The sequence below is a fragment of the Mesorhizobium sp. B2-9-1 genome, from assembly GCF_006439455.1.
Classification (GTDB): domain Bacteria; phylum Pseudomonadota; class Alphaproteobacteria; order Rhizobiales; family Rhizobiaceae; genus Mesorhizobium.
The window spans coordinates 110209-166397 of sequence record NZ_VFTP01000003.1; the positions used below are offsets into that span (position 1 = coordinate 110209).

Consider the following 56189-nt stretch of genomic DNA (forward strand, 5'->3'; position numbering starts at 1 on the left):
GTGCTTCTTGATTTTCGGAGTTATGCGCGTGGCGTCGGCCGATGATGGCTCACGCGGGGACTGCCCCGAGTGAGTCAGGGGACTTGGGCATCGAATTCAACGACGAATCCCGCGTCGATCGCCCTTCTCGCTATTTGATCCCGAAGTTCCCAATCCGTTAGCTGACAAAGTGGAGACGTTTCTCTGACGGCGCGGATGACCCCGGATATCGCAACGCTCGGATTGTCGACGTTGTCGATCAGGTAGCGGACAATCGCTTGGCGAACATCCGATGAAGTAGGCGTGGGGACGAGCGCGGGCACTCCGGGCCTATGAGTACAGCCGCGTTTCCGCGGTGTCGGCCGTTGCAATGTCGAAAGCGACTGGAACATTGTGAACGACGCATACCGCCGCCAGCATTTCCTCCAACTCGCGGTCGGACGCCCCCGGCAGGCTGGCATCAATATTCGGATGGCGCGGATTGCCTGCGCGACGGAGAGGAACCGGCCCTTCGCTCTGGAACGAACATAGGCCTCGGCCGCTTCTTCAACTGTGATGGCGTGAAATGCGTTGGTCATCAAGAATGCCTCCCTGAACCCAAACCCACGCGATTTACGGACAATATTCGGCGGCCTTCAAGCCTGTGTCCGATTCCGGACAATCAGCCGGGGACAGTACCGAAATGACGTTGCTCCTCCTCCCGCCCTCGCTGTGCGAGCGAGTCCTCTCGGCAAGCTTTTATCGAAGTCATCAATACCGGCATTCCCATAATGAATTGGCCGCGTATGGAAAGACAACGAAAATAAACGAAACAGAATGACGACTGCGAGGAAATGAATGGCGGCGGAAACGACCACAAAGGACATGCAATGGATACAGGCGATCCGCGTTGACAGTCTGCCGGTCGGCGACGCGATACGCACAGAGCACGCCGGGGCATGTATCGCAATCTTCAATCTCGGCGGCAGATTCTACGCGACAGCCGGCGTCTGCACCCACGCACATGCATTTCTTTCCGAAGGCTATATCGATGGCCAGACGATTGAATGCCCGCTGCATCAAGGACTGTTCCACATCCCGACCGGTATGCCGCTTTCGCCACCGGTCACCGAGCGGCTGAAGACTTACGAAACCAAGGTGGCGGATGGCTACGTCCACATCCTGGTGGAAGGAGGAAAGTAGCACCGACGTCTTCGGGACATATCCCGGGCTGAAACCAAAATATGGGAGGAAATCTTAATGCTCAAATTATCTCGCCGTCATCTCTTGAAGACGGCCGCGACACTGACTGTGCTTGCTGCTGCCCCGCTGGCGATTGCTCCAGCGGCGGCTGAGGAGTCGGTTCATTCCGTCATCAACGCGCTCATCAAGAAATACTCCGACGAGGCGAGGGCCGGAATGTCGAACGGGGACGTGAGTGCGCTGTTCGAAAAGGACGGCTTTCGCGATTACCTCGACGTCTATCCTGTCGGCGATCTCGCCGGCGGGTTCGTGTGGAAACCCGGCATGGGGGCGAGTTTCGTCGGTCCTTACAGCAAGCTCCAGATCAAGTCGCCGTTCACCGACTATCTGCCGCTGACCGAAGGTCCGGTGCTCGATCGCAGCAAGAAGTACCGCATAGGGCTGGTCTTTCACGGCTTCAACCACCCCTGGCTGATCAGCCTCGCCGACACCGCCGCCTGGGAGGCCGCACGCCATCCCAACATCGAGCTCGAGGTGATCGACGCCGAGTTCGACGACAACAAGATGGGCCAGGTTATCGATACCTGGATCGCCAAGCAGTATGACGGCATCGTGCTTTGGCCTAACCGCGAGGCGCCGATGGGGCCACCGGTCGATCGCGCCATCGCGGCCGGTATCCCGGTGGTGAGCCTCGATCGCCGCACTTCGTCCGAGCAGATCAGCTCGGAGGTACTTGGCAACTTCTATGCCAACGGTCTGCAGCAAGGTCTCTATCTCAAGCATGCTGCGCCCGAGGGCAACATCATCTTCAATCGCAAGGATCTCGGCAGCACGGCCGACTCGATCCGCACCGGCGCCTTCCTGGAGGCGATCGGTAACACGCCCGGTTACAAGGTGCTCGCCAACTATCACACCAACAGCCAGCGCACGCTGGCCTTCAAGTCGACGGCGGATGCGCTGCAAGCCTTCCACGACATCTCGGTGTCGTTCAACACTGGCGGCGAGGAAGCCATGGGCGCACTTGACGCGATCCGTGAGGCGAACCGGCTGAACAGCGCTCCGGGCGGGAAGAAGATCATGATCCTCGCCAATGACGACGCCCGTGAGGTGCTGAAGGAAATCAGGTCCGGCAATATCGAAATGGTGTCGCCCTACACGCCGCTGATCGGCGACATCGGCATCCGCGCCGTTGTCATGCATATCGGCGCCAAGGCAGGCCTCAACGAAGCGCCGCCGAAGCTCATCATGACGCCTAACCTGCCGATGATCACCAAGGAGAAGATGAACATCGAGGGCATCGAGACGCTGACGCCGGACGAGTGGCCCTACGCCTACGGTCCGGAAGTCGCGGGCTGATCGCCAACTCCTTCCACGCGCCCGTCGGCTTCTCTCGCGCGAGGACCGGCAGGCGTTGACCGAAAAGGTAGGCGAGCACGTCATGACCATGAGCACTCTCGAAACCAAGGTCGCCTCACAGGCGCGGCCTCCCGACGCTTGGCGGCACCTGAGCGTTAGCGAAACGAGCCGCGTCGCGGTGTTGATCGCCCTGCTTATTGCCGGGCAGGCGATCACACCTTCCTTTCTGTCGCTCGCCAACATCCATGTCATACTTCTCGCCGTGGCCGCGATCGGCATCATGGCCTACGGCATGACACTGGTGGTGATCACCGGTGAGATCGACTTGTCGATCGCCGGGATCGCGATCCTATCCTGCATCGCCGGCGGGCTGATGATCCCGACAGGCTCTGCGGCGCTCGTCATCGGCACCACCTTGCTCACAGGCCTTGCCATCGGCCTGATCAACGGCATTCTTGTCGCCGCGTTGGGCATTCCCTCGCTGATAACCACGCTCGGCATGCTCGGCATAAGCCGCGCGCTAGCCAACATCTTCTCGGGTGGCCAGGCGCTTTATCCCGAACCGATCGCCGCCTACCTCTGGCTCGGCCGCGGCGACCTCGTAGGCATTCCGCTGCCGGTCGTGCTGCTCGTCGTGCTGGGCGCAGCCGCAATCGCGCTTACGAAGTACTCGATCTTCGGACGTGCGCTCTACGCGACCGGCGGCAATGTCAAGGCGGCCGCTCTGTCCGGCATCAATGTCGTCGGCGTCCGCGCCGTCGTGTTCGCGATTTCCGGCGCCTGCGCGGCGCTTGCCGGCATGCTTGAAAGCGCCAGGCTGTCTTACATCAATCCTGCGGGCTTCGAAGGCATGGAGCTTTCCGTTCTGGCGGTCACCGTGCTGGGAGGCGCGTCGCTGTCCGGGGGCTCGGGCTCGATAACCGGTACGGTTGTGGCTGCCCTGATCATCGGTATCGTCAACAACCTTCTCAATCAGCTCGGCGTCAGCATCTATCTGCAGCAGGTGGTGACCGCGGCAGTCATCCTTGCCGTCGTGATGCCCGGCATGTGGCAGCGGGGGATTGCGAAATGACTGTCCTGGAATTCTCCACCCCGCGCGTCGCGCCCTTCCTGCAGGGGTTGCTGCGTGATCCCATCATCTGGCTGATCCTGCTGATCTTCGCGGTCGGTACACTGACGTCGGAGTATTACTTCACCGCGCTCAACATCGAGAATCTCATGCGCAGCATCGCCGTCATCGGCCTGTTGTCGCTCGGCATGACCGTGGTGCTGCTTACCGGCCGCATCGATCTATCGGTCGCGGCGCTGATGATCTTTTCGGTCATTGTCGGCGTGGTCGTGATGACCGAGATCGGCCCAATGCTGGGAAGCCGTTGGCTGGTGCGTGGCAACACCTATGCCGGCCCGATCGTCCCGGTCATTTTGATCGCGCTGGCGACGGGCATCGCGGTCGGCGCGCTCAATGGCATTGGCGTAGCGTATTTCAAGGTGGCGTCCTTCATCATGACGCTGGTGTCGCTGACGGCGCTGCGCGGCTTCAACTACGTGCTCACCAACGGCCATCCTTACTATCTCAAAGCGCCGTTCTACAGCTGGATCGGCGACAGCAAGATGGTCGGCATCCCGATCAGTTTCGTTATCTTCCTTCTCGTTCTACTTGCCCTCATGGGTTTCATACACGGCACCATGCGGGGCGGCCGCTTCTACGCCATTGGCGGCAACGAAAAAGCCGCGCTCTATGCCGGCATCAAGACGCAGCGCTACGTGGTGCTGGCCTATGCCATCAGCGGATTGTGCGCCGCCATTGCCGGCATCATCTTTACCGCGCGACTGAAGTCGGTCGATGCGCCGCTCGCCGCTGGTTATGAATTGACCGCCATCGCCATCGCCGTCATCGGCGGCACGGCGCTGGCTGGAGGCGTCGGATCGCCTTGGCGTACGCTGCTGGGCAGCGTTGCGTTTGCCGCCGGTCTCAACCTGCTTGCCATCTGGGGCGTCGGGACCTGGTATCAGAACCTCGCCATCGGCGTTGTTCTCATCATATCGGTCGGCTTATCGCAGATGAGCCGCAAGAAAACACAAGCATAACGACTTAGGGAGGAGCGATTTCATGGGTGGACACCTCACGCTCGGCATCGATATCGGCACGACCAATGTGAAGGCCGCGGTTCTGGACACCAATACCGGCAAGGTGGTGGCGTCCGGCTCGCAGGAGCATCCGCTGTTTCACCCGTTTCCCGGCTGGGCCGAACAGGATGCGTCGAATTACTGGGGCGCCGTGGTCTCATCCGTGAGGCAATGTCTGGAGCAGGGCCGCTTCGCCGACGACATCGCGGCCGTGGCGCTTTCGGGCCTTGTCGGCGTAACGCTGCCCGTCAGCGATCAGGGCAGGCCGTTGCGTCAAGCCATGATCTGGATGGACTCCCGCTCTGAGGAAGAGTGCGACGACATCCGCCGCAGCGTCGGCGAGGCGATCATCAACAAGAACAACGGCAACCGTATCGCGCCCTGGTTCATCGACCCCAAGGCGCTGTGGATCAAGAAGCACGAGCCGCACATCTTCAACGCCACGCACAAGTTCCTGTCGCCTTCCGGCTATTGCACCTACCGGATGTGCGGCAACTTCACGATGAACACTGGCGACGCCGGGCTCGCTTACGCCTACGAATATCGTGAGCAGCGCTGGAACGAGTCTGTCGCCAGGGCGATCGGCATTCCGCTGGAGAAGCTGCCGCGGCTCTACCAATCCCATGAAGTGGTGGGCGAGGTGACCAGGCAGGCGGCCGAGGAGACGGGGCTGCGTCCCGGCACCATAGTCGCGGCAGGCGGCACCGACATCAGTTCGGCAGCCCTTGGCGTCGGCGTCACCAAAGCCGGTGAGGCCTACTACTCCATGGGCACCGGTTCCAACCTCGGCATCATGATCCCGACCGAGCAGAGCGTCGAGGAATACCGCATCCTGAAATGGCCGCACGTGCTGCCCGGCCTGACCATGTTCGATGGCCCGATGGCCTTTACCGGCGCGTCGTTGAAATGGTTCCGCGACCAGTTCGGCGACGGCGAATTCCGCCTGGCCGAGCGCATGGGCCACAATGTGTTCGACCTTTTCACCGAGCAGGCGAAACGCGTGCCGGCATGTTCCGACGGCCTGCTTTACCTGCCATATCTCGGCAACACGCTGTCGCCCAACTGGAACAGCAATGCTTGCGGCAACTTCTTTGGCCTACGCCCAACGACGACACGGGCGCATTTCATTCGAGCACTGATCGAAGGGGTCGCCTTCGACCTTTACTCCAACGTCCGCGTCGCCAACGCGGCCGGCGTCAAGGTCGACGGTTTGATCCTGAACGGTGGCCCGACCAAAAGCAGGTTCTGGAACCAAATCACCGCCAGCGTGGTGAATCTGCCGTTGAAGACGCCCGACATAGGCGAAGCTGCCCCGATCGGCGATGCCATTCTGGCCGGCGTCGCCGCCGGAATCTACAAATCGCCGACCGAGCCTCTTGCGAGCATCGTTCGCATCAAGGAGACGATCGACCCCGATCCGAAACTGCATGAGCGCTATCAGGACTTCTTCGAAGTCTGGTCGTCGGTCTATCAGAACCTGCGCGGCGACATGGATCGCCATCGTGCGCTCCTCAACAAATATCATTCGGCGTGATCGCAATGAGCGCCCCGCTGCTCGAGGTCAAATCGATCCGCAAGACATATCCCGGCGTCATTGCGCTCTCCGACGTGACCTTCGATCTGAAGGCCGGTGAGGTACATGCCGTGGTCGGCGAGAACGGTGCCGGCAAGTCGACGCTGCTGTCGGTCATGAACGGGCTCGTCGCGCCCGACAGCGGCGAAATCAGGATCGACGGACAGCCTGTGGTTCTGAACGATCCCACGGTGGCTCTCGCCAACCGGCTGGCGCTGGTCCACCAGGAACTGGTACTGTGCCCGAACCTGAGCGTTGCCGAGAACATCTTTCTCGGTCGTGAACCGGCCGGACGTCTCGGCAAGACGCGCGCGATGCTCAACCGCATGGCGAAGGACTTGCTCGATCAGATCCATGTCAACCTTGATCCTTCGCGGGCGGTCGGCGAACTCAGCCTCAACGAGCAGCAGATCGTCGAGATATGCCGCGCCTTGGCGTGCCGTCCGCGTGTCCTCGTCTTCGACGAGCCGACAGCCTCGCTGAACGATGATCAAGTCGTGCATCTGCTTGCCGTCATTCGCAAGCTGAAGGCCAACGGTCTCGGCATCGTCTACGTCTCGCATCGGTTGAGCGAGGTGATGCAGATTTCGGATCGCGTCACCGTGCTCCGCGACGGCAATGTCGTTGCGACCCGGGACATGGCCGGCTTGAACGAGGCTGCTCTCGTCGCGTTAATGGTTGGGCGTGAACACAAGCCGGGCCAGTCCGCCTACAAGGAGAGGCGCTGCGGCGAAGTAGCGCTGGAGGCGAAGGCGATCGGCAAGGCCGGGGTCTTCGACGATATTTCCCTGCAGGTGCGGACGGGCGAGATCGTCGGCATCGCCGGATTGCTCGGCTGCCAGCGCGAGGCAGTCGTGCGCGCGATCTTCGGCGACCAATCTATCGATCGCGGCGAGATCCGCGTTCAGGGACGCAAGGTGCAACTGCGCTCTCCGCGTGACGCCATCGCCTTCGGCATCGGTTTCATGCCCGCCGATCGCAAACGTGAGGGCCTCATCCTGCCGATGAGCGTCGGCGACAACATCGCAATGACGATCCTGCGCCGCCTCGGTTGCCTCGGCTTCATGAAGCGCCGGCAAAGAAACGCGACGGCCAACAGCCTGGTGCGCACATTGGCAATCAAGACCAATGGCCTGTCGCAGCTGGCGTCACAACTGTCCGGCGGGAACCAGCAGAAGATCGTCATCGGCAAATGGATCGCACGCGGCGGCGACATCGTGATCGCCGAGGACCCGACCCGTGGCGTCGATGTGGGCGCCAAGTTCGAGATATGGCGCACCATCCAGGACCTGGCAGAACAAGGCAAGGCAATCCTGCTGCTGACCACGGAACTGCAGGAGATGATGGATGCCTGCGACCGCATCCTCGTCATGAGCCGCGGCCGGGTGACGGGACATTTTCACCGCAAGGACTTCTCTGCGGAAGCAATCGCGCATTGCTTCGTGGCCTGACGCCGAAGCGATAACGCCATGGGAACAATCAATTTTTCTTCAATGTGGCGACCCGTTAGACCTGTCGCGACAATGCGCAATCTGAAGGAGGATCGGCATGCAAGGCGATAATTCCGCGAGCTATGCTGGGATCGGTGGCATCGGCAGCAAGATATGGCCGCTGACGGGACCGGAGATCATTTCACGCGACAAGCTGAAGACGCTCCGCACGCGGTCCAACGGACCTGGGCTGACCAGATTGGCGGCCCATCTTACGGCCCTGGCTCTCGGCGTGCTCGCCGTCTATCTCTCGGGTGGAACACCGTGGCTGCTGATACCTTCAATGCTCGCTTACGGCATCGTCGTCGTGCTGCTGTTCGCGCCATTGCACGAATGCTCGCACGGCACTGCTTTCCATTCGCGATGGATCAACCACGCCGTTGGTTTTGCGGTCGCTGCCTTCACCTTTCGTCCGTTTCTCTACTTCAAATACCGGCATGCCGCGCACCATACCTTCACCCAGCACGAGGACCATGATCCAGACATCGTGCCGTTCCCTACATCGCTTCGCGACTATTTCGGCCAGATAATCGGCCTCTCCTTCTGGCCGAAGCTGGTCGGTACGCTCTGGCGCGGAACGACCGGGTGCTTCACCGAGGAAGAGCGTGAGTTCCTGCCGGAATCGGTCTGGAAGCAGGTGATGCTGGAAATCCGGCTGCTCGTCCTCTTCTATGTCGCCGTCGCCGCCGTCTCGATCTATTTCGGCAGCACGATCGCGCTGGTCTACTGGCTGCTGCCCCGGGTGATGGGCGAGCCCGTGCTGCGCGCCATCCGTATGGCCGAGCACACCGGCGCCGAGGAAAGTCCGAACCTGCTTGCCAATACCCGGACCACGCTCGCGAATCCGTTGCTCAGGATGCTATACTGGAACATGCCGTTCCATGCGGAGCACCACCTTGCTTCCTCGGTGCCGTTTCATGCGCTGGGCCGGCTTCATGACGAGGTCTCGCCGCATCTTCAATGCGTCAGCAAGAGTTACTTCCATGTGCATCGCGAGATCATCCGCGAGGTGCTGCGCAATGGCCGCGCCGGCGCCACGCCTGCCGGGCAGGGGGCCTGAACGGCAGTGGCGGGTCCAGGGAGGACGGCCGGGGTTGTGATCGTCGGCGCAGGACACGCCGGCGGTCGCGTCGCGGAAAGATTGCGGCACGGCGGCTTTACCGGGCCGATCGATGTGGCCGGCGCCGAAACGGAGCTGCCTTACGAGCGGCCGCCTTTGTCCAAAGGCGTGCTGACATCGTCGGGCGTCCCGGCAAATGCTTATCTGCTATCGCCGGCACGGTGGAACGAAATCGGCGTCCGGTTCCATCTGGGTGTCGAGGCGGTCGGCATCGACCGGCGAGAGAAGATCGTGGCTCTCTCTAACGACGCCAGCCTCTCCTACCGAAAACTGGTTTTGGCGACGGGATTGTCCCCCCGCCGGATCCGATCGCTTGAACCTGTCGCGGCACGCATCTTCTATCTTCGCTCGTTCTCGGATGCGCTCGCGCTACGCGGCCGTATAGTGGCTGGCACGCGGTTGGTGCTTGTCGGTGCGGGGCTGATCGGCCTGGAGGTCGCCGCAAGCGCGGTCAAAGTCGGTGCGGCGGTGACGGTTCTGGAAGCCGCCGACCGCCCATTGAGCCGTCTGCTTCCGCCTTATCTTTCACAATGGCTCGCCGATCTCCATGAACGGGCAGGCGTACGCATTCTCTGTGGTCGGCAAGTCGTCTTGTCCAAGGCTCTGAGCGCCGCCGGACGCCTCCATCTCGATGACGGATCGATGCTGGAGGCCGACCTTGTCGTGGTGGGCATCGGCGGCACACCGAACGACCGGATTGCCGGAGAAGCCGGCCTGCATGTCGACAACGGCATCGTCGTCAATGAGTTCGGGCAGACCAGTGATCCCGATGTCTTCGCCGCCGGCGATGTCGCAGCGCATGAGAATCGCGTCTTCGGCCAGCGCTGGCGGTTGGAGTCGTGGAAGAATGCTGAAGACCAGGCGGCCGTCGTTGCGTCCTATCTGTGCGGTAATCCATCCCCTTACAGCGAGGTGCCCTGGTTCTGGACGGATCAATACGACCTCAACATACAAGTGGCAGGGGTGCCAAGCATCGGAGAACCGGCGTATGAACGCGGCAAGCCGGGCGACCGTGCCTATCTCGCCTATTTCACGACTGGTGGCCGGCTGATCGGTGCAATCGGCGTCGGCTGCGGCCGCGACATCCGCATCGTGCGCGAGATGATCAAGGCAGGCGCAAGGCCGGACGACGCCGAACTCATTCGCAAGGGCTTCACCCGCTTCGGCGATGAACTCGGCAGGCAGGCGTCATGATCCGTTCACGCGCCGCGATCTGCTTCGAGATCCACAAGCCGCTAGCGATAGAAGAAGTGCAGGTCGCGCCGCCCGGTCACGGCGAAGCGCTCGTCGAGATCGTCGCCTCGGGCCTTTGTCATACGGACCTCACCGCGCTCGACGGCGTCAATGCGACCAGCGTCTATCCTCTCATTCCCGGGCATGAGGGCGCAGGACGAGTGGTCGAGGTGGGCGAGGGAGTCTACGATCTCGAGCCGGGCGATCACGTCATTCCGCTCTATGGTCCCGAATGCCGGCATTGTCGCATGTGCAGGAGCGGGCGGACCAATCTTTGCTGGACCATCAAGCCGACCCGCGACAAGGGCGTCATGCCGGATGGCACGTCGCGCTTCTCGATCGGATTACAGCCGGTGCACCATTTCATGGGCACCTCGACCCTTTCCCGCTATACGGTCGTCCCTGAAATTGCGCTGGCGAAGATCCGCAAGGATGCGCCGCTGGACAAGGTCTGCCTGTTCGGATGCGGCGTCACGACGGGCGTCGGCGCGGCGCTGGCCGAGGTCCGCGAGGGCGACACCGTTGCCGTCTTCGGGCTGGGCGGCATTGGCATCAATGTCGTGCAAGGAGCGCGGCTTGCCGGCGCCGCAAGGATCATTGGCATCGACCTGACGGACAGCAAGTCCGAACTCGCCCGCTCCTACGGCATGACCGATTTTGTCCACGCGTCACGCGAGCGCGGCAAGGTCGTGCCGGCGATTCGCGCTCTTACCGACGGCGGCGTCGACGTTGCCTTCGAATGTACCGGCATTGTGCCGGTCATGCGGCAGGCCTTCGACTGCTGCCAGCCGGCCTGGGGCACCGCAGTGCTGCTCGGTGTCGAGCCACCCGGCGCCGAAATGGGGTTCCCGCCGGTAGGCGTCCGCTACGGCCGCTCGATCCGCGGCAGCTATTTCGGCGGCGTCAAAGGGCGCAGTGGGCTGGGCATGCTGATTGACCACTACATGGCCGGCCGGCTCGATCTCGATGGGCAGATCACACACAGGCTGGTCCTCGATGATCTCAATCGCGGCTTCGAGCTGATGCGAGCGGGAACGTCGGTGCGCAGTGTCGTTCTCTTCGAATGATCGGCGCGAATTCCAGCAAGGAATATGGCTACGTCTTCCGTGACCGTCATCCTGAAAGAACGGACGTCTATAGACGTTTCGATGAGACGAGCGCCGCTGCCCGCAGTTCACAGACATGCCGGCGCAACGTCGCCTATGGCGCGCATCCGCGTGAAGTGTTCGACCTGTTTGCGGCCGGCGCAGACGCGCCGCTTGTGGTTTTCGTACATGGCGGCTACTGGCAGAGCCTCGACAAGGACCGTTATTCCTTCGTCGGCTCGGCGCTCGTTCGCCGCGGCTTCTCCGTGGCGCTGCCAAACTATCCGCTGGCGCCTGAGACCCGTATCGACGCGATCGTTGCGCGCATCGGGGCCTGCGTGCCGGCGATTTTGCGAAACCTTGCAACGCCCCCGGCTTTCTGGATCGCGAGCGGCCATTCCGCCGGCGGTCATCTTGCTGCCACACTTGCTATGAGAAGCCTCACGGCAGGCGCGCCGCTGGCGGGCTGCGTCCCGATCAGCGGTATCTTCGATGTCGAACCGCTGACAGAGACATCACTCAATGCGGCGCTTGGGCTCGATCGCGAGCGGGCAGCAAGGATCAGCCCGATCCGTTGGCCAGTGCCGCGTTGTCGACTCGCGGCCGTCGTCGGCACAGACGAGACCCAGGAGTTCCGCGAGCAGTCCCGGCGGTTCTCTTCCTATTGGAGCGGCTCGGGCCAGCACGCCGAACTGGTTCCGATGCACGGAAAAAACCACTATACGATATTGTGCGATCTGTTGGAGGAACGCTCGGAAATCGCTGAACAAATCGTGCGGATGGCTGAAGCCTTTCGCAGGGAGACAGGTCGTGGGCGGCACTAACAAGCTTCATTTCGTCAATTTCAGCCAGCTGCGTTCCTTCTACGCGGTGGGTCGCGAGCTTAGCTTTACAAAGGCAGCCGATCTGCTCTGCATCGGCCAGCCGACCGTGACCACCCAGGTCAAAGCGCTTGAAGAGACGTATGATGTTCAGCTCTTCTTACGATCGCCGCGCGGCTTGAAACTGACGGACGCGGGAGAAGCGCTTCTGACCGTGGCGCGCCAGATCTTCTCGCTGGAGGAGCAGGCGGTCGGCATACTGCGCGCCGAGGGCAATCAGATTTCGGGCAAGTTGCGCGTCGGCACAGTGGGTCCGTTCTTCGTCATGGAACTTCTCTCCGCGTTTCATGCTCAATATCCCTTGGTGCAGGTCTCGCTCGAAAGCGGCAATTCCGACGTCGTCTATAACAAGCTCATAAATTACGAGGTGGACGTCGCCATCATCGGCCGGGACTATGACGATCCGCGTCTCGATCTCATTCAACTCGGCCGCCATGAGGTCATCATCTTCGTCCACCGCAACCATCCGTGGGCAGGCCGGCAGCAGATCGATCTTGAGGAACTCGACGGGCAGCGGATGATTTTTCGCGAACCCGGTTCGATGACGCGTCGGGCGTTGGAGGAGATGCTGGAATTGCATCGGATCCGACCAAACGTGGTCATGGAGATCCCGCGCGATGGTGTTCGGGAAGCGGTTGCGGCAGGCTTGGGTGCCGGTATTGTGTCAAAGACCGAGTTCCAGCTCGACGACCGGTTGACGCCATTGTCGATCGCAGATCACAAGCCATTCACTGAGTCTTTCGCAACGTGCCTGAAGGCACGTCAAGAACTTCGTCCAATCGGGGCCTTCATGAAACTTGTGACGGAAGTTTCAAATCTGAAGTTCAACCAGATGGCTGCCGCTGTCCTCTGCAAGGAATGAACCTCAACTAGGCGCGCTAGGATCACAGGCGTGAATGCGCCCGCCTTCGAATCGTAAGTCCTATCGCCTTCTCCGGCCCTTGCCGTGCAACTCGCCCGGCGGTCAGTATTCACTGCCGATTGGCACTTTCAGCGTTCCACATAGACGATGCGGCGCGTCGACGGCTCAACCAGCACTGGTCGGTTGTTCACATAGACATATCGGTACCGGTAGTTCGGGACCTTCTGTAGAGCCACCGTCTCAGGCAGGGTCGCGCCGGTTACAACCTTTCCTTGAAGGTAAACAGGCTTGACCCGATGCACGCTGATGTAAGTGCGCACCTGCTCGGGCGGATTGATCACGGTACCGGCTGCACCGCCGCCGACGACACCCGCTGCGCCGCCCACAGCAGCGCCCACCGGTCCTCCGATGATAGCGCCGGCGATCGCTCCGGTGGCGCCGCCGGCGACCGCTCCGGCATGAGCCTGATCGCGAGGAAGTTTCACGACCGCGATGCCGGAATCGGCCGGTCGCTCGGTCAAGACGACCCGATTGCCGCCAAATTCTGCGGTGACGTAGTCGGAATAAACCCAGCCTTGACCACCGGCCTCGGCGATGGTGCACCATTTCGAGTTTTGCAGGCAGCCGTTCAGTGTGGCCGTCTGCCCCGCCCGCAGCACGCCGATGACCGGATACTGCGAGCCTGGACCAGCGCGAACATTGAGGTTTGTAGCGGCCGATATGGGAGTGTCGGCAAAAGCTGCGCCCGACAAGGCGACAAGCGCGCCTGTCACAACAGGTAACAAAAGCCTTCTCATCGTTCTGTCTCCGTTTTATGGTTCCCTCAGAGCCAAAACGAGGAAGAACCATGCGCGTTCCGCTGGCGGATCGCTGAATGGATGGATTCCAAATGTCACCATTGGGTGCTCTGCTGCTCCCGCTTGCGTCTAGATATGGTCGGGGCTGCCATCATCGGAGCGGCCGATCTTGCCGCACACCCTGCGCGTTCCGCCGTGGAGTCGTTGAGGTCTGATCGCTGGAACAGCCATCGTTGCGGGGAGAAGCCGGGCAGGTCTTGTAATGCCGGCGTTACTGACGCTATATTGCGTCATAGTTTTTGGCCAGTGCACGGAGGTGCTGCGATGGGCCTGGCACGATATGCGGATAACGGTTTGTTCGCACCGAAGAAGATGGCGGACGCTTTCCGCACCACGAGCGAGGAGATCGCGCGTACGGCTGGTCTGGGGAAAGACGCGGTCCAGCGCCGGGAGCGAGTGCGCTCAGCCAAGACGCAGCGCCGCCTGCGCGAGATGGTGGAAATCGTGAACAAGGTCGAGCCGCGATTTGGCTCCGCGCTCATGGCCTATGCCTGGTATCGGTCCGAGCCGCTGCCGGGATTTTCGGGGCAGACGGCCATGCAGCTCGTGCGGGAGGGTCGAGCCGATGAGATCCTCGACTTCATCGACGCGGTCGATGCGGGGATTTACGCCTGACCATCGCCGCCATCACCTATTCGGGCCGGCTCTACCGCGCCCTCAATCCGGTGTATGCCCGCGAGCCTATGTCGGGACGCGGTGCCGAGCTCTATGGAGGGCGTTTCAACCCGAAAGGCATGCCGGCGCTCTATGCGTCCACCTCGGTCCTGACGGCTTTGCGCGAAGCCAACCAGGTGGGCGATCTGCAGCCGACGACGCTGGTCGCTTACAGTGCCGAGATCGAGGCCGTCTTCGATGCGGGTGACGGTACCGCTCTTGCAGCAATGGGTCTCGATGCTGCGGCCGTCGCCGACCCGACATGGCGCGATCAGATGAGAGACCATGGCGAGGCGCATACGCAGCGATTTGCCCGTGAGCTGGTCGCGCAAGGCTATAATGGCCTGCTCGTGCCGAGCTTCGCCAAGGGCGCCGCAATCGGCGACTTGAATCTCGTTCTGTGGCGATGGGGTGACGCTGCCCCATCCAGGCTCGAGCTGATCGACGACGAGCACCGGCTCGGTTGATCTAGCCGGCCGCTGCGCGCGTTGCCAACTATGCTGTCTTCAGCAGGGAGCCGGGAACTCAAGTCTGACGGAAAGAGTGCGTGCACTTTAAACCCAGTAGGGCACCGCTGTGCTTAAGCCATCCGGGTGATTTCGTCGCCACCGCTTCAGTTACAACCACCCCTGGCGGCAACAACGCCGCGTTCGCGTCTCCTTGGTCATTTTAATTGGAACTGAAATATTTCCCGGATGCTTCATGATCGATAGCGCGACAGAGTTGGCGCTGCTTGCCAGAGGCTTCAACCGGCAGAAGAATTTACCACACACTGCTGAAGAATTTACCACACACTGCTGACGAGCGGGAGCAAAGACTTCCGCATAATAGCCTACTAGCTGGCCGGCTTAGCCGATGAAGCCGAATTGGATGAGCCTTATCGTAGGCCTCTCGGCTGCTGGTCCCAAATTAACAGCACTTCGACAGCGCGCCGCTTTGCTCCGGCGCCTTGTCAATAAGCGGGCAAGCCCGAGCCGTCCTTGATTGGATTGCCGTCCCGCATCCCCCGTGCAGTGCCGGCTGCCGAAGCATGAAGTCCCCCTTGATGGCAGCCGGTCGCCCAGTTCTTATGCCGATTCCCTGGCAGTCAGTCCCATCTTTTTGATAAGCCACTGCATCGTCAGGCCCTGGACAAAGATCGAGAACGCCACAACGGCAAACGCCGTGACGATGATCGCCCCGCGTTCTGCTATGTCTTGGGGGAGTGCCAACGCCAACGCCAGGGCAAGCGAACCGCGCAGGCCTCCCCAGACAAGAACATGCTGATATCTAAGATCGACTTTCAACGAGGTGGGGTAGAGCAGGAAACAGAGGGGGTAAATAGCTAAAACCCTGCCGAGAAGGACGAACACCACGGCGATCGCCGAGCTGGCTGCGAAAATGCTGAGCGGCTGATGCGCCTCATGGCCGCCAAGCAGGATGAACACGATCGAGTTGGCGAGGAACGCGGCGTAGCCCCAGAAGGCCAGCACGTGACTGCGCGCGTTGGCCGATATTGCGCCTTTCCAGCCTACATTTCCGACCAGCAGACCCGCGGTGAGCGTCGCGAGGACGCCTGACATGCCAAGTTTCTCGGCGATCAGAAACGACCCATAGGCGGCAATCGTCGTTAGCGTGATTTCCACCAGATGGTCTTCCGTCCGCCCCGCGATGAGAAGGAGCACCGCTGCAACGGCCGCGCCGATCCCAATGCCGCCGGCGACGATCAAGACAAAAGAAGAGGCGATGCCCACGGGCGTGGCGCCGGCGCCTGACGCCACTGCGACCAGGATGGCGAAACCGACTGCCGCCGCGCCATCATTGAGCAGGCTTTCGGACTCGACCAGCAACCCGAGGCGCGGCTGCACCTTCATCTCCTTGAAGGCAGCCAACACCGAGACCGGATCCGTCGCCGCGATCAGCACGCCGAAGAGGCTTGCGCCAGTCCAGCTCCATCCGAGCAGCCAATGCATGCCGAGTGCTACTACAGCAGCGGCGATCGCTACCCCGGAAAGGCAAGCAAAGCAGTCACCGGTAGGTTGACGCGGAAATGGCGCCATTCGATTTCAAGCGCCGCCTGGAAAATCAGCGGCGGCAGAAACACTGTGAAGATCAGCTCCCGGCTGAGAGGCAGCTCGGTTCCACCCGGGACAAATCCGAGCGCTATCCCAGCCGCTACCAGCCCGACGCTGTAGGGGAGGCGGAGCCGCCTCGAGATCATGGCGACAAGCGAGGCCGTCAGGAGTATGAGCCCGACGGTGGGAATAGAGAGTTCGTCCATTCCGGATTATGGCTAGGTGGGATGGGATTCGGCAAGCAAAGCCGTTGTCAAAACAAGCGCGGTCATGGACGGCGCCAACTGTGGACACCAGAGCTTGAACAGGCCAGGAAGGTCTCAGCCGATTTTGCCTTTGAGGATGGATAAACCTGCCATCTGATCATGCGATATCAACATCGGCGAAAGTCGGCGGATACCGGTGCCTTCGCACGCACGGCGCCTCCAACACAGCAAGTGCCGCCGTCGGGCCTAAATGCTGCCTGCGCACGGAGAGGACTCAGGGCGTTCTGCGTGCACTCAGCCCAAACCCTCGCCTGCACGTGGGAGAAGGTCTATCGCAATGCCGTTGGCTTTCGTGGTGCGAGCGCAAGATTGAAGTAACCCGGCAGTTGCTGGCGCTTGTCGCGGATCGAAGCTGTCTTGTCAGGATCCGGCAGAAGGACCACCATTCGTGCTTGGCGCCTCGGGAAGAGCGGCCTGCCGGCTACCAAGAAAATGAGGGCGAGGCCGCATACTACCAAGATTGCAGCTAACATGTTTGCGATAATCTCGCCCAGATGCATCGCGACGGCCTCATTCGCAGCTGGGTTGTCGACGCCAGCTCCCCATCGATACCGTCGAGCAAGGGATTCTATTCCACGCTTGCTTCGCCAAGGAGCGGGGCCCGCCCTCCCAGTTATTTTCGCTGTTGCCTGGAATAGTTTCCGGGCGGCCTTAGTAAATGGTGCAAGGAGGGTGAGCACGAGGCCGAGACGTATCGAAGGCCATATCGGACACGGGAGCGGCGCAAGCATCTGAGGTTACATGGCACCCAGATCTTGGAACCGGGAGGAGCACGCTCCCAGTCGGCCCAGCGGTAGCTGTCCCTGCCCGCTGGGCCGCCTACTCGTCAGCGTGATGCAAGGTGGAGGCCTGAAGTGACTCAAAAGTGTACATCTTTGGTGATATGAAGACCAAGTTGGACGTCATACCGCACCTCGAGGATCTTTGGCGTTACGGTCGCGTCCTCACCGGCAACGATTCTGACGCGGATGATTTGGTTCAGGAGGCGCTTGCCCGCGCACTGACGATGGCCGCCAGCTACGACACGTCACGTCCCTTGCTGCCCTGGCTCATTACTATCGTTCGCAACACCTTCCTCACGCATGCCAGCCGCGCCCTTGCCACCCGGGAGCGGATGGCATCATTTGCAGATGTAGCGGAGTCAGCCTTGCCGCCGTCGCAGGAGCATTCGGCTGACCTCGCGAATGTACAAAGGGCGCTAAAGCGAATGCCGGCCGACCAAGCCGAAATACTGCATCTGGTCGCGGTGCTGGGTTTCACATATTCAGAGACCGCCGACCTTCTGGGCGTGCCGGCGGGAACGGTGATGTCGCGCCTCAGCCGCGCCCGTGCGGCGCTGAAGCGCAACCTGGAAAACACCGATGGCGGGACTTCTCGTCTCAAGATAGTGGGAGGGCGCGATGCGGCATACTGATGGCATTTCCCAAGAGGATATCAATCGTCTGCTGGATGGTGAGCTCTCTGCGTCGCAGAGATCCGATCTGCAAGCCCGCCTTGCACGTGAGCCGGCGCTGGCGGCGGAGGTCTTTGCTCATGCACAACGCATGGAGGCGTTGCGCGCCTCACAGCCCCAGCGGCTGTTTCCGCCGGGTGCGAGCGTGGCGAAGGCAAAGAAGCTGGAGGGTGCGTTTCGCCGAGGGAAGATGCTCGCGCTGCTCCGACTCCAACTCGCCGCCGTCGTGCTGGTTGCTATCGGCTGGGGCGCGAACTCGTTGACTATGCCGCTCCGCCAAGGAGGCAAGACGGCTGATGAAACCTTCATCTTGGCCGCGCGGGACGCGTTGCGGGTCGCGCAGCTCAATGCAGGCCCCGAGAGAGGTGTCGAGCCGAAGCAGGACAAGATCGAACGGCTGGTCGGCGCCATCAACGTCAGCATGCCGACCCTACCGTCAGTGTGGGTGGTCAGGGATGTCCAGGTGCAGCCGTGGAACGGGAAACAAAGCGTGGTCGTCACAGCCGATACGCCAAGCGTTGGTCGCATCACCCTCGTCGCTGCCCCGATGAATGGCGAGGATGCAGTGCCGCCCACCCCGGCCACTGACGGCCGGGTACCGACAGTTTACTGGCAATCGGGCGGAACGGCGTATGCGTTGATGGGGTCCGCCGCGCCGGACCGGCTCGAAGTAGAAGCAAAGCAAATTGAAGTCGCCACCCGGAGGAACGTTGCTCCCAAGACAAGAGGTTGACCGTCGCCCCGCCTTGAACCGCATTCCCGTCCACCAATCCCCTGCCGCCGCTGCCTTCGGTTTCTCTGCGGCGCTCTCGATACGGCCTGAAAGAAGGCTCGCGTGATGAACGTCTTGTCGTTTGAAAGAAGATACTGTCCCTCTAAATGTCCGATCTGCGCCGGAATGGCTTTGGAGGCCGATATCGCGCTCCGCAAGGTGGAATTCCAGTGCGCTTCTTGCGGTGCCTTTGAAATCACTTCAGCGGCGCGCGTCGCAATGAAGGGGCTTTCTCAGGAGAGCCGCGGGATGTGGCTATCGCAGGCTCGGCAACAGCATTCGACGATCCCGGTCGTTGCCTGTGCAAACGAGACGCTGCCGCGGGGCGCATCGTGAGATCCGCGTCACGGCAGTCAGGAAGTGCGGCCGCGCGGGCACTTCCTCACGGCCCGGCATCAGGTTGGGGTGGTGCCGGGCCGCTAGGTCGCAATGCTTGCGTTCGTTCTTCACCATCGAAAGGCATTTGGTTTTGAGTGCGGCAAATGCAATCCCGTCAGCTTGAAGACTATGAAGAAGTTGGGCTCATCGGGTATCCCTGCGATGGAGACTACGTCGCGGTAGTCGGCGCCAACCGCCGTCAAGATTGGCTGCTCGGCGGCGAGTTGTGCGGCTTGAACGGTGCTGTTATTGTCGATCAGGCGGCGGCGCTGCCGCGCTACTATCCGCAAGGCTGCCGCCTCGTCCTGGCCACAATCAGGAACGACTGGGTTGTCGCCATCCGCAATTACGATGACTCTCAAGCCAGTCGGCGCCCCGAGCTGCAGTCATGACGGCGGGATCAGACGGCCGAGACCCGCTCGCCCTCGATGATGCGCCTGCCGATATTCGCGCCGCGATGATGCTGCGGGAATCTGCCTCGATGCCATTCGACCCTGGCATCGAACTGGCGCTTGCCGAGGCTGCCGCTGCAATGGGGGTCCCGCGATCGGATATCATCCGACTTGCCCTTCGCGAATGGCTGGCCACCAATGCGGATTTGGTCGATCAACGACGTCGAACGATGTCGGCGAAACCGGGTAACGCTAAGTCGATTGATAGCTGACGTCGATGCCTCAAAGATCCTTTAACGGCCGACCCACGTTGGGTCTGTACGAGCCGATCAATGTTCTCAAGCCGGTCGCTTCGGACCTGTGGATCGTTGATGGACCGTCGATAGAGTATGATCTGGGGCTGATGAAATTTCCTTTCAGTACCCGTATGACGATCCTGCGGCTCCGCAACGGCGATCTGGTTCTCCACTCGCCTACAGCTCTCACACCGGCGCTGCGCACCGCAGTCGATCTGCTCGGACCGGTCCGATTTCTGGTTGCTCCGAACTCGTTGCACTATTGGTGGATCCCGGACTGGAAGGTTGCCATTCCAGACGCCGAGGTTCTGGCCGTGCGCGGATTGCAGAAGCGGGCCAAGCGTCCAATTGTCGTGGACCGGCTTCTGGTAGGCCGACACTCGCCGTGGCCTAGCGAAGTCGACCTTTTGGTGGGTCCACATTGCCCGCGAGCGCCGCAGCATGGGGTATTTTCGTGAGATGCCTGCCATGCCTGTCCTGGTGGGAAACCTGCCCTAACACAGGCACGGCGCTGATCAAATCCGCCGAGCCGATCTAGCGGACTAAACAATGAAATGAGGATCAGATGGCCGTCTCAGCAGCTGGGCTCATGGAGGCAGTCGTCCGCATGAGTTACCCATGCTGGGCACCGACCAGAGCAGCGGCAACCTGCCTTCCGAGAAGTGGAGGCTCGCAGCCCGATCTACCGCCAGGCAGCGGCTTTGGGAGTCGCTTTCCAAAGAGAGACGTTCGGTGCTGGCGGGGCTAGGACCGGCTAACGCCAGTGATAGTCGGGGAGTTGCACCGCGTCAGTAATTTCTTTTCCGATCACCAGACGCGCCAGGCCGGGTAGGGCAAATGCATTTGTCACCAAATTGCGGAACACAAGTCCCAACTGCGTCCTGGGCGCCAAGGCGCTGGCGAATCGCGCTGCGCCCTGCTGCTTGGCTCGTATATAGTTCCGCAGAAGCGCCTCGTAGCTACTGAAAGCCTCTTCATGTCGGCCGTCGGCCTTTAAGAGCTCCCCTGCCAGGATGTATGCGGAAATCATGGCCAGGGCTGAACCCTGTCCAGCTAACAGGGAAACGCAAAACGCGGCATCGCCGGTCAACACTACGCGACCTTTGGACCATCTGCTCATCCTGATCTGGCTGACGCTGTCGAAGTAGAGTTCATCGGTATGGCTCAGTTCCTCCAGGATGCGGGGGCATTCCCATCCGCCATCGGCATACTTCTTGCGCAGCATTTCCTTTTGCAGGTCCAGCGCCGTTGGCAGAGGACTCTCCTCAACGGTGAAGACGAACAGGAAAAGGGTGCGGTTGCCGTGCAGCGTGAAACGGCCGAGCATCCGCCCCGGCAGGCCATACATCAAATACACGTCTTCATCGCGTGGCCGGTAACCCTCGACCTCGAACGCAGCGACTGCATAGCCGAGTTTCTTCTCAAACTGTTGCCGGGCTCCGAACGCGAGCCGCCGAACGCCTGAATGCAAGCCATCGGCGCCGATTACCAAAGCGTAGTCGCGTTCGCCTCCACGTTTCAGTTGCACCCGGACACTGTCCGATTTTTCCTCAAGCCCGACGATCTCATTGCCGAACATAATGTCCGTCGTGTCTTTGATCTTTTCGAAAAGCAATCGCGAGAGATCGCTACGCGCGAGGGTCACATAGCGGCCGTTTGTCAGCTCGCCGAAGACGTCTGTGCCAAAGCCTGCGACACGCTTTCCGTTCTCACCCACGATGCGCATTTCGCGCACGTGATATCCTACGCGATTGACATCTGCCTCAACGCCCATCCACGAGGCTATGTCATAGCCGAGACCCCAAAAGTCAATGACATAGCCGCCGGTGCGCAATTTGGGCGCCTGTTCGATCAGGGTCGGCCGGAATCCGGCGGCTGCAAGCCAAAAGGCTAGTGCCGGTCCAGCAATTCCTCCACCAGAAATCAACACCGTTCGGTCGGCCATATAGAGCCACCAATCTAGAGCACTTCACCGGGGTAGACGCCCCACAGCCCTACTTGTTTCATAAAACCCATTGAGGGACCGGCCGCGAGCGCGCACCACTGTCCGTCGCACCAGCTCAGCTTGACTTCAACGCGAGGCTCGAGCCAAGCAACTATGGCGCTGTCCGCCGCCGGCTTGGCGTACAAAGCGAGGCGATCCTTTGACCAAGGAGCGACGATGCCAGTTCTGCGCCCTGACAGGAGCGAATGATGGATCCAGCCGGAGCTTCCGTCCCAATCTCTCACCCGGCGCCAATTGCCGTACTCCTGATAGATCTCCAAGGGGATGCCACGTCGCTTGAAAACCCATTCGATACTGTAGCCTATACCCGGTCCGATGCGCAGATTGGCAGATGAAGCCTTCAGCGAGACGAAACGAGGCAGAGAAGGCGAGCCAGTCTCTGCGCGAACCCCCGTGATATTGGCGGATGCTGCGACCAACAGAATTGCAAGGGCGAGACGGACGAAACCGAGGCATCCGTGATGTCTAATTTGTCGACTGGCCGGCGAGAAGCCGAACGGCGCACCGCGTTTTCTCATGACGACGAGCTATATTACTCGACGAGCATGTGCGCCTCTCGAGCCGCGTCGACCAAGGCGTCCCTGGCCACGTCAGCCGCAATACCACCGTTCATCGCTTGCCGGCAGGCCCTGAGCGCCGCCAGATGCTTCTGGCTTCCCGCGCTGCGCCAGTGCTTGGAAAGCAGGTCGACAGCCTGTTTGGCATTGGAAAGATTGTTGATCTCGCCAAATACGCCGGTGGCCACTGGCACGGGCCTTGAAAACCACGCTTCATACATGGCTGCGCCTCCGTCGCGAGTATCGCCCGGCGACAATCGCCTCGCCGGGCGAAATCAAAGCAATCAGCTCTTGGTGTTCTCCTGAGCCACGCCGTTCGTCGGGATCGTGTCCATCGCTGACAGTTTATCGGCACACAGATCCGCCGCACCCGGCACATCGCTTTTTATCCCGGCCAGTTTCACCCACCCGCCATCGCTGATGAAGCTGTCTCGCTGATAAGAGGAGGTTCCCTTCAGCTTGGCGAGATTGTCGCCGGCGTTGGACGCCGTGATAAATTTCTCGACACAAAGATTGGCAACCAGTTCAGCCTTTGCCTTCATGGCGGATGTCTTGGCCATCTCCGCCGCCGTTCCAGCCGTCGTCCAGCCTCCGGCGGTGAAGCCGATGATCATCGTCAGCACAACAGCACACACGACTGTCCAGAACCACAGGGTCTTGGACGGTTGGTAAGCGTCGAAGCGTTGCGAAAGTGTTTGATCCATTATTTCCTCCCTTTGAGACACCTGTGTTTCAGGTTGATTTCCACTGCCTTGGTGGACGCTGGTCATGTGGCGATCGGTCGATCGAACGACACGGTGAGGTGTTCTCGGCCGGGGCGACCCAGATCAAGAGGCGGGGCAGGGGGACGCTGGGACCGAGCGGCAGAACTTTCGGTCTTGAGCGCCTCGGAGCAGATCCTCGTGCGCTCGTCTCCCGCATTTCAGCGCCAGAAACGCTATGCCTGAGCACCCGAAAATTATGCAAAGTGACGAGCACGGACAAACTTCACCTGGTTGTTGCATATACCGAGATCGAGCGGAAACTATTCCATGCCAGTCGCGATTATGTGAGACTCGGTGAACTCGTCTGCTCCCGTAGGGCCCAAGGCTTCGTGCCGAAAGGTCTGCTCACGTATGGGGTAAGGTCAGGAGACCACACGAGCGGCAACCCACGTCAGCCAAATTACTGGCCGGAAGGTGCTGTACGCGGCCGAAATTATCTGATGGGCAGCCGGCTGAGTTAATCAGGCGCCGCGTGATTAAACCACGCATCCTCGAGCTTCATGGCGCGCCGCAAGCGTTCGGCTGAACCCGGCGCACTGGCTGGCATCAGCATGAAGCCAATGACGACGTCGCATGCGACGGGGAAGATGGGCTTACGCGTTCCCAGGCTTCCCGCGGCCGGCAGAAGTCGCATCAGCCCGCAATCATGGAAGAGGGCATTCCCGGCGCCATGTGCTCGAGATGGGTACCGTTCATAAAGCAAATCGCCGGGGAGGACAGCCCGAGATCGGAGCGGCCCTCGAATGACTACTGTACAATCATGCGCTGGCTGTTGTGGTTTTCGGCCCATGTGCTTTGTCAAAAGCTTGCTGGGCCTCCAACTGGTCCTTGGTGAAGTTAATATAGAGGTATTTGTTGCCACTCCGATCTTTCATGAATGAAAGTTTATCCATGCCTAATGCGGTGCGGCGCACGGCTCGAGGCTCGCGGGGCAGGCAAAGAACGGCACGACGTGCTGCCAGTTCCGCCGCCAGCTCTGGGCGATGACCGGATGGCGCTGCCCCATTCGCCGGCTACGAAATCGTCCGGCCTTGATGCCAACCTCGGCCTCTGCGGCTTAGCCCGGCGCTCTCCTTGCGCAAGATTTTCAAAAAAATGTCTTCCGGCCGGGAATAGTTCGCCCCCCTGCCTGGTAAGTCGAGCAGTAGGGATGAACTTTCGGCCTCCGTCAAGCCAGCGGGCCTCTCGGACACGCCATGGGCTAAGGGGGCAGGGACCGAGTCACGACGGCGAGCGCGTTGCGTTCGGAACGAGCCGCGCCCGTCCGGCCCAGCGGCTGTCGTCTCATGCAACCGCCCGGCCTGGAGAGGCTTTGTGAAAATAACGCCGTGAGAACGCAGTAATGGAACGCAGTAATGGTCAGAAAAGGAGCGGGCCTTACTGTCAGCAACTGGGGGTTTCACGACAAATCTTAGTGCTGAAAAGCGCGATGTCCACGAATGAATGTCTTGCCGTTTGATGGAGGCCGCAAATATTATCCATCAGCTTGCCCGATTTGTGAGGGGGCCGCCCTGGAAGCCGATCTGGCGCACCGGCAGGCAGAGTTCCAATGCGCCTTTTGCGGCGCGTACGAAATCACCCCCGCGGCGCGCTCGGCCATGAGAGGTCTTTCACAGGAGCACAGAGCCTTATGGCTGTCTCAAGCCCGGTAACAAGCCGGAGCCTCGCGACAACTTGCGCTCGTAGTTTGCGCCAACGAGCCGTCGGTTCCTCAGTCGAGCAGCTCTCAGTGATCCGTCAGGCATGTGTTCGAGGAAGTGCGACTGCGCGGGCACTTCCCTGCGGCCCGGCACCCGTTGGGGTGGTGCCGGGCCGCCCATCGCATGCGCGGGACCTTACCATTCGTGGATACGAAACGATGTCCTTTGGAGGGATGTAAACTCAGATGCGCGAATTGGAAGAATATGAGCAGATTGGGTTAATTGGTTACCCGCGCGACGGGGATTACATAGCTGTGGTGGGGGACAGGACTGGTCAGAATTGGTTACTCGGAGGTGCATTGTGCGAAATCGATGGCGCAACCATTGAGGATCAGGCGGCTGCATTACCGAAATACTATCCGAACGGCCGGCTCGTGGTGGCCACTATCCGAGGCAGCTGTCTCGTTGCTGTTCGAGACTATTGACTGGGGCGGCCCGAAGAAGCCTTCATTCATCGACCGCGCCAACGGCAAGTCCACGACAGCCGGCGGTCAATTCGAGACCCGCGCCTTGCAGACCATGGCGCGGCAAAAGGCAAAAGTCAGACTGGGCCCGCATCATTCGATGCGAGGACAGATAGCGTTCGAATCTCTAGTCTGCCTGCTTTCAGGCGCGTGATTGTTTCTGGATCAAATCCGGGGGAGCCGCGCAACTTCCCGCCAACTCGAGAGTGGCCTGGCCTCAAAAAATTGCACTTGCCTGCGCGAGGTCGAGCCCTCCGGCCGCCATGAGCTCGCCAATGGTCGCTGGGTTTATGTCGACCGCCTCCCCGGCGTGATGAGCTTCGCGCGTCTTCGAATCTGGCATTGTTCCCTGGGGCACGCCGTGAAATTTGCCAGGGACCCAACGAGCAGCGGGCAAAATTGGTCTGACAGTTCTCTCAAACCTATTTGCTACGATCTCAACGCTGCCAGCTATTTCGTAATGAGGCCCCGGTATGGATTGGCCGTCCAAAGCCCCGGAGCCGCTGCGCGACAGTATCGACCAGAACCGCATTTGATGCCGCAATCGAACCGTCCGGAAGCAGAAGATTGTTTTCGAACCCGACCCGGACGTCTCCACCAAACAATGCTCCCGCGCATACGCAAGCAGCCTCGTCACGACCGAAGGCGCAGACCATGAACGACCGGAAGCGTGGAACGTGAGGCGAAAGGAATGGCAGCAGATCAGTGGGGGCAGATTGCTGCGACGCTGTATAGCGGCCCAAGACAAACAGCACAGGAATGTCGTCCCAGGGAATTAGCCCCCGTCGATGCAAATCGAACAGGTACAACGCCTCGTCAGGATCATAGAGGATGATCTGCGGCAGCACGTGCTCGTGCCTTAGCCAGGCGAGGAACGTGGCGAAAGCCGCCTCGGCATGTCGATCCGGGACAAGTTCACGCAGCGCCAGCGAGACCGCCTCGGGTCTGGTCTGGCGCACCACCTTCATCTGCCTTTCGGGCTCATAAAGACCAAGCGCCTCGCTTGTTATTTGCACCACCAGGGCATCGCCAACGCAGCGTCGGACGGCAGCGGTAGCGGCGCGATACGCGTCAGGGTCGAGAACGTGCCGCCCGTGCCGGTCGCGGACGTGGAGGTGGATCATGGCCGCGCCAGCCTCGAGACACTCCGCGGCTGCCCGAGCCAGCTCGGTCTGCGTCATCGGCAGAGCCGGATGATCGGCTCTCGTGCGCCTGCCGCCATTCGGTGCGACGGCGATCGCAACCGCGCGGTTTGATGGTTGAGACTGCATTCGGATGACCGATGTTGACAATTGGATCACCAAAATACCGTGTGAAACATTTGTTGCAAACCGAATTCAAGCGCGGCAGACTGCTTTGATGGATCAGGGGCCCTTGGCGGAACGCCTCATAGCCGAATTCGATGGCATGTCGGCGCAGCTGCGGACAGCGGCTCGCTACATGCTTGATCATCCGAGCGACGTGGCCCTGTTATCCATGCGTGAGCAGGCGCGGCAGGCGGGCGTGCAACCGGCCACCATGACGCGCCTCGCCAAACACCTGGGTCTCGAAGGCTACGACGCGGTGCGCGATTCCTATGCGGCGGCGGTGCGGGGCGGCCACCTCGGCTTTGCCGGGAAAGCAGGAATCCAGGTGAAGAGCCAAAAGCTCAAGGGTGATCGCGCCCAGGCTACCGAGATGATGGACTCGCTTGCCGTCCAGATCGCCCGGCTGGGCCGGCCGGAAGTCTTGGAGCGGATCGTGGCGGCGGCGAAACGCCTCGCGGAGGCACGACGCATTTATTGCCTTGGCCTGCGATCCAGCCATCCCATCGCCTGGCACGTGCACTATGTTTTGTCGCTCATCGGCGAGAGCTCGGTTCTGCTTGACGGTATTGCCGGAACCGGCGCCGACGCCATCGGTCGCGCCACCGATGCCGACGTGCTACTGGTGGCAAGCGTGCTTCCATATACCCGACAGACCGTGGAGATCGCCGAATATGCTGCTGGGCGCGGCGTCCCGGTTGTCGCGATCACGGACAGCAAGGTTGCGCCACTTGCTCAGATTGCGCAGGACGTGATTGTCGTTCCTACGCACAGCCCGTCTTTTTTCCACACTATGGCGCCCGCTTTTGCCGTTGCTGAAATCCTGGCCGCGCTGGTGGCTGGCCACGGCGGCGAGTCGGCGCTGGCTGTGCTTCGGTGTACAGACGAGCACCACGCAGCGCTCAACATACATCTGAAACCGCGGCTTGGCATGAAATGACCCATCTTCTGCATCGCACGACCAAAGGCTTGCTTCCGATCGCCGTCGGCGGCAAAGGCGTCCAGATATTCGACAGCAACGGTCGCGCCTATATCGATGCATCCGGCGGCGCGGCCGTGTCGTGTCTCGGTCATGGCCATCCAGATGTCATCGCGGCGCTGCACGACCAACTCGATCGCATTGCTTATGCTCATACCAGCTTCTTCACCACAGAGGTTGCCGAGCGGCTCGCCGATCGTCTCGCTGAAGATGCTCCCGCTGGATTGAGCCATGTCTATCTCGTGAGCGGCGGGTCCGAGGCCGTCGAGGCGGCACTGAAGATGGCGCGGCAATATTTTGTCGAGAAAGGCGAGCCGCGGCGCCGCCATGTCATCGCCCGCCGTCAGAGCTATCACGGCAACACACTCGGCGCGCTCGCCACAGGCGGCAATGAATGGCGGCGGCGGCAGTTTCAGCCGTTGCTCATCGAAACCCATCATATCGATCCATGTTTCGCTTATCGCTATCAATTGCCCGGAGAAAGCGATGCTGACTACGCTGTGAGGGCGGCGCAGGCCCTGGAGGACAAGATACTCGAACTTGGTGCCGGCGAGGTCATCGCCTTCGTCGCCGAAACGGTGGTCGGCGCGACTGCCGGAGCCGTGCCGCCGGTGGCCGATTACCTGAAGCGCATTCGGGCCATCTGCGACCGTTACGGCGTGCTGCTCATCCTGGACGAGGTGATGTGCGGCATGGGCCGCACCGGCACGCTTCACGCTTGCGAACAGGAAGGCGTCGTTCCCGATCTGATGACTATCGCCAAGGGACTCGGCGGAGGCTATCAGCCGATCGGCGCCGTGCTGCTCGGCCGGCATATCTTCGACGCTTTCGCCAACGGCTCCGGCTTTTTTCAGCACGGCCACACCTATATGGGGCATCCGATGGCCGCGGCCGCCGGTCTCGCGGTCCAGGAGGTGATCCGTCGCGACCATCTGCTTGACAATGTCAAAGCGATGGGCGCGCGTCTTGAGCGGCGCCTGAGCGAACGTTTCGGCAATCATCACCATGTCGGCGACATTCGTGGCCGCGGCCTGTTCCAGGCGATCGAACTCGTGGCCGACCGTGGTTCAAAAGAGCCTTTCGATCCGGCGCTGAAACTCAACGCGCGGGTCAAGAGCGAAGCCATGAACAACGGCCTGATGGTCTACCCCATGGGCGGCACGATCGACGGCGTCCGCGGCGACCATGTGCTGCTCGCGCCGCCGTTCATTGCCACCAGCCAGGACATCGATGCCATCGTCGAGCGGCTCGGCGACGCGGTCGATGCAGCTTTGCGCGCGCCCGGCTTGGCGGGACGCGCATGACCGGAGCCCGGCGCAAGGTCGGGACCAACCACCAGAGAGGTAATCGAAATGCATAATCTGCTGAAATCCCTGGTTGCCGTGACCGCGGCGGGGTGCCTGCTTGCCGCCACACCTTCGTTTGCCGAGCAGAAGTTCATCACTATAGGTACCGGCGGGGTGACCGGTGTCTATTATGCCGTGGGCGGTGCCATTTGCCGGCTCATGAACAAAGACAGGCAAAAGACCGGCATACGCTGCTCGACCGAATCGACGGGCGGGTCGGTTTTCAACGTCAACTCAATCAATACCGGCGACCTCGATTTCGGCCTTACCCAATCCGACGTGCAGTTTCAGGCTTATAACGGCGTCGGCCCTTTCGACGGCAAGGCAATAAAGGACTTGCGCGCGGTCTTCTCGGTCCATCCCGAACCGTTCACCGTTCTGGCACGGCCGGATGCCGGCGTGAAAGTCTTCGAGGATTTCAAGGGCAAGCGCTTCAATGTCGGCAATCCCGGTTCCGGAACGCGGTCCTCGATGGAAGAGCTGTTGAAGCAGATGGGTTGGACATTGAAGGACTTTTCGCTCGCCGCCGAACTCAAGGCCGATGAACAGGGCAGCGCGCTTTGCGACAACAAGATCGATGGCTTCTTCTACGGCGTGGGACATCCCTCCGCGGCAATCCAGGATCCGACGACGGCCTGCGGCGCCAAGCTCATTCCGCTGACTGGTACGGCCGTTGACGCGCTCGTGAAGGCGCATCCCTACTATTCGGTCGCGACCATCCCCGGGGGCATGTATGCCAACAATCCCGATCCGACGACGACGTTCGGCGTGCGCGCCACCGTGGTGACGAGCGCCAAGACCCCCGACGATGTGGTCTACGAGATGGTCAAGGCGGTTTTCGAGAACTTCGACGACTTCAAGAAGCTGCATCCGGCCTTCGCTAATCTCGATCCGAAGGAGATGGTCAAGGCCGGCCTTTCGGCGCCGCTGCATCCGGGCGCCGAGCGCTACTACAAGGAGAAAGGCTGGCTCTGAACCTGTGACATTGGCCCGGGCCGCCTTGGCGGGCGGCTCTGGCCGCAAACCAAACGACCAAGATAAAAAATACGGTCGAGGGGAGAGCGATGACAGATCAGTTCCGCCAGGTGGAAGCGCCTGAAGACGTCGACCTCGACAAGCTGAACGAGATCGTGGCGGAGGCCGACACTGGTGGGCGCAAGCCGACGGGTCTCGCCGCGTATCTCGTTCTGGCAGTGTCGCTCGCCTGGTCGTTGTTCCAGCTCTGGTACTCCTCGCCGATCCCTTATATGTTTGGCTTCGGTGTTGTCAGCGACGGGATCGCGCGGTCCATCCATCTGGCCTTTGCGCTGTTTCTGGCACTCGTCACCTTCCCGGCGTTCAAAAGCTCCTCACGCAACCGCGTTCCGCCGCCCGACTGGGTGCTTGCCATAGCGGGCGCGACGGCGGCGCTTTATCTCGTCGTCTTCTACAGCGAGATCGCCACCCGGCCCGGGCTTCCCACGACCACCGATCTCGTCATCTCGATCGTCGGCATCGTTGTATTGATGGAAGCTGCCCGGCGCGCCGTCGGCCCTGCTATCACCATCATCGCCGGCCTCATGCTAATATACATCTTCGTCGGGCCCTATATGCCCGGCCTGTTGGCGCACAAGGGCGCGACGCTGTCGCGCGCCGCCTCGCAGATGTGGCTCACCTCCGAGGGCGTGTTCGGCGTTGCGCTCGGCGTCTCGACCAACGTTGTCTTCATGTTCGTGCTGTTTGGAACATTGCTCGAGCGTGCCGGGGCCGGCGGCTATTTCATCCTGCTTGCCTTCTCCATCCTCGGCAAATACCGCGGCGGCCCCGCCAAGGCCGGGGTCGTCGCCTCTGGCCTGACGGGAATGATCTCGGGATCATCGATCGCCAATGTGGTCACCACCGGCACCTTCACCATTCCGCTGATGAAGCGCGTCGGCTACACGCCGGTCAAAGCAGGTGCCATCGAATGCGCAGCGGGCGTCAACGGGCAGCTCATGCCGCCCGTGATGGGAGCGGCCGCCTTCCTCATTGCCGAATATGTCGGCATTTCCTACGCCGAAGTAGTCAAGCACGCCTTCTTTCCCGCGCTGCTCACCTATGGCTCGCTCTTCTACATCGTCGATATCGAAGCGATGAAGATGGGGTTGAAGGGTCTGCCGTCGCGCAGCCGTCATCCCGCCTTGCAAGGGGCCGTGCGCTCGCTGATGGGTGTCTGCGCCTTCGTCATTCTGGCCGGGCTCGTCTATTACGGCATCGGCTGGACCAAAACGGTCTTCGGCAGCGCGGCGATCTGGGTGATCGTTGCGGCGCTTGCCATCGTCTATGTCGGGCTTGTCGCTTACAGGGCCAAGCACCCCGACCTGCCGCTCGACAGCCTCAAAGGCAATATTGTGGAGATACCGCATTTCGGTGAGACGGCACGAACCGGCCTGCATTTCCTGCTGCCGGTGGTGCTCCTCATCTGGTGCCTGATGGTCGAGGAGCTTTCGCCGGGCCTCTCCGCCTTCTGGGGCTCCGCTGCCCTGATGGTATTGATCGTCACGCAGCGCCCGCTGACGGCGTTCTTTCGAAGGGAACATCAATTTGCGCTGCGCTGGCGGGAAGGTATCGTCGATCTCATCGAGGGCTTGTCGGCGTCCGCGCGCAACATGACCACCGTCGGTATTGCCACAGCGACGGCCGGCATTATCGTCGGCACGGTGCTCTTGACCGGCGTCGGGCTGGTGATGACCGAGCTTGTCGAATTCATCTCGGCCGGTAGCTTCATGGTCATGCTGCTGTTTACCGCCATTATCTGCATCATTCTGGGCATGGGCATGCCGACCACGGCGAGTTACGTAGTCGTTGCGACACTGATGGCGCCCGTGATGGTGGATCTCGCCGCCCAGAACGATCTGGCTGTGCCGCTAGTAGCCGTGCATCTTTTCGTCTTCTATTTCGGACTGATGGCCGATGTGACGCCGCCGGTTGGTCTTGCGGCATATGCAGCGGCTGCCATTTCGGGAGCCGATCCCGTGAAGACCGGCTTTCAGGGATTCAAGTATGAAATCAGGACGGCACTGTTGCCGTTCATCTTCATCTTCAATAACGGCGTGCTCATGATAGACATCCAGGGGCCCCTGGATTTTATCCTCGTCATAGTGACATCGGCGCTGGCCATGGTTGCTTTCGTTGCGGCGACCCAGAATTGGTTCCTGGTCCGAAACCGGTGGTACGAGTCGCTAGCACTCCTGTTGGTCTGCTTCACGTTATTTCGCCCGGGCTACTGGCTCGACCTAGTCGATGAGCCCTTTACGGCGAAACCCGTCTCCGAATTGAACCAAACCGTAGACGCCACGCCTTCGGGAGAAGCGCTTCGTCTAAAGTTGAAGACGTTCAACATCAGCGGCGACGAGATCGAGAAGCTGATCCGGCTCGATCTCGCCGAGGGCAAGAACGCGACAGAGAGGCTGGAAAGAGCTGGACTGACCGTGACTGCTCTGGGTGACACAATGACAGTCGGAATCGTGCGCCTCGGCAGTCAGGCGGCAAAATTCGGGCTGCAGCCCGGTGACGAAATCACCGGGATCATGGTGCCAACCAGCCGACCATCCCGCTACTGGTTCGTGCTCCCCGCGTTCTTGCTGCTCGGGCTCGTTTTCTGGCTGCAGAGGCGACGAAGGGCTGGCTCCTTGCCAAGTGCGGGAGCGGCCTAGCGAGTGAAACACATGCGCGGCGGAGACGACCTGCGACACGCGTCATTGCAGGACTTCCGCGAGGGTGGAACATAAGGCGCCTGGCGGCCTTAGTTGTCGGGTAGCGCACCCTCGCCAGATGGCGCGGGCTGCCCACAGTCCGAGAGCCTGCCATTCGCATATATTTCCAAGCCGACGGATCAATCGCCGTCATTGTCTTTAGGTTCGCCAGACCATACGAGATCATGCGAAGGATTTGGGTTGGCTAACCATCCCGTAAGCCATTGGATTTGTTCGGAAGACTCACGTCCTCAACGACTAACATAATCATTATTCGTCAATAGGTTACGAGGCAGTTCGCCGAAATGGACTCAAGAAGCCGACCCAGACACTCACCCATCCCATTTGTCTTCTGCGGAATGGCTGTTTTGCGCCCAGTCGTCGCCGTTTACGCTAATCGTTATCGACTCTGAAAGCTGACGCCCACCTGCGGGCCCAGAGATCTGCGCGCCCCAGTGCTGTCGATCCATCACCAAGCACTTAGTCTCAGCCTCAAATGGCGCCGCCGTGACCTGGCGCAGCGGTGGTCGCCATGGAGGATTTCAGGCGCTGTAGCATAGTCTCCGTCAGCGGGATTGATTTTCGTTCCGCAAGGTTGAAGAAGACCGTCTTGGCGGCCAGCTTGGCAGCGAGTTCGCCGCCATGGAGCCTGCGCATCTCGTAATCCGTCTGGACGGACGTGCGGCCGACAGTGCGGACCGCGCCGTAGATTTCCACGATGACCCCGGACGCCACCTCGCCGACAAAGTCGATCTCATGCCGGACGTCCGCCCATCCCCTGTCGGCCCATTCGGGCGTCGTCGGCGCCCAGCCGGTCGCCTGTCCCAGCAGGATGTTGATGGCGTCATCGAAAAAGGCGACGTAGAAACGCGTCGTCATGTGGCCCATCATGTCGCAATTCCAGGGCTGAACCACAGCTCTCGTCAATAGGATCATTTTTGCTCCAGTAATTCGTTCGATTGCGACCGTTATCTAGCGGGGATTGGCTGCCTCTGGGGAGGGCCAATCGACGGTCGGACCACTGCGCGAGCTATTTCGATGGCGGTAAGTCGATTACAGCGACGGTAGGACGCTCCGAATGTGGCTGGCAAACGCCTCGACGGCCGGCGATCGTGTGGTCTCGGCGAAGGCGATCAGAACGCCGAGCCGCGATAATCTCGGAAGCGGCGCGTTTAGGATGAACAGGTCCGACGGGACGGCTTTCTGTGTCATCACGCTTATGGCGAGGCCGGAGCGCGCCACGGCTATCAGACCGGTAAGGCTGTTGCTGGCATAGGCTATTTTGTAACGCAGCCCGGTGCGCAGCATGGCATCGCAGGCCGCCTTGTGGTCCATGGCGTTCGAAGCCGGCAGGGCCAGCGGCACGGTCTCGCCGAAGTCGTGTAGCTCCAATGTCGGCTTGCTGCCGACCCAGACCATCGCTTCCGTGCGCACGACCTCCTTGGAGGCGCTTGCATCGGGAATGGAGACGAGCGCCAGATCGACCTGCCGCGAATGCAGCAGATTGTGCAGTTCGACAGTCGGCGCCGCCACGACCTTGATCTCGATGTCCGGATAGAGGCTCCCGAAACTTCTCAAGAGCGTGGGAAAGAAAGCGCTCAAATAGTCTTCCGGGCTGCCGAAGATGATCGAGCCCTGCAGGCCTTTGCCGGAGAAAGCCGAAACCGCTTCGTCGTGCATCTTGAGAATGCGCTCTGCGTAGGCAAGAAAGCGCTCACCGCTGCCGGTAAGACGCACGCCGCTGCCGCTTCGGTGGAACAGGCTTTGGCCGCCGAGCGCATCCTCGAGCCGCTGTATCTGCATCGTCACCGCCGATTGCGTGCGCCCGACCTGCACGGCGGTCGCGCTGAGCGTTCCCGAATGCGCCGCGCGAACAAATGTCGCCAGCAATCTGAGATCGAGAGGTGCGGGCATATCAATTCCGTTGATACCGGACTCCAGCATCTATCAATTTTACTGCCGTACCGCCAGCCGCTAATCTTCGGGCCTGCGTTTTTGGCGAGGCTGCGACATGTCAAGAAACCTGGACAATGCCTTCTGGTCGGCGGCGCGAAAGCACCTTATTCGATATGGCGGCGCCTTCGAGCCCGCCATCATCGAGCGAGCCGAGGGGTCGTTCGTCTACGATGCCGATGCCCGGCCCATACTCGACTTCACTTCCGGCCAGATGAGCGCGCTGCTCGGGCACGCGCATCCGCGGATCGTCGCGACAGTGCGGCGCCAGGTCGAAACGGTGGCGCATCTCTTCAGCGGCATGCTGTCCCGCCCGGTCGTCGAGCTTGCCGAACGCCTCGCCACGCTGGCGCCCGGCCTCGACAGGGCGCTGCTGCTTTCGACGGGCGCGGAATCGAACGAGGCGGCCATCCGCATGGCGAAGCTGGTGACCGGCAAGCACGAGATCGTCGCCTTCTCCAAAAGCTGGCACGGCATGACCGGGGTTGCCGCTTCCGCCACCTACAGCGCCGGGCGCAGGGGCTACGGGCCAGCGGCGGCCGGCTCGATTGCGATCCCCGCGCCGAACAGCTTTCGGCCGCGCTTCAAGAAGGCCGACGGCTCGCTCGACTGGGCGGCCGAGCTCGATGACGCCTTCGCCCTGGTCGACAGCCAGTCGACCGGCAGCCTCGCGGCCTTCATCGCCGAGCCGGTCCTGTCGAGCGGCGGCATGCTGGAGCTGCCGCAAGGCTATCTCGCGGCGTTGAAGCAGAAATGCCGCGAACGCGGCATGCTGCTGATCCTCGACGAGGCGCAGACCGGCGTCGGCCGCACCGGCGACATGTTCGCCTTCCAGCGCGACGGCGTCACGCCGGACATCCTCACCCTGTCGAAGACCATCGGCGCCGGCCTTCCGCTGGCGGCTGTCATGACGACCGCCGAGATCGAGGAAACCGCGCATGAGCGAGGCTTCCTGTTCTACACTACCCATGTGTCCGATCCGCTGCCGGCCGCCGTTGGCCTGACAGTGCTCGATGTCGTCGAAGAAGAGCGCCTTGTCGGGCGCGCGCGCCATCTCGGGGACAGGCTTTTCGCCGGCCTGTCCAGCCTCAAGCAGCGCTACGAATGCGTCGGCGACGTGCGTGGCCGCGGCCTGATGCTGGGAGTCGAGATCGTCAAGAACAGCCAAGGTCGTGAGCCCGATCATGAGCTCGGTGCGAAAATTGCCGCCGAGGCCTTCAGACGTGGACTCAGCATGAACATCGTCAAGCTACCCGGGATGGGCGGCGTGTTCCGCCTCGCCCCGCCGCTGACGATTTCGGAAGACGAGCTCGATCTTGGATTGCGCACCATCTCCGGCGCCATCGAAGCGGTGCTGTCCACGGGCGCTGGCCGCGTCGGCGTGGCAGCCGAGTGACGGGCCGGAACCCATGAACGAAGCGAGCATGACCAAACAGGCCTCGGACGACACGCCGAACCGGGATGCGACGGCCGGCCCCATCCGCGTGCTTGTCGCCAAGCTGGGGCTGGATGGGCACGACCGGGGCGCCAAGGTGGTTGCGCGGATCCTGCGCGACGCCGGCATGGAAGTCGTCTACACTGGCCTCTACAAGTCGCCGAGCGAAGTCGTGGCAGCGGCGGTCCAGGAGGACGTTGACGTCATCGGCGTCAGCCTGCTTTCCGGCTCGCACATTCCGCTGTTCCGGGAACTGGGGCGCTGCCTGCGCGAGGCGAAGGCCGACCATATCTTCGTCGTCGCCGGCGGTGTCATTCCCGAGCAGGACTATGCCGCTTTGTGGGACAGCGGCGTCGACGCGATCGTGCCGCAGGAGGCGCGGGCCGAGCTGATCGTGACGACGATCAGGAACCTGATTGCCGCTCGTGGCCGCGTATGACCGTCCCCATGCCTTCGCGACCGGTGAAGCGCGCGGCATATAGGCCCTCGATAGAGCTCGTGCCCGAGATACTCGGGGGCAATGTCGCCGCCATCGCCCGCATGATCACGCGCGCCGAGGCAGGCTATCCAGAGGCCGCGCCGGCGTTGGCGGAAATCTACAGGCATACCGGCAAGGCGCATGTCGTCGGCATCACCGGCGTTCCGGGAGCGGGCAAGTCCACGCTTGTGTCTTCCCTCATCCGGGGATTCGCGTCGGAGGGACACAAGGTCGGCGTCGTCGCCGTCGATCCGAGCAGCCCGTTCTCCGGCGGCGCGATCCTCGGTGACAGGGTGCGCATGAGCGAGGCGGCCTCATCCTCGCAGGCCTTCGTCCGCAGCATGGCGACGCGCGGCCACCTGGGTGGCCTTGGCCGGTCGACGCTGCAGGCGGTCGACGTCCTCGACGCCGCCGGCTACTCACCCATCATCATCGAGACGGTCGGCGTCGGCCAGGACGAGGTGGAAGTGGTGACGGCCGCACACAGCGTCGTCGTTCTCTCGGCGCCCGGGCTCGGCGACGACATACAGGCTATCAAGGCCGGCATATTGGAGATCGCGGATATCCACGCCGTCAGCAAGGCTGATAAGCCGGAAGCGGCGGCAACCGTCTCGGCCCTGCGCGGGATGATGACCCTCGGTTCGGAACGGACGGGGTCGAAATGGACGCCGCCGGTCCTTCCGGTAAGCGCGGTCTCCGGCGAGCGGATCGGCGAGCTGAAGGACGCCATTTCCAGGCACTGGTCGCATCTGCGCGAAAGCGGCGAGCTGGCCGAGCGGCAGCGGGGCATTTGCCGGACGCGGATCCTCGGCGCGGCCAGACATCTTTTTCAGCACAAATTCGATGAGCGGGCCGACGAGATCGGAGAGCATATCCAGGCCGTCGTGAACAGGGACATGGACCCCTCCGGCGCGGCTTATCTTCTGCTCGGCTGGGCGAACGAGCGGCGAGCGACATGAACCTGTTCTCCGAAACCGCGATCGAGGACATCCGCGAAAAACAGGCGGCGTGGGAGGAGAAGGAACTTGCCGCCGCGCTCAGCAGCAGGCCGGAGGAAAAGCCGGCCTACAAGACGGAATGCGGCATTCCGCTGAAGCGCGTCTACACGGCCGCCGACATCGCAGATATACCGGCCGATGAGCTCGGTTTCCCCGGCGCCTATCCCTTCACCCGCGGAGCCTATCCGACGATGTATCGCGGCCGGCCGTGGACAATCCGGCAGGTCGCGGGCTTCGGCAATCCCGAGGCCACCAACCAGCGCTACAAATACATGGTCCAGACCGGCCAGACCGGGCTCTCCACCGATTTCGACCTGCCGACCCTGCTTGGCCTGGACTCGGACGACCCCCGAGCGTTCGGCGAAGTCGGGCGCGTCGGCGTCGCCATCGACACGGTCGACGACGTCGACCGGCTGTTCGACGGCATAGACCTGGAAAAGATCTCGGTGTCGCTCACCATCAACCCGTCGGCCTGGGTGGTTTACACTATGTATGTCGCCGTCGCGGCGCGGCGCGGCTACGACCTCCACAAGCTGGCGGGCACGCTGCAGGCGGATCCGTTGAAGGAGTACGTCGCGCAGAAGGAGTGGATCTATCCGGTGCGCCCCGCCGTCAGGCTGCTGCGTGACCTTATCATGTACAGCGCCAAGACGACGCCGAAGATCAATCCCATCAGTCTCAGCGGCTATCACCTGTCGGACGTGGGCGGAAACGCGTTGCAGGAGATCGCCTTCATCATGGCCTTCACCATCGCCTATTGCGAGGAGGTCACCGGCGCCGGCATGGACATAGACGACTTCGCGCCCAGGCTGTCCTTCTTCTTCATCAGCCACCAGGATTTCTTCGAGCAGATCTGCAAGTTCAGGGCGGCAAGGCGGGTCTACGCCAAGATCATGGCGCAGCGCTTCAAGGCCAGGAAGCCGGAATCCATGCGGCTGCGGGTGCATGTGCAGACCGCGGCGATGAGCCTGACCAAGGTCGAGCATCACAACAACCTGATGCGCACGGCCATCCAGGCGCTCGGCGCCGTGCTGGGCGGCTGCCAGAGCATGCACACCAACGGTCTCGACGAGGCCTTCGCCATCCCCACTGAAGAGGCCATGAAGCTGGCCATCCGCACCCAGCAGATTATCCGCGACGAGATCAACGTGACCTCCGTGATCGACCCGCTCGGCGGCTCCTATTTCATCGAGCGCCTCACGCGCGACATGGAGACCGAGATCTGGAAGCTTCTGGACGAAGTGGACGAGCGCGGCGGCGCCGTGAAACTGGTCGAGGAAGGCTGGTTTCAGCAGAAGCTCGCGGACTCTGCCTATGCGACGTTCCAGAAAATCGATTCCGGCGAAAAGATCTCCGTCGGCGTCAACCGCTATGTCGATGAGGCCAGCAGCTCGGCCGAGGTGCACATCCACCCCTATGACGAACAGTGCACGCAATTGCAGATCGACCGGCTCAACGCGGTGCGGACAGGGCGCGACAACGCCCGTGTCCGGAAGCTGCTGAAGGAACTCGCCGAGGAGGCAGGGTCCGACGAAGCCAATCTTTTGCCGAAGACCGTCGAGGCCGTGGAGGCGAAGGCGACGCTCGGCGAGATCTGTGCGGCGCTGCGCGAGGTCTGGGGCACTTATGCCGAACCAATGATTGTCTAAGGAGGATGCCTTGACACCTACTGTCTTCATTAGAGACGACGGGCCAATTGCCTGGATCATGCTGTGCCGGCCCGAGCGCCTCAATGCCATGAACAGGCAGCTCGTAGACGAGCTCTCACAGGCGCTCGCGCGGGCTGAAGCTAATCCGTCCATCCGAGTTGTCATCCTGCACGGAGAAGGTCGAGCCTTTTGCTCCGGCGACGACCTGAAGGATCTCGATGCCCAGACCTCGTCGGAGGCTGCGACACAGGCCTGGGTCGAGGCCATCCAGAACGTCACCCTGCAGATCATGCAGTCACGCAAGATCGTGATTGCCGCCGTGCATGGCTGGTGCGTGGGCGGCGCGCTTGAATGGGCCGTGAACTGCGACTTCAGGCTCTTTGCGGACAATGCGCGCTGGTTCTTTCCTGAAGTAACCTACGGGCTGTTCGTCACTGGCGGCGTTACCGCCCTGTTGACCAAGCAAGTCGGACCACAAGTCGCCAAGGAATTGATGATCCTGGGCGAAAAGCACGATGCCAAAAAGGCGCTTGAGGTCGGCATCGCGTGGAAGCTGGTTCCCCAAGCAGAGTTGCTCAGTGAGGCGGAAAAACTGGCCCGCGCGATAGCGGAGCGCCCGGAGGGCGCCGTGGGCGACATCAAGCATGCCATCAACAACGGCTTCCACTCTTCCCTAGCGGATGCAATGGCGCTCGAGACCAGGGCCACGGTAAGCGGCTTCCTGTCTCCGGATGCGCAGGCACGAGCCAAGGATTTTTGAGCGCGATGACGATGCTTGAAGTCGCCCCTTCCTCCTACATCCCGGGTCAGCATGACGGCGATCTGGAGACCCGGGTTCTGCCGAAAATCCTGCTAACGCAGGCCGAGCGCCTGGGCGACAGCCCGTTCATCGATATCTGCGGACGTTCTGCAAGTTTCGAGGAGATGCAGATCGTTTCGGGACGGCTGGCGCGAGGCCTGCGCGGCCTTGGCATCGGCAAGTCCGACCGAGTGGCGATGCTGCTGCCCAATTGTCTCGAGCTGGTCGCGATGTGGTTCGCCGTGGCGAGCCTTGGCGCCATCGAGGTGCCCAGCAATCCGGGCCTGAAGGGTGACCTGCTCTGCCACAACCTGAACAATTGCGGCGCCGAGCTCCTCGTTGCGGATGCGAGCGCGCTTGACGAGCTCGCCAGGGTCCAGGACCGGCTGCCGGAACTGCGTACCCTCGTCCTCGTAGGTGCCGATCCAGGCGAAGCTCGGGCGGCCGGCATCCGGATCGGCCGCATCGTCGGGTTCGAGGAATGCATGGCCGGGCAGCCGGATTTCGACTTGGCCGACGTCCACTATTCCGACCCGATGGCGATCCTCTACACCTCGGGCACCACCGGCCCGGCCAAAGGCGCTTTGATGTCCCACCACCACTGCTATTCCTGGGCGGCGGCGATGGCGCTCAATCTCGGCTACACGACAAGCGACAGTTACTTCTCGGCATTGCCGCTGTTTCACACCGACGCGCAAATGTTCGGCGTCTACTTGCCGCTGATCTACGGCACGCGCACGACGCTGGTCGAGGCCTTCAGCGTGTCACGGTTCTGGGACCAGGTCCGCGCCAGCGGCGCCACCGCCACGAACCTGCTCGGCGCGATGGCGGTCATCCTTTCGCGTCAGCCGCCTTCCGATGGGGACGGCGCCAATCCGGTGCGCATATGCCAGTGCATTCCTATGGTGCCGGACAAGGAAGCGTTCGAGCGGCGCTTTGGCATACGGCTCGTCACCGGCTACGGACAGACGGAGACCAGTTTCGTCACCCTCGACACAGTGGGAGATACGAGAGCGGGCTCCTGCGGTCGCCCGCATCCCGATTGGGAAGTTGCGATCGTCGACGACAGGGACCGGCCTCTGCCGCATGGGTCCCTCGGCGAGATCGTGTCACGCCCCCGCAGGAACTGGAGCATGTTCTCCGGCTACTACCGCGCCGATGCCAAGACCGTGCAGACACTGAGAAACCTTTGGTATCATTCCGGCGATGCCGGCTGCATGGACGAGGATGGCTGGCTCTACTTCAAGCACCGCTTGAACGAGGCGATCAGGCGGCGGGGCGAGAACATCTCCGCCTACGAGGTCGAGACCGTCGCCGAGAAGCATCCAGAAATCGTGGAAAGCGCCGCGTTCGGGATTCCGTCCGAATTCACTGAGGAAGACATCATGGTCGTAGCCCAGCGCCGGCCAGGTTCGACGCTGGAGGCGGCCGAACTGCTTGCGCACTTCAGGACATCGGCGCCGCGCCACATGGTGCCTCGCTATATCGAAATCACCGACAAACCGCTTCCGCGAACTCCGACGGAGAAAATCGCCAGGACCGCCTTGCGGCAGCAGGGTGTCAGCGCGGCCACATTCGATCGGGGTGAACGCTAGAGGAAGCAGAACGCAGGTAGAAGGATGACGGAGGCTCAGGCAATGCAGCGTCGGATGATCGCTCCCTGCTTCATGAACGATACGCTCGAATGCCTTCGCCGCCACAACGTCGAGGTGGAGCCTCTCTTGGCTCGCGTCGGGCTGCCGCCAGCGATTTCCGAGCCAATATCGACCGAACAATATGGCGCGCTCTGGCACGCCGTCGCGCAGACGATGGATGACGAGTTCTTCGGCGAAGGCGCCAGGCCAATGCGGGCGGGCAGTTTCGCGCTGCTCTGCCAGGCGCTGCTTTCCACCGAGACTCTGGAACATGCCGTGCGCAGGGGCCTGCGCTTCCTGCGCGCCGTGCTCGACGACCCGCATGGCGAATTGACCATCGGCAACGGGCTCGCCGAGATCAGGCTGAGCGAGTCCGGGCCGTTGCGTTCGGCCTTCGCCTACCGCACCTTCTGGATCATCGTCCATGGCGTGAACTGCTGGCTGGTGGGCCGGCGCCTTCCGATCCGCTGGGTGGACTTCAAATGCAGCATCCCGCCCACGGGGAGCGACTACCGTCTGTTCTTCGGCGCGCCGGTGCGGTTCGATCAGCCTCAGAGCCGCCTCGTCTTCGATGCCGAATTCCTGAAGCTGCCGGTCATCCGCGATGCCTGCACATTGCGCGAATTCCTGCGCAAAGCCCCGGCCAACATTCTTGTGCGTTACCGCCACGACGAAGGGCTCTCGGCGGCCATACGCGGGCGACTTCACGCCACCGCGCCCGCTTCATGGCCGAGCTTCGAGCGCCTTGCCGCCGGCATGCGCATGCAGGCGCCGACCTTGCGCCGCAGGCTTCAGTCGGAAGGGCAGAGCTATCGCTCGATCAAGGACGAGATGCGCAGGGCCCTGGCGATGGAGGCCCTGCTCAACGGCAGCCGCAGCGTCGCCGACCTCGCCGCCGATATCGGCTTTTCCGAGCCGAGCGCGTTTCATCGCGCCTTCCACAAATGGACCGGCAAGAGTCCGGCCTTGTTCCGACGCGAGGCTTCGTCCGACGCCCGATTCTGACAACGCGCCGGCGAATTAGCAGGCAGGCGACGCGTTCCCGAAACATTGCAAAATCGATCAACAAATCTGGGTCTTACGGTCATCGCATGCCACTTGGCTTGCAGCCAATATGCCCGGTAGCGCAGCCGCGGGGACAGGTTAGATGCGGAGCAAAGGCGAGACGTTTCTCGTGAGGGGGCCGGCTCCGGCCTGATGCCTGACCCGCTGGCATCGGCCATGACCTGATCCAACGGCAGGCCGGTCCGCGCCGAATTCTAGTCAGCTCGATGCGTCGGACGTGGGCATCGCATCGAAGCCTCAACCAGTGCCCGCCACGAAAAATGGGAGCCTAATATGAAGAAACATCTCTTGTCGGCGGTGGCGGTGACCGCGCTTGTTGCGTTTGCGGGCACCGCTTGGGCGGATATCGTCATTGGTGTCGCCGGGCCGATAACCGGTCCGAATGCCGCTTTCGGCGCGCAGTTTCAAAAAGGCGCAGAACAGGCAGCAGCCGACATCAACGCGGCCGGTGGCGTGCTCGGCCAGAAAATCAAGATAGAGATCGGCGACGACGTCTCCGATCCGAAGCAGGGCATTTCGGTCGCCAACAAATTCGTCGCGGACGGCGTGAAATACTTGGTCGGTCACTTCAATTCGGGCGTGTCGATCCCTGCCTCGGAGGTCTATGCCGAAAATGGGGTGCTCGAGATCTCGCCGGCGTCCACCAATCCGCAATACACCGAGCGCGGCCTCTGGAACACATTCCGCACCTGCGGCCGCGACGATCAGCAGGGCAAGGTCGCGGGAGACTATATCGCCGCGAACTTCAAGGATGCCAAGATCGCCATCATCCACGACAAGACGCCCTACGGTCAGGGCCTCGTCGACGTCGCCAAGAAGGACCTGAACGCCAACGGCATCAATGAAGTGATGTATGAAGGCATCAATGTCGGCGACAAGGATTTCTCCGCGCTCATAGCCAAGATGAAGGAAGCGGGCGTGACGCTGATCTACTTCGGCGGTCTTCACACCGAGGCGGGCCTTATCATGCGCCAGTCAGCGGACCAGGGCCTGAAGGCGACATTGTTCTCGGGCGACGGCATGGTCTCGAACGAACTGGCCTCGATCGCAGGCGATTCCGTCATCGGCACCCTAAACACCTTCTCGCCCGACCCACGGAAAAATCCCGCGGCGAAGGACATCGTCGACAAGTTCCGTGCCTCCGGCTTCGAGCCCGAAGCCTACACGCTCTACTCCTACGCGGCGGTCCAGATCGTCGCCGCCGCGGTCGACAAGACCGGTTCGGCCGACGATGCGCAGAAGGTCGCCGAGACCATCAAGGCGAGCGGCCCGTGGAAGACGGCGATCGGCGACATCAGCTATGACCAGAAGGGCGACATCACGCGTCCCGACTATGTCATCTACGAATGGAAGAAGGGCGCCGACGGAAAGCCGACATACGCGCAGAAATAGGCCTGGAGCGGTGCGTGCGAGGATGCCCGCCTATAATCCGGGCAACCTCGCCGGGGTGACTTGCCGGTCCATTCCACGGGGCCGACGGTCTGTCGGGCGTCGCCGACCCTCCAGGAGGTCGAGCACAACATTCGCGAGCTGTCGGGTGTGAGGACCGCAGCCACGCCATGGTACAGCAGGAATTGACAGTACTGCAGCGGAATGACGTCTCCGACCACTGCTCCGACGTTTTTGACACTCTGCGCCCTTCAGCGCACTGATGCGCACACGCGCGCGTCGATCGCTCACGGCCTCAGGCAGGAGGACTTCGCACTGATGGAACTGGGGCCCGAATTTGCTGCCGCTCCAAGCTGCAGGATATCATTATCGCAGACCATGACGGCTATGGCTTTGCACTCAAGCCCCTTGGCCAGATGCTGGTCCCGATAGCGATACGTCCTCCAGCGTCCGGAAAGCTCAAGCTGCGTAAGCAATGATACGGCTTTGGTTCCCAAGTCGCGACCATCAGCAAGTGTCGGTATTGGTGATTGCGTGTCCCGGCAGGCAACGCAGTACTTTCGCGCGAAAATTGGTGGTTGGTTAGGCGAAGAAGACACTCACCCTGCCGTAGGAGCCAAAATCGGAAACGATCTGGTCGCCATGCCGGCATTCGACCGGCCGGATGAAGGAACCCGACAGCACGACCTGTCCGGCCTCGATCTGCATGCCGTATTGATGCAGCCGGTTGGCGAGCCAGACGATGCCTTTGGCGGGATGATCGAGCACGCCGGCGCCGAGCCCCGTCTCCTCGACCTCGCCGTTGCGCGACACGATGGCGCCGATCCAGCGCAAGTCCGCCTCGCGCGGGCCGGCCTTGCGGCCGCCGACGACGATGCCCGCATTGGCGGCATTGTCGGAGATCGTGTCGACGAAGGTGCGAATCTTGCCGGTCTCTTTGTTCATCCGCTCGATGCGGGTGTCGAGGATTTCCAGGGCCGGGGTGATGTGATCGGTGGCGTCGAGCACGTCGTCGATCGAGATGTCGGGGCCGGCCAAAGGCGCCTTCATGACGAAAGCGATCTCGGCCTCGATGCGCGGCTGGATGAAGCGATCGGCCGGCACCGTGCCGCCGTCATCGAAGAACATGTCGTCGAACAGGATGCCTGAATCGGGAATGTCGATGCTGAGCGCCGACTGCATCGCCTTGGAGGTCAGGCCGATTTTCCAGCCTTTGATCGCCAGTCCGGACGCTTCCTTCCGCTTCACCAGCGCGGCCTGGACGCGGTAGGCGTCGTCCATCGTGGCTTGCGGAAAATCGAGGCTGAGCAGCCTGATCTGGCGGCGATCGCGCTCGGCCTCGAACAGTTTTTGGGCGGCGCCCTCGATCTCCGCCTCGGTCATCATCATTTGGTTTCCTCGTCCACGACCCCGTTGCGGAGCAGCCCGATACCTTCGGCCTCGACCTCGATTACGTCGCCCGGCTTCAGCCAGATCGGTGGATCGAAGCGGGCGCCCGCGCCGGTCGGTGTTCCCGTCACGATGACATCGCCCGGCACCAGCGTGGTGAAGGTCGAGATGTAGTTGATGATCTTGCGGAACGAAAAAATCATGCGGCCGGTGCGGTCCTGCTGACGCAACTCGCCATTGACGCGCGTCGTCAGCGCGATGTCGGCGATCTGCGCCTCATCGGTGAACGGCACCAGCCACGGCCCGATCGAGCCGGTGCGATCGAAATTCTTGCCTTGGGTGACGTTGAACTTGGCATGGCGCACCCAGTCGCGGATTGTGCCTTCGTTGCACAGCGAAAGTGCCGCGATATGGTCGAGCGCGTCGGATTCCGGGATCCGGCGGCCGCCCTTGCCGATGACGATGACGATCTCGCCCTCATAGTCGAGCTGCGGCGATTCCGGCGGCCGCACCAGCGGCGCGCCATGGCCGACGAAGGAGCGTGGAAAGCGGATGAACAGCGACGGGTTGGAGGGTGCTGCCTGCCCGTCCTTGTACTCCTCGTTGCGGTCCGGATAGTTGACGCCGACGCAGATGATCTTTTCGGGCGCAGGCACGGGAATCGCGTAGGTGATCTCGCCCAGGCTGAGATCGGCCGGCAGCGCGGCCGCTTCGTCGACGAGGCGCGGCAGGGCGCCCGCCGCCACGACCTCGCGCAAGGTCGGCCATGTGTTGCCGTGACGTCGGGAAAGATCGACGATGCCGCCGCCCTTCACGAAACCAAAGCCCGATCTCCCCTGATGGGAAAAGCTGGCGAAACGCGGCTGTTCGGTCATGTCGTCTCCATCTGCTCCGCATCCGAGCCTAAGTCGTCTGGCGCGCGATCTCCGTGATCACCGCGAATGCGGTTTCGGCATCCTCGCGCGTCATCTCGAACTGGCCGGCCTGGAAGCGGATCGCGATCGCCCCGTCGACGCGGGTCTGGGTAAGATAGATACGGCCGTCGTCGTTGATGGCATTGACCAGCGCGATGTTGTGCCGGTCGGGATCGCCTGGCGCCTTGTGCCGGAAGGAAAACAGCGACAGCACCGGCGCGCTGACGATCTCGAAGTCCGGCTCGGCGGCCAATTTTTCCGCCAGTTCCACCGACCATGTCACATGGTTCCGGATCATTGTCCGCAGCCCTTCGAGGCCGTGGTATCGCAGCAAGAACCAGAGCTTCAGCGCCCGGAAGCGGCGGCCGAGCGGCACTGTCCATTCGGAGAAATTGATGACGCCGTCATGACCATGCGTCTTCAGATATTCCGGCTGGATCGCGAGCGTGCGCGCCTGCTCCCCGGGATCGCGCATGAACTGCACGGAGCAGTCGAACTGCGCGCCCAGCCATTTGTGCGGATTGAAGACGATCGAGTCCGCCGCCTCCACGCCATCCCAAAGCGTTCGAAATTCCGGACAAATCATCGCCGAACCCGCCCATGCCGCGTCGACATGCAGATAGAGGCCATGCCTTTTCACGACCTCGGCCACCGCCGCGATCGGATCGCAGGCGCCGATGGATGTGCCGCCGGTGCAGGCGATCACGCCGGCGGGCGTCAGCCCCGCGGTGATGTCGGCGCGGATGGCGACGTCTAGCGCCTCGGGGTCCATGCCGTGCAGGTCGCCCTTGGTCGGGATGCGCACTAGATTGGCCTCGCCGATGCCGGCCACCCAGATTGCCCGGTCGATGGAGGTGTGCGCTTGGGCCGACGCGTAGACGCGCACGGCCGTGTGCGCCGCCAGCCCCTCTTTGTTGCCCATCCAGCCAAGTGCCCGTTCGCGCATGACCAGCACTGCAGCGAGCGTCGCCGTCGAGGCCGAATCCTGGATCACGCCTGAAACGCCGGCGGGCAGGCCCAGCGCCTGGCGCAGCCAGTCCACGACCTTCATCTCGAGTTCGGTCGCGGCCGGCGACGTCTGCCAGAGCATGCATTGCGCGGCGATGGATGTGACGAGGTAGTCGGCGACCACCGACACCGGCGCGGCGTTCGCCGGGAAATAGGCGAAGAAGCGCGGATGCTGCCAGTGCGTCATGCCATCCGGAATAATCCGCTCGAAGTCGGCGAAGATCGCCTCCATCGGCTCACCCCGTTCAGGCGCGGCGTCGTCGATCTGGCGGGCGATGTCGCCGGGCGTCGTCTGCGCTCGCACCGGCCGGTGCCGCAAGGTCGTGCGGTAGTTGGCCCCCCAGTCGGCGGCCTTATGCGACCAGTGTCTGAATTCGTCGCTATCCATTGCCGGCGAGACCTTTCCGTTTCATACCATGAGGATGACGTTATCCGCCGGTCTCAACCTATTCGGAGATCGCTGGCTGGGCCGTGCGACGTGCTGGATGTAGGTTGGAGCATGCTGCATGGCCGCGTCGGCATTGCGCTTGACGAAAACGTCGATGCAGAAGCCACGCGTCAGCGCGACACAGGCCGAATCGTCGGCAGCCTTGGCAGTTGAAGCCGAGGCCACCAGCGTCGAGACGATTATTCCCAGCAGACGAGATGATCTCACAGGCATTCGATGCTTTCCTTCCCGGCTCGCCGATTATGGCGCCACAATCGGCGAGGCCGAGAGATCAGATTGATGCGGCTTCACGCCGGCAAAGACGCTGCCTTCCTCGAACCAGCTCTTCGGGGCCGGTGCGCCCCATAACGTCTGGCGCTGCGGGTCCTTCAGGTCCCATTTGATCGGCTCCAGATCGGGATCGACCGTCTGGTAGTCCGAGCAATAGATCTCGATGCGATGGTTATCCGGATCGCGGATGTAGAGGAAGAAGGCGTTGGAGATGCCGTGCCGTCCGGGGCCGCGCTCTATATTCGGCAGCCAACCGGTGGTCGCCATCAGGTCGAGCAGGTCGATGATGTTGAGCGGCGTCGGCACCCAGAAGGCGACATGGTGCAAACGCGGGCCGAGGCCATTGGTGAAAGCGATGTCGTGCACGCCGCCCTTGCGGTGCGTCCAGGCCGCCCACAGCTTCCCGGTCTCGGCGTCCTCAGTGTACTCGGTCACGCGGAAGCCGAGCTCGTTGTAGAAGGCCACCGATTCATCGACGTTTGGCGAGAAGCAGTTGAAGTGGTCGATGCGCAGCGGTTTCACACCGTGATAGAGCGCGTATTTCTGGTGGATCGGCGGCAGCCTTTCCATCCTCGAATAGAATTCGAGCGGAATGCCGTGCGGGTCGCGGGTGCGGAAGGTGCGCGACTGGTAGGGCCGCTCCACCCATTCCACCGGCAAGCCTTTGCCCTTGAAGAAGTGCTCGGCCTTGTCGAGATCCTCGTCGGAAAACACCTTGAAGCCGAGGTCGCGGGCTTCCGCGGTGGCGCCTTTGCGCAGCACGATGCAATGGTGGCCGCGCTCCTCCAGTGCGCGCAGATAGATGGCGTCGGATGTCTCGTCGGTCACCTGCAGGCCGAGTGTGTCGACATAGAAGGCGCGTGATTTCGCCAGGTCGGTGACGGCGAGCTCGACATGGCTGAGTCGCACGATGTTGAAGGCAGGGTAGAGGTTGGGTTGGGGCAGGGCCATAGGTGTCTCCCGTCAGCCGCCGAGCTTCTGGATCGAATGCTGCGTCGTGGCGAACGCGACGTTCTTGGTTTCCATGTAGAAGTCGAAAGACCAGTCGCCGCCGTCGCGGCCGATGCCCGAGTTCTTGACGCCGCCGAATGGCGTCGGCAGATGCCGCACATTTTCCGAGTTGACCCAGATCATGCCGGCGTCCAACGCATCGGTGAAGCGGAAGGCGCGGGTGACGTCCGAGGTCCAGAGATAGCCGGTCAGGCCGTATTGCGTGTCGTTGGCGAGCGCCAGTGCATCGGCCTCGTCCTTGAACGATATGGCGGTCAGCACTGGCCCGAAGATCTCTTCCTGGGCAATGCGCATCTTGTTGGTCGCGCCAATGAACAGCGTCGGGCTGACATAGCAGCCGCCGCCCGGGCCGGTGAATTTGCCGCCGCCGGCGGCAACGACCGCCCCTTCCGATTTGCCGATCTCAATGTAGGAAAGGACCTTTTCCTCATGCACCGGATGGATCAGCGGGCCGACCACGGTTTCCGGGTCGAGCGGATGGCCGACCTTGATGCGCTTTGCTTTCTCCGCCACCAGCGCGGTGAACTTGTCATAGACGCTTTCCTCGACCAGCAGCCGCGACGACGAGGTGCAGCGCTCGCCGTTCAGCGAATAGATCATGAAGACCGCGGCGTCCGCGGCCCGCTCTAAATCGGCGTCGGCAAAGACGATGACTGGGTTCTTGCCGCCGAGCTCGAAATGCACCCGCTTCAGCGTCTCGGCGCCTTGCTTCATGATCATCGAGCCGGTGCGGCTTTCGCCGACGAAGCCGATCGCCTTGATGTCGGGATGTTCGGTCAGCGCCCTGCCAGCATCCTCGCCGAAGCCGTTGACGAGGTTCCAGACGCCCTTGGGCAGGCCGGCTTCCTCGGCGATCTCGACCAGAAGCCTGGCCGTCAGCGGCGAGAACTCGGCCGGCTTATGGACGATCGTGCAGCCGGCGGCGAGCGCAGGCGCGATCTTCCAGGTCGACAGCATGAACGGCGTGTTCCACGGCGTGATCACGCCGACAGGGCCGATCGGCACGCGCGTCGTCATGTTGACCTGGTTCGGCGCACGGACCGTCTGGCCGTCGCGGGCTTCAGGTGCCCGGTCGGCATAGAAGCGGAAGTTTTCCGCGCCGCGCAACGCGGCCTTGGCCATGAACTTCAGTGACTGGCCGGTATCCATGCATTCGACGAAGGCAATCTCCTCGGCGCGCGCGACAATGCCGTCGGCGATTTTGTGGAGCAGCTTCTTGCGCGCGTCGCCGGAGATCGCCGCCCATTCCTTGAAAGCGGCCTTCGCCGCTTTGGCGGCGCGGTCGATGTCGGCGGTCTTGCCGCGCGCCACCTGGGCGATTGGCTTGAGGTCGATCGGGGAGATCGTCTCGTATGTCGAGCCGTCGGCGGCGGGCACGACCTCGCCGCCGATCTGGTTGAGCACGCCGTCCTTCCTGAAGCGCTCGAGATAGGCTTCGGCCTTCCTCAGATTGTCGTCCAATGCCGCCATTGCGTCTTTCCTATTCTCTGCCGCCCGTTCACTTGCCGCGCAGGCGCGGGTGGATGGCGTTCTTCTTCCAGCTGAGCTCTGCGTCGATCTCGCGGATCTCCAGCGACAGCGCGAAATGCGGCGTCGCAAACAGCGGTGAAAGATGATCGGTGACGGCCGCGAAGATCGCCTCGCCGGCGCTTTTCTTTTCTTCCGCCGTGCGGCCCTTGCCGATGCGGAAATTCATGTCAATGAAACCGTTCTCAGGCAGCCGGTCGGCAATCGCATAGGCCTCGGCGCGGAAGGCCCGCACGCGCACCGCGCCCGGCTCGAACAGGCCAGTCCCGAGAATGGTGCGCGAGACCAGCGCGCAAAGCTCGGCCACGTCGACCTTCTGGTCGAGATTCGCCGAATATTCGATCGCCATATGAGGCAAAGGTTTCGTCCGCCGACGGTGTTTGTAATTAACACGTGAATTACATCTTGACGATCGAATGTCAAGCGTCGTTCTGTATCTGGATGGGCTTCCAGGCGCCGGGATTGCCGCTCCCGGCAAAATCGCGGATATAGCTGCGATCCGTGCCTCGTTTCGCGTTGCGAGTCGCGTGGAATTGGAATTTTTTTGGAGATCTGACCTTGCTACCGCCTAACACACGCCGCTCCTTGCCGATGGCGCTTCTGCGTGCTCGCGAAGTGATCATGGCGCATTTCAGGCCGATGCTCGCCCGCCACGACATCACCGAGCAGCAGTGGCGCGTTCTGAGAGTCCTTGCCGAGGCCGGGCCGCTGGAAGCGACCGAATTGGCCAACCGCGCCTCGATCTTGCCGCCGAGTCTCACCCGCATCATCAAGGCGATGGAGGAACGGCAATTCATCTCCCGTGACAAGGTCAAGAACGACGGCCGCAGGGCGCTGCTCGCCATCAGCCCGGCCGGGCTGGCGCTGATCGAGGATCTGTCGCCCGAGCGCATCGCCATCTACGATGCGATCGAGCGGCGATACGGCGCCGAGCAGCATGAGCACCTGCTCGACCTTCTGGAAAGCCTGATCCAGTCGGAATCGTCTGAAAATCAGACCTGATAAAATTTACCCACCGAAGCTGCCGAGTGCGCTCGGCTGCATGTAGTTGCGGCCGACATAAAGCAGTGCCGCCTCGCCGCTGCCGTGGCGGATGTCGATCACCCGGCCGAACATCACATTGTGCGTGCCGACCTTGTTCACCGCGCCGATCTCGCAGTCGAAGCTGACGATGGCGTCGAGCAGCGCCGGCATACCGGAAGGCATGGTCTGCCAGCGCGCGGCTTGATAGCGCTCGGCCATATCGCGGATCGCGCCGGCGAACTTCGCCGCCAGGTGCATATGGGACTGGGTCAGCACGTTGACGCAGAAGCGCTCGTTGGCAAGGAACATGCCCGTCTGCGCCGAGCGCTCGTTCATGCACACAAGCAGCGTCGGCGGATCGTCGGAAACGCTGCACATGGCGGTCGCGGTGAAGCCGCCGCGGCCTGCTGGTCCGTCTGTCGTGACGATGTTGACCGGCGCGCAGACCCGCGCCATGGCGTCACGGAATTCCAGTTTGGCGACCTGCGCCTCCATGGCCGGGCTCCTCAGCTTGCACCGGCCGGCAACGGCGGCAGCCAGGTGTCGCCGGTCCAGCCCTTCTCGTCATAGTCGGCCATGCAGGTATCGACCAGTTCCTCCATCGCTTTCAAGCGGCCGCCGCGCTCCGCCCCTTTCAGCACCTGCAGCCGCACCTCTTCCGGCGCGCCGGCATAATTGAGCTCGTAAAGCGCGTGGCGGCCGCCGAACTCGGTGCCGGTGGCGTCCCACAGCAATTTCATGATCTTGATGCGCTCGACATGGCCCATGTCGTTGGAGCCGCGCACATATTGCGCGAGGTAGCGGTCGATCTCCGGATTGTCGAAATCCTTCGCCGAGGACGGCAGGTAGATCAGCCCGGAGGCGATCACCCGGCGCACCGTGTCGATGACGCGCGGATAGGCCTCCGACATGAAGGTGCGGTAGGCGAGCGCCGCTTCCAGATTGGGCAGCACTGCACCATTGGCCCACGGGATCGGGTTGTGCGCCATGGCGTTGGAAAAGCTCCAGAACATATGGCGCAGCGCGATCACCTCGCCCAGCGCAGCCTGGTTGCCGCGGAAGGCGTCGCCGCCGGTCGCCCGCAGCGCCTTGGCTAGTAGGCCGGCAAGGAAGTCGAGCTTGACAGCAAAGCGCGTGCAGCCCTGAAAGCAGTAGCCATGCATGAAGCCCGACGCCGGGTGGAAGGACAGGATCTTCTGCGCGTCGCGCAGCACCAGCACGTCCTCCCAGGGGATGAAGACATTGTCGAGCACCAGGATCGCGTCATTCTCGTCGAAGCGCGACGACAGCGGATAGTCGAAAGGATGGCCGACGGTGTTCGCCGTCTGCTCGTAGGAGACGCGGCAGAACATCTTTATGCCGGGCGCGTTCATCGGCACGATGAACATCACCGACAGCGACGGATCCTCCGTCACCGTCGCCGAGCTCTGCGCCAGGAAATTGTAGTGGGTTAGCGCCGACGATGTCGCCACCACCTTGGCGCCGGACACCCAGATGCCGGCATCGCTTTCCTTAGTGATATGCACGAACACATCCTTCACCTGCTCGGCCGGCTTGTGGCGGTCGATCGGCGGGTTGACGATGGCATGGTTCATGAACAGGACCGCGTCCTGCGCCCTTTTGTGCCAGGCGCGCGCATTGTCCTTGAACGGGCCGTACCATTCGGCATTGGCGCCCAGCGTGTTCATCAGCGCCGCCTTGTAGTCGGGCGTGCGTCCCATCCAGCCGTAGGACATGCGCGACCAGTCGGCGATCGCCGTCTGCTGCTGGGCAAGCTCGGCGGCCGAATGGGCGACACGGAAATATTTGTGCGTGTATCCGCCCGAGCCGGTGTCGGTGGGAGAGGTCAGCACGGCCTGCCGGTTGGGATCATGCAGGGCATCGTAGAGGCGGGCCAGCGAGCGCGCCGAATTGCGCATCGCCGGGTGGCTGGTCACGTCGGCTACGCGCTCGCCATTGATATAGACCTCGCGTCCGTCGCGCAGACTGTCGAGATATTCGGCGCCGGTGAACGGCCGCTTCGTGTCGGCCCGGAAATCTTCCGATCGCATCATGATCCTCCCTTAACACGTTAACGATAGCGCTGGTCGTGCCAAAGGTTTATGGACGAAAGCATAAAACCATTTGGATTTTTTCGTCGTCATGGGCCAGACCGCCATTCCCGAGTTCTTTGTCTACGGCGAACCGGCGCGGGCGCTCGATGTCGGCTTCCTGCATGTCGAGACCGTGCAGGCCCGCGCTTCGGTGCATCGAGGGCACGTTCTGGCGCACAAACATCCGCAAATGGCGCAGATCACCCTCTGGACCGGCGGCAGCGGCAGCTACTGGATCGAGGACGAAACCTTGAGTTTTTCGGCGCCTACGGTGAGCTTCATGCCGAGCGGCGTGGTGCATGGCTTCAGCATCGAACCTGGCACCGATGCCATCGTCGTGTCGGTCGCAGATGAAGCACTTGTGGCCATCGCCGAGCATTCCTTGCTGCCGCTCGACCAACCGGTCTTCGTCACCGGACGCGGCGAGACGGCCCTGTGGGAGAGGTTGGGCGATACGGTCAGAATGATCCAGGCGGAATATGCCGACAGGCTGGTCGGTATGGAGAAAATCCTGCTACCGCTGATCGCTGTGGCGTTGTCGGGCATCGCCCGCCTGGATGCGGTATCGCATGCCGTCACCCTGCCAGCCGCTGTGGCGCTGGGCGGCCGCCTCCGGCGGCTGATCGACCGGCATTTTCGCGATGACTGGCCGGTCGAGCGCTATGTCGAGGAACTCGGCACCACGCGCCATCTGCTCGATAAGGCGGCGCGCCAGGTGCTGGGATCGGGCGTGCGGCAAGCCGTGGGCGAGCGCCGGCTGGTCGAGGCCAAGCGCCTGCTGCTGTTCACGGTGCGCCCGGTCGAGGACATCGCCTATGAGACCGGATTCAACGACCCGGCCTATTTCTCGCGCTTCTTCCGCCAAGCCGTCGGCCTGTCGCCGGCGGCGTGGCGGAAGGAGAGACTGGAGAGGCAGTAGGCAGTAGGCGGTATGTTCCATTCCTATTGCCTACTGCTAACCGCTATTTCCTAGGCCGCGGCAGCGGCCGTCAGGCCCGCATCGAGCGCCTCCGCAATCTTCGCCACATCGGCCGCCGAGATGACCAGCGGCGGTGACAGGATGATGGCGTTGCCGGAGACGCGCAGCATGACGCCTGCCTTGTAGGCGACGTCAGCCACCGCTGCCATCGTCTTCTTGTCGGCCGGCTTCTTGGCAGCGCGGTCCGAGACCAGCTCGAGCGCCGCCATCAGCCCCTGGTAACGGACGTCGCCGACCAGCGTGTGTTTGGTCTTCAGCGCTTCGAGTGCCTTGCCGAGCTCGGTGCCGCGTGCCGCGGCATTTTCGTTGACGGCGAGCCGCCTGGTCTCGGCCAGCGCCGCCAGACCCGCTGCGCAGCCGACGGGATGGCCGGAATAGGTGTAGCCGTGGCCAATCGCGCCGAAGCTGGTCTTGTCGGCCTCGAACACCTCGGCGACTTTGGCGCCGATCAATGTCGCGCCCAGCGGGAAATAACCCGACGTGATCGCCTTGGCGATGGTCATGAAATCGGGTTTCACGCCGGACAGGCGCGAACCTGACCAGGCACCGGTGCGGCCAAAGCCGGTCACCACCTCGTCGGCGATGAGCAGGATGTCGTGGCGGTCGCAGATCGACCGCACCATCGGCATGAAGCTCTCGTGCGGAACGATGACACCGCCGGCGCCGAGCACCGGCTCCATGATGAAGGCAGCGATGGTGTCGGCACCCTGGAAGGCGACCTCGTCTTCGATCGCCCGGGCGCAGAGTTTAGCCAGCTTCGCCGGGTCGGTCTCGTCGAACGGGTTGCGGTAGGTCCACGGCGCCGGTGTATGGAAGACGCCGGGCAGCAGCGGCTCGTAGTTGCGACGGAAATTAGCGTTGCCGTTGACCGAAGCGCCACCGAAATGCGTGCCGTGATAGCCCTTCTTCAGCGCCAGGAACTTCGTCCGGTCGCCTTGGCCGCGGATCTTCCAGTATTGCCTGGAGAGCCGCAGCGCCGTCTCCACCGAGTCCGACCCGCCGGAGGTGAAGAACGCCCGCACCATCCCCTCCGGCGCGAACCAGTCGCAGAGCTCGTAGGCGAGTTCGATCGACGGCCCGGTAGAGGTGCCGCGAAAGCCGGAATAATAGGGCAGGGCGTCGAGCTGTGCCGAGATCGCCTTCTTGATCGGGTCGCAGCTGTAGCCGAGATTGACGTTCCACAGCCCGCCGACGGCGTCGAGCACGGTCCGGCCGTCGATATCGGTCACCGACACGCCGTCGCCCTTCATGATGATCCTCGGCGGGGTCGCCCGCATCTCGGCCG

The 56189-nt window shown here is 62.1% G+C and carries 55 protein-coding genes (1 of these 55 running past the window's edge); 34 read left to right on the forward strand and 21 right to left on the reverse strand.

The window, feature by feature from the left end; all coding sequences use genetic code 11:
* Nucleotides 1-74: 74 nt before the first annotated feature.
* Nucleotides 75-557 carry a hypothetical protein gene (locus FJW05_RS27660; protein ID WP_246673271.1) on the reverse strand — a complete coding sequence of 161 codons (483 nt, stop codon included), beginning with the start codon at nucleotides 555-557 and terminating at the stop codon, nucleotides 75-77.
* Between the two features lie 259 nt (nucleotides 558-816).
* Between FJW05_RS27660 and FJW05_RS08005 the strand changes: the two genes are divergently transcribed.
* The 11 genes from FJW05_RS08005 to FJW05_RS08055 all read left to right on the forward strand — a co-directional run bounded on the left by FJW05_RS08005 (nucleotide 817) and on the right by FJW05_RS08055 (nucleotide 12888).
* Nucleotides 817-1161, forward strand: coding sequence for a non-heme iron oxygenase ferredoxin subunit (locus FJW05_RS08005; RefSeq protein ID WP_210239089.1), 345 nt, complete (start codon nucleotides 817-819; stop codon nucleotides 1159-1161).
* 57 nt (nucleotides 1162-1218) lie between these two features.
* Nucleotides 1219-2517 carry a sugar ABC transporter substrate-binding protein gene (locus tag FJW05_RS08010; RefSeq protein ID WP_140630091.1) on the forward strand — a complete coding sequence of 433 codons (1299 nt, stop codon included), beginning with the start codon at nucleotides 1219-1221 and terminating at the stop codon, nucleotides 2515-2517.
* Nucleotides 2518-2599: 82 nt separating this feature from the next.
* Nucleotides 2600-3589, forward strand: a complete 990-nt coding sequence (locus tag FJW05_RS08015; protein ID WP_140630094.1) for an ABC transporter permease — start codon at nucleotides 2600-2602, stop codon at nucleotides 3587-3589.
* Nucleotides 3586-4605, forward strand: coding sequence for an ABC transporter permease (locus FJW05_RS08020; RefSeq protein WP_140630097.1), 1020 nt, complete (start codon nucleotides 3586-3588; stop codon nucleotides 4603-4605). The genes FJW05_RS08015 and FJW05_RS08020 overlap by 4 nt, the downstream gene beginning before the upstream one ends.
* Nucleotides 4606-4627: 22 nt before the next feature.
* Nucleotides 4628-6178, forward strand: a complete 1551-nt coding sequence (locus FJW05_RS08025) for an FGGY family carbohydrate kinase (protein WP_140630099.1) — start codon at nucleotides 4628-4630, stop codon at nucleotides 6176-6178.
* A 5-nt stretch (nucleotides 6179-6183) separates the two neighbouring features.
* Complete coding sequence (locus FJW05_RS08030) at nucleotides 6184-7668, forward strand: sugar ABC transporter ATP-binding protein (protein ID WP_140630101.1); 1485 nt, start codon at nucleotides 6184-6186, stop codon at nucleotides 7666-7668.
* Between the two features lie 97 nt (nucleotides 7669-7765).
* On the forward strand, nucleotides 7766-8767 hold the full coding sequence (locus FJW05_RS08035; protein WP_140630103.1) for a fatty acid desaturase: 1002 nt from the start codon (nucleotides 7766-7768) through the stop codon (nucleotides 8765-8767).
* 36 nt (nucleotides 8768-8803) lie between these two features.
* The gene (locus FJW05_RS08040) at nucleotides 8804-10021 is read left to right on the forward strand and encodes an FAD-dependent oxidoreductase (protein ID WP_181164878.1); all 1218 of its coding nucleotides are present in this window, start codon (nucleotides 8804-8806) and stop codon (nucleotides 10019-10021) included.
* Entirely contained in the window at nucleotides 10021-11127 is a 1107-nt protein-coding gene (locus FJW05_RS08045; protein ID WP_181164893.1) for a zinc-binding dehydrogenase, read from the forward strand. Before FJW05_RS08040 ends, FJW05_RS08045 begins: the two co-directional genes overlap by 1 nt.
* Nucleotides 11124-11969, forward strand: a complete 846-nt coding sequence (locus FJW05_RS08050; protein WP_140630108.1) for an alpha/beta hydrolase — start codon at nucleotides 11124-11126, stop codon at nucleotides 11967-11969. The genes FJW05_RS08045 and FJW05_RS08050 overlap by 4 nt, the downstream gene beginning before the upstream one ends.
* A complete protein-coding gene (locus FJW05_RS08055) occupies nucleotides 11956-12888 on the forward strand; it encodes a LysR substrate-binding domain-containing protein (protein ID WP_181164879.1) in 933 nt (310 codons plus the stop codon). Before FJW05_RS08050 ends, FJW05_RS08055 begins: the two co-directional genes overlap by 14 nt.
* Nucleotides 12889-13016: 128 nt before the next feature.
* Here FJW05_RS08055 and FJW05_RS08060 read toward each other — a convergent pair whose 3' ends face one another.
* Nucleotides 13017-13685 (reverse strand): DUF1236 domain-containing protein, encoded by a 669-nt coding sequence (locus FJW05_RS08060; RefSeq protein ID WP_140541391.1) that lies wholly within the window; start codon nucleotides 13683-13685, stop codon nucleotides 13017-13019.
* Between the two features lie 324 nt (nucleotides 13686-14009).
* Between FJW05_RS08060 and FJW05_RS08065 the strand changes: the two genes are divergently transcribed.
* Nucleotides 14010-14360 carry an antitoxin Xre/MbcA/ParS toxin-binding domain-containing protein gene (locus FJW05_RS08065; RefSeq protein ID WP_140541390.1) on the forward strand — a complete coding sequence of 117 codons (351 nt, stop codon included), beginning with the start codon at nucleotides 14010-14012 and terminating at the stop codon, nucleotides 14358-14360.
* A gap of 11 nt (nucleotides 14361-14371) precedes the next feature.
* Nucleotides 14372-14866, forward strand: a complete 495-nt coding sequence (locus tag FJW05_RS08070; protein WP_140630113.1) for an RES family NAD+ phosphorylase — start codon at nucleotides 14372-14374, stop codon at nucleotides 14864-14866.
* 600 nt (nucleotides 14867-15466) lie between these two features.
* On the opposite strand, the gene FJW05_RS08075 is transcribed toward FJW05_RS08070, so the two are convergent.
* Nucleotides 15467-16351, reverse strand: coding sequence for a cation:proton antiporter (locus FJW05_RS08075; RefSeq protein WP_246673273.1), 885 nt, complete (start codon nucleotides 16349-16351; stop codon nucleotides 15467-15469).
* A gap of 29 nt (nucleotides 16352-16380) precedes the next feature.
* Nucleotides 16381-16659: a cation:proton antiporter gene (locus FJW05_RS27665; RefSeq protein ID WP_246673274.1), complete on the reverse strand. Its 279-nt coding sequence runs from the start codon at nucleotides 16657-16659 to the stop codon at nucleotides 16381-16383.
* Nucleotides 16660-17614: 955 nt separating this feature from the next.
* Here FJW05_RS27665 and FJW05_RS08080 point away from each other — a divergent pair.
* The 6 genes from FJW05_RS08080 (at nucleotide 17615) to FJW05_RS08105 (ending at nucleotide 20468) form a co-directional block, all read left to right on the forward strand.
* On the forward strand, nucleotides 17615-18133 hold the full coding sequence (locus FJW05_RS08080; protein WP_246673276.1) for a sigma-70 family RNA polymerase sigma factor: 519 nt from the start codon (nucleotides 17615-17617) through the stop codon (nucleotides 18131-18133).
* Nucleotides 18120-18905 (forward strand): hypothetical protein, encoded by a 786-nt coding sequence (locus tag FJW05_RS08085; protein WP_140630119.1) that lies wholly within the window; start codon nucleotides 18120-18122, stop codon nucleotides 18903-18905. Before FJW05_RS08080 ends, FJW05_RS08085 begins: the two co-directional genes overlap by 14 nt.
* A gap of 105 nt (nucleotides 18906-19010) precedes the next feature.
* Entirely contained in the window at nucleotides 19011-19280 is a 270-nt protein-coding gene (locus FJW05_RS08090; RefSeq protein WP_140630122.1) for a hypothetical protein, read from the forward strand.
* 146 nt (nucleotides 19281-19426) lie between these two features.
* Nucleotides 19427-19714 (forward strand): hypothetical protein, encoded by a 288-nt coding sequence (locus FJW05_RS08095; RefSeq protein WP_140630125.1) that lies wholly within the window; start codon nucleotides 19427-19429, stop codon nucleotides 19712-19714.
* A complete protein-coding gene (locus FJW05_RS08100; RefSeq protein ID WP_140541384.1) occupies nucleotides 19711-19986 on the forward strand; it encodes a ribbon-helix-helix protein, CopG family in 276 nt (91 codons plus the stop codon). Before FJW05_RS08095 ends, FJW05_RS08100 begins: the two co-directional genes overlap by 4 nt.
* Nucleotides 19987-20024: 38 nt before the next feature.
* Nucleotides 20025-20468, forward strand: coding sequence for a hypothetical protein (locus FJW05_RS08105; RefSeq protein ID WP_140630127.1), 444 nt, complete (start codon nucleotides 20025-20027; stop codon nucleotides 20466-20468).
* A gap of 296 nt (nucleotides 20469-20764) precedes the next feature.
* On the opposite strand, the gene FJW05_RS08110 is transcribed toward FJW05_RS08105, so the two are convergent.
* The 4 genes from FJW05_RS08110 to FJW05_RS08125 form a co-directional block, all read right to left on the reverse strand.
* Nucleotides 20765-21955 (reverse strand): FAD-binding domain, encoded by a 1191-nt coding sequence (locus FJW05_RS08110; RefSeq protein WP_140630130.1) that lies wholly within the window; start codon nucleotides 21953-21955, stop codon nucleotides 20765-20767.
* Nucleotides 21956-21969: 14 nt separating this feature from the next.
* A complete protein-coding gene (locus tag FJW05_RS08115) occupies nucleotides 21970-22533 on the reverse strand; it encodes an SH3 domain-containing protein (protein ID WP_140630133.1) in 564 nt (187 codons plus the stop codon).
* Nucleotides 22534-22547: 14 nt separating this feature from the next.
* Complete coding sequence (locus tag FJW05_RS08120) at nucleotides 22548-22793, reverse strand: DUF982 domain-containing protein (protein WP_140541381.1); 246 nt, start codon at nucleotides 22791-22793, stop codon at nucleotides 22548-22550.
* 63 nt (nucleotides 22794-22856) lie between these two features.
* The gene (locus FJW05_RS08125; RefSeq protein ID WP_140630135.1) at nucleotides 22857-23276 is read right to left on the reverse strand and encodes a hypothetical protein; all 420 of its coding nucleotides are present in this window, start codon (nucleotides 23274-23276) and stop codon (nucleotides 22857-22859) included.
* A gap of 2165 nt (nucleotides 23277-25441) precedes the next feature.
* Here FJW05_RS08125 and FJW05_RS08130 point away from each other — a divergent pair.
* Entirely contained in the window at nucleotides 25442-25654 is a 213-nt protein-coding gene (locus tag FJW05_RS08130) for a hypothetical protein (protein ID WP_140541378.1), read from the forward strand.
* 283 nt (nucleotides 25655-25937) lie between these two features.
* Here the strand turns inward: FJW05_RS08130 and FJW05_RS08135 are convergent, their stop codons facing one another.
* A complete protein-coding gene (locus FJW05_RS08135) occupies nucleotides 25938-26771 on the reverse strand; it encodes a 3-keto-5-aminohexanoate cleavage protein (protein ID WP_140541502.1) in 834 nt (277 codons plus the stop codon).
* Nucleotides 26772-26859: 88 nt separating this feature from the next.
* Between FJW05_RS08135 and FJW05_RS08140 the strand changes: the two genes are divergently transcribed.
* The 4 genes from FJW05_RS08140 to FJW05_RS08155 all read left to right on the forward strand — a co-directional run bounded on the left by FJW05_RS08140 (nucleotide 26860) and on the right by FJW05_RS08155 (nucleotide 32803).
* Nucleotides 26860-27744: a MurR/RpiR family transcriptional regulator gene (locus FJW05_RS08140; RefSeq protein ID WP_140630953.1), complete on the forward strand. Its 885-nt coding sequence runs from the start codon at nucleotides 26860-26862 to the stop codon at nucleotides 27742-27744.
* Nucleotides 27741-29087, forward strand: coding sequence for an aspartate aminotransferase family protein (locus FJW05_RS08145; protein ID WP_140630139.1), 1347 nt, complete (start codon nucleotides 27741-27743; stop codon nucleotides 29085-29087). Before FJW05_RS08140 ends, FJW05_RS08145 begins: the two co-directional genes overlap by 4 nt.
* A gap of 48 nt (nucleotides 29088-29135) precedes the next feature.
* Complete coding sequence (locus FJW05_RS08150; protein WP_140630141.1) at nucleotides 29136-30104, forward strand: TAXI family TRAP transporter solute-binding subunit; 969 nt, start codon at nucleotides 29136-29138, stop codon at nucleotides 30102-30104.
* Between the two features lie 155 nt (nucleotides 30105-30259).
* Complete coding sequence (locus tag FJW05_RS08155) at nucleotides 30260-32803, forward strand: TRAP transporter permease (RefSeq protein WP_246673278.1); 2544 nt, start codon at nucleotides 30260-30262, stop codon at nucleotides 32801-32803.
* Between the two features lie 531 nt (nucleotides 32804-33334).
* On the opposite strand, the gene FJW05_RS08160 is transcribed toward FJW05_RS08155, so the two are convergent.
* On the reverse strand, nucleotides 33335-33778 hold the full coding sequence (locus tag FJW05_RS08160) for a thioesterase family protein (RefSeq protein WP_140630149.1): 444 nt from the start codon (nucleotides 33776-33778) through the stop codon (nucleotides 33335-33337).
* Between the two features lie 117 nt (nucleotides 33779-33895).
* Complete coding sequence (locus FJW05_RS08165) at nucleotides 33896-34756, reverse strand: LysR family transcriptional regulator (protein WP_140630153.1); 861 nt, start codon at nucleotides 34754-34756, stop codon at nucleotides 33896-33898.
* Between the two features lie 97 nt (nucleotides 34757-34853).
* Between FJW05_RS08165 and FJW05_RS08170 the strand changes: the two genes are divergently transcribed.
* The 8 genes from FJW05_RS08170 to FJW05_RS08205 all read left to right on the forward strand — a co-directional run bounded on the left by FJW05_RS08170 (nucleotide 34854) and on the right by FJW05_RS08205 (nucleotide 44245).
* The gene (locus FJW05_RS08170) at nucleotides 34854-36191 is read left to right on the forward strand and encodes an aspartate aminotransferase family protein (protein WP_140630158.1); all 1338 of its coding nucleotides are present in this window, start codon (nucleotides 34854-34856) and stop codon (nucleotides 36189-36191) included.
* Nucleotides 36192-36219: 28 nt separating this feature from the next.
* Nucleotides 36220-36669: a cobalamin B12-binding domain-containing protein gene (locus FJW05_RS08175; RefSeq protein WP_140544029.1), complete on the forward strand. Its 450-nt coding sequence runs from the start codon at nucleotides 36220-36222 to the stop codon at nucleotides 36667-36669.
* Between the two features lie 59 nt (nucleotides 36670-36728).
* A complete protein-coding gene (gene meaB, locus FJW05_RS08180) occupies nucleotides 36729-37667 on the forward strand; it encodes a methylmalonyl Co-A mutase-associated GTPase MeaB (RefSeq protein WP_348639809.1) in 939 nt (312 codons plus the stop codon).
* Nucleotides 37664-39355, forward strand: coding sequence for a methylmalonyl-CoA mutase family protein (locus tag FJW05_RS08185; protein WP_140630173.1), 1692 nt, complete (start codon nucleotides 37664-37666; stop codon nucleotides 39353-39355). The genes meaB and FJW05_RS08185 overlap by 4 nt, the downstream gene beginning before the upstream one ends.
* Nucleotides 39356-39365: 10 nt before the next feature.
* Nucleotides 39366-40115 (forward strand): enoyl-CoA hydratase/isomerase family protein, encoded by a 750-nt coding sequence (locus tag FJW05_RS08190; RefSeq protein ID WP_246673279.1) that lies wholly within the window; start codon nucleotides 39366-39368, stop codon nucleotides 40113-40115.
* Between the two features lie 5 nt (nucleotides 40116-40120).
* Nucleotides 40121-41749 (forward strand): AMP-binding protein, encoded by a 1629-nt coding sequence (locus tag FJW05_RS08195; protein ID WP_140630177.1) that lies wholly within the window; start codon nucleotides 40121-40123, stop codon nucleotides 41747-41749.
* Nucleotides 41750-41791: 42 nt separating this feature from the next.
* Entirely contained in the window at nucleotides 41792-42793 is a 1002-nt protein-coding gene (locus FJW05_RS08200; RefSeq protein WP_140630179.1) for an AraC family transcriptional regulator, read from the forward strand.
* Between the two features lie 333 nt (nucleotides 42794-43126).
* Complete coding sequence (locus FJW05_RS08205) at nucleotides 43127-44245, forward strand: branched-chain amino acid ABC transporter substrate-binding protein (protein WP_140544018.1); 1119 nt, start codon at nucleotides 43127-43129, stop codon at nucleotides 44243-44245.
* A 579-nt stretch (nucleotides 44246-44824) separates the two neighbouring features.
* Here the strand turns inward: FJW05_RS08205 and hpaH are convergent.
* Genes hpaH through FJW05_RS08240 form a run of 7 tightly spaced genes read right to left on the reverse strand, consistent with a single transcriptional unit; the run spans nucleotide 44825 to nucleotide 51167 of the window.
* Complete coding sequence (gene hpaH / locus FJW05_RS08210) at nucleotides 44825-45628, reverse strand: 2-oxo-hept-4-ene-1,7-dioate hydratase (RefSeq protein ID WP_181164894.1); 804 nt, start codon at nucleotides 45626-45628, stop codon at nucleotides 44825-44827.
* Nucleotides 45628-46506, reverse strand: coding sequence for a fumarylacetoacetate hydrolase family protein (locus tag FJW05_RS08215; RefSeq protein WP_140630182.1), 879 nt, complete (start codon nucleotides 46504-46506; stop codon nucleotides 45628-45630). The genes hpaH and FJW05_RS08215 overlap by 1 nt, the downstream gene beginning before the upstream one ends.
* Nucleotides 46507-46534: 28 nt before the next feature.
* Complete coding sequence (locus FJW05_RS08220) at nucleotides 46535-47941, reverse strand: pyridoxal-dependent decarboxylase (RefSeq protein ID WP_140630184.1); 1407 nt, start codon at nucleotides 47939-47941, stop codon at nucleotides 46535-46537.
* Between the two features lie 21 nt (nucleotides 47942-47962).
* Nucleotides 47963-48214, reverse strand: a complete 252-nt coding sequence (locus FJW05_RS08225) for a hypothetical protein (RefSeq protein ID WP_140630186.1) — start codon at nucleotides 48212-48214, stop codon at nucleotides 47963-47965.
* 27 nt (nucleotides 48215-48241) lie between these two features.
* A complete protein-coding gene (hpaD, locus tag FJW05_RS08230) occupies nucleotides 48242-49222 on the reverse strand; it encodes a 3,4-dihydroxyphenylacetate 2,3-dioxygenase (RefSeq protein WP_140630188.1) in 981 nt (326 codons plus the stop codon).
* A 12-nt stretch (nucleotides 49223-49234) separates the two neighbouring features.
* The gene (gene hpaE, locus FJW05_RS08235; protein ID WP_140630191.1) at nucleotides 49235-50752 is read right to left on the reverse strand and encodes a 5-carboxymethyl-2-hydroxymuconate semialdehyde dehydrogenase; all 1518 of its coding nucleotides are present in this window, start codon (nucleotides 50750-50752) and stop codon (nucleotides 49235-49237) included.
* A gap of 28 nt (nucleotides 50753-50780) precedes the next feature.
* Complete coding sequence (locus FJW05_RS08240) at nucleotides 50781-51167, reverse strand: 5-carboxymethyl-2-hydroxymuconate Delta-isomerase (protein WP_140630194.1); 387 nt, start codon at nucleotides 51165-51167, stop codon at nucleotides 50781-50783.
* A 233-nt stretch (nucleotides 51168-51400) separates the two neighbouring features.
* Between FJW05_RS08240 and hpaR the strand changes: the two genes are divergently transcribed.
* Entirely contained in the window at nucleotides 51401-51811 is a 411-nt protein-coding gene (gene hpaR / locus FJW05_RS08245; RefSeq protein ID WP_246673311.1) for a homoprotocatechuate degradation operon regulator HpaR, read from the forward strand.
* Nucleotides 51812-51817: 6 nt separating this feature from the next.
* Here the strand turns inward: hpaR and FJW05_RS08250 are convergent, their stop codons facing one another.
* Nucleotides 51818-52327, reverse strand: a complete 510-nt coding sequence (locus tag FJW05_RS08250) for a flavin reductase (RefSeq protein WP_140544004.1) — start codon at nucleotides 52325-52327, stop codon at nucleotides 51818-51820.
* 11 nt (nucleotides 52328-52338) lie between these two features.
* On the reverse strand, nucleotides 52339-53883 hold the full coding sequence (locus FJW05_RS08255; protein ID WP_140630961.1) for a 4-hydroxyphenylacetate 3-hydroxylase N-terminal domain-containing protein: 1545 nt from the start codon (nucleotides 53881-53883) through the stop codon (nucleotides 52339-52341).
* A 91-nt stretch (nucleotides 53884-53974) separates the two neighbouring features.
* Here FJW05_RS08255 and FJW05_RS08260 point away from each other — a divergent pair, with 91 nt between their 5' ends.
* Complete coding sequence (locus tag FJW05_RS08260) at nucleotides 53975-54844, forward strand: helix-turn-helix domain-containing protein (protein WP_140630964.1); 870 nt, start codon at nucleotides 53975-53977, stop codon at nucleotides 54842-54844.
* 50 nt (nucleotides 54845-54894) lie between these two features.
* Here the strand turns inward: FJW05_RS08260 and FJW05_RS08265 are convergent, their stop codons facing one another.
* Nucleotides 54895-56189: the 3' portion of an aminotransferase class III-fold pyridoxal phosphate-dependent enzyme gene (locus tag FJW05_RS08265; RefSeq protein ID WP_140630199.1), read on the reverse strand. It continues 64 nt past the right edge of the window; 1295 of the gene's 1359 nt are visible here — the last part of the coding sequence; its start codon lies beyond the right edge, outside the window — the gene reads right to left on this strand; it ends in the stop codon at nucleotides 54895-54897.

Bases quoted from the DNA above. Each gene is read 5' to 3' on its own strand.
- FJW05_RS08110 (WP_140630130.1), bottom strand. From the start codon at position 21,955: ATGGCCGACCGAACGGTGTTGATTTCTGGTGGAGGAATTGCTGGACCG.
- hpaR (WP_246673311.1), top strand. From the start codon at position 51,401: ATGGCGCTTCTGCGTGCTCGCGAAGTGATCATGGCGCATTTCAGGCCG.
- FJW05_RS08025 (WP_140630099.1), top strand. From the start codon at position 4,628: ATGGGTGGACACCTCACGCTCGGCATCGATATCGGCACGACCAATGTG.
- FJW05_RS08050 (WP_140630108.1), top strand. From the start codon at position 11,124: ATGATCGGCGCGAATTCCAGCAAGGAATATGGCTACGTCTTCCGTGAC.
- FJW05_RS08215 (WP_140630182.1), bottom strand. From the start codon at position 46,506: ATGACCGAACAGCCGCGTTTCGCCAGCTTTTCCCATCAGGGGAGATCG.
- FJW05_RS08095 (WP_140630125.1), top strand. From the start codon at position 19,427: ATGCAATCCCGTCAGCTTGAAGACTATGAAGAAGTTGGGCTCATCGGG.
- FJW05_RS08120 (WP_140541381.1), bottom strand. From the start codon at position 22,793: ATGTATGAAGCGTGGTTTTCAAGGCCCGTGCCAGTGGCCACCGGCGTA.
- FJW05_RS08085 (WP_140630119.1), top strand. From the start codon at position 18,120: ATGCGGCATACTGATGGCATTTCCCAAGAGGATATCAATCGTCTGCTG.
- FJW05_RS08010 (WP_140630091.1), top strand. From the start codon at position 1,219: ATGCTCAAATTATCTCGCCGTCATCTCTTGAAGACGGCCGCGACACTG.
- FJW05_RS08220 (WP_140630184.1), bottom strand. From the start codon at position 47,941: ATGGATAGCGACGAATTCAGACACTGGTCGCATAAGGCCGCCGACTGG.
- FJW05_RS08185 (WP_140630173.1), top strand. From the start codon at position 37,664: ATGAACCTGTTCTCCGAAACCGCGATCGAGGACATCCGCGAAAAACAG.
- FJW05_RS08160 (WP_140630149.1), bottom strand. From the start codon at position 33,778: ATGATCCTATTGACGAGAGCTGTGGTTCAGCCCTGGAATTGCGACATG.
- FJW05_RS08065 (WP_140541390.1), top strand. From the start codon at position 14,010: ATGGGCCTGGCACGATATGCGGATAACGGTTTGTTCGCACCGAAGAAG.
- FJW05_RS08145 (WP_140630139.1), top strand. From the start codon at position 27,741: ATGACCCATCTTCTGCATCGCACGACCAAAGGCTTGCTTCCGATCGCC.
- hpaE (WP_140630191.1), bottom strand. From the start codon at position 50,752: ATGGCGGCATTGGACGACAATCTGAGGAAGGCCGAAGCCTATCTCGAG.
- FJW05_RS08195 (WP_140630177.1), top strand. From the start codon at position 40,121: ATGACGATGCTTGAAGTCGCCCCTTCCTCCTACATCCCGGGTCAGCAT.
- hpaH (WP_181164894.1), bottom strand. From the start codon at position 45,628: ATGATGACCGAGGCGGAGATCGAGGGCGCCGCCCAAAAACTGTTCGAG.
- FJW05_RS27660 (WP_246673271.1), bottom strand. From the start codon at position 557: ATGACCAACGCATTTCACGCCATCACAGTTGAAGAAGCGGCCGAGGCC.
- FJW05_RS08100 (WP_140541384.1), top strand. From the start codon at position 19,711: ATGACGGCGGGATCAGACGGCCGAGACCCGCTCGCCCTCGATGATGCG.
- FJW05_RS08060 (WP_140541391.1), bottom strand. From the start codon at position 13,685: ATGAGAAGGCTTTTGTTACCTGTTGTGACAGGCGCGCTTGTCGCCTTG.
- FJW05_RS08015 (WP_140630094.1), top strand. From the start codon at position 2,600: ATGACCATGAGCACTCTCGAAACCAAGGTCGCCTCACAGGCGCGGCCT.
- FJW05_RS08260 (WP_140630964.1), top strand. From the start codon at position 53,975: ATGGGCCAGACCGCCATTCCCGAGTTCTTTGTCTACGGCGAACCGGCG.
- FJW05_RS08200 (WP_140630179.1), top strand. From the start codon at position 41,792: ATGCAGCGTCGGATGATCGCTCCCTGCTTCATGAACGATACGCTCGAA.
- FJW05_RS08225 (WP_140630186.1), bottom strand. From the start codon at position 48,214: ATGCCTGTGAGATCATCTCGTCTGCTGGGAATAATCGTCTCGACGCTG.
- FJW05_RS08175 (WP_140544029.1), top strand. From the start codon at position 36,220: ATGACCAAACAGGCCTCGGACGACACGCCGAACCGGGATGCGACGGCC.
- FJW05_RS08140 (WP_140630953.1), top strand. From the start codon at position 26,860: ATGGATCAGGGGCCCTTGGCGGAACGCCTCATAGCCGAATTCGATGGC.
- FJW05_RS08135 (WP_140541502.1), bottom strand. From the start codon at position 26,771: ATGCAGTCTCAACCATCAAACCGCGCGGTTGCGATCGCCGTCGCACCG.
- FJW05_RS08020 (WP_140630097.1), top strand. From the start codon at position 3,586: ATGACTGTCCTGGAATTCTCCACCCCGCGCGTCGCGCCCTTCCTGCAG.
- FJW05_RS08075 (WP_246673273.1), bottom strand. From the start codon at position 16,351: ATGCATTGGCTGCTCGGATGGAGCTGGACTGGCGCAAGCCTCTTCGGC.
- FJW05_RS27665 (WP_246673274.1), bottom strand. From the start codon at position 16,659: ATGGACGAACTCTCTATTCCCACCGTCGGGCTCATACTCCTGACGGCC.
- FJW05_RS08150 (WP_140630141.1), top strand. From the start codon at position 29,136: ATGCATAATCTGCTGAAATCCCTGGTTGCCGTGACCGCGGCGGGGTGC.
- FJW05_RS08115 (WP_140630133.1), bottom strand. From the start codon at position 22,533: ATGAGAAAACGCGGTGCGCCGTTCGGCTTCTCGCCGGCCAGTCGACAA.
- hpaD (WP_140630188.1), bottom strand. From the start codon at position 49,222: ATGGCCCTGCCCCAACCCAACCTCTACCCTGCCTTCAACATCGTGCGA.
- FJW05_RS08165 (WP_140630153.1), bottom strand. From the start codon at position 34,756: ATGCCCGCACCTCTCGATCTCAGATTGCTGGCGACATTTGTTCGCGCG.
- FJW05_RS08255 (WP_140630961.1), bottom strand. From the start codon at position 53,883: ATGCGATCGGAAGATTTCCGGGCCGACACGAAGCGGCCGTTCACCGGC.
- FJW05_RS08005 (WP_210239089.1), top strand. From the start codon at position 817: ATGGCGGCGGAAACGACCACAAAGGACATGCAATGGATACAGGCGATC.
- FJW05_RS08090 (WP_140630122.1), top strand. From the start codon at position 19,011: ATGAACGTCTTGTCGTTTGAAAGAAGATACTGTCCCTCTAAATGTCCG.
- FJW05_RS08035 (WP_140630103.1), top strand. From the start codon at position 7,766: ATGCAAGGCGATAATTCCGCGAGCTATGCTGGGATCGGTGGCATCGGC.
- FJW05_RS08125 (WP_140630135.1), bottom strand. From the start codon at position 23,276: ATGGATCAAACACTTTCGCAACGCTTCGACGCTTACCAACCGTCCAAG.
- FJW05_RS08030 (WP_140630101.1), top strand. From the start codon at position 6,184: ATGAGCGCCCCGCTGCTCGAGGTCAAATCGATCCGCAAGACATATCCC.
- FJW05_RS08250 (WP_140544004.1), bottom strand. From the start codon at position 52,327: ATGGAGGCGCAGGTCGCCAAACTGGAATTCCGTGACGCCATGGCGCGG.
- FJW05_RS08205 (WP_140544018.1), top strand. From the start codon at position 43,127: ATGAAGAAACATCTCTTGTCGGCGGTGGCGGTGACCGCGCTTGTTGCG.
- FJW05_RS08170 (WP_140630158.1), top strand. From the start codon at position 34,854: ATGTCAAGAAACCTGGACAATGCCTTCTGGTCGGCGGCGCGAAAGCAC.